This is a genomic window from Micrococcus sp. GbtcB5 (genome assembly GCF_019091605.1).
In the GTDB taxonomy this organism is placed as follows: Bacteria; Actinomycetota; Actinomycetes; order Actinomycetales; family Micrococcaceae; genus Micrococcus; species Micrococcus luteus.
Window position 1 is genome coordinate 1 of record NZ_JAGXJK010000008.1, and the last position, 56,210, is coordinate 56,210.

The following is a 56,210-nucleotide window of genomic DNA, read 5'->3' on the forward strand; positions in this document are numbered from 1 at the left end:
GCGCGCGCCCCCCCCCCCGCCCGCCCCCCCCCCCCCCCCCCCCCGCCCCCGGGCCGGGCCCCCCCCCCCGCGGGGGGGGGGGCCCCCCCCCGTCGTCGTGGGCGGAGCCCCCTCCCGCCGAGGCCCGCAGACGCGCCGTCACCGGACCGGCGTAGCGGCGTGTCTGCGGGCCTCGGCGTGGGGACGGGCGGGACCGGAGGCGGAGTCGGAGGCGGGGCGAGCTCAGACGTCGAAGGCGTCGCGCGTCTCCCGCCGGTGTGCCACACGCAGCCACACCGCGCTGGACACGAGCATCCCGACGACGGCGCCCAGCACGACCGGACCCCCTCCCCCGGCCTGCACCATCCGCCCGCCGTCGACCATCCAGAAGGCCGCCGTGAGCATCCCCAGCACCACGAACACGCTCCCCACGGGGCGCACGGCCCGAATCCGGCGGGTGATGCCGGCCAGGAGCACCAGGGTCAGGACGACCACCGCCGCGGCGGCCACCGGCCCCGCCCCCGCCGGGGTGAGGAACGCGGCGACGTCGGCGTCGGTGACCTCGCTCGCGCCCCAGGAGCGCGCCTCCAGCACGGCGCGGGCATAGGTGGGCGACAACTGCAGCGCGAGCACGCCCCCCACGCCGGCCGCGCTCAGTGCCCCCGTGACCGCCGTGACGGTCTGGAACAGGCGCAGGGGACGCAGGGCCGCGCGATCGGGACCGGGGTCGCGCTCCGTGGTCTCGTGGGGATCGTCGTGGAGGGGGTGCATGCCCCCCATCATGCCCGGCGGCGCAGGAAGGTCGTCGCGAGGCCCGGGTTGAAGGCGCACACGAGCCAGGCCGCGTTCACGAGCGCGAACAGCCCGCCCAGGACCAGGGGCAGCACCACGTCCCCGGCGGGGAAGACGAACAGGCGGATGGCCCCCAGCAGCGTCACGAAGATGGCGATCGAGGCGAACAGGGCACCCATGATGCGCGCCGTGTTGCTGTGCCGGGTCAGGCCGACGAGGACGATCGCGTAGACCGCCAGACCCAGCAGGGTCGCGAACCAGACACTGCCGGTGAGGGCGCCCTCGATGGCCTCGGCAGTCATCGCGGGCGACTGCGCGCCGCCCTCGGGCAGCGAGTCCGCGATGTCCTGGGCCGCGCCCGGGAGGAGGTTCCGCAGGATCGACGCGGCGTAGAGGACCGCGGACGCGACCGTGAGCCCGAGCAGCGCCCGGAACACGCCGGGGGTGCGGGCATCGGGGCGGATGAGCGGGCGGGCGTCCGGGCCGGAGTGCCCGGCGATGCGCCGCCGCGCCTCGTCCGGACCCACCACGGGCCGCCCGCCGCCGTCCAGGTCGTCGGAGTCGGGGGACACGGGATGCGGGGGTCGATGATCGGAGGCCATGTCGCCATGGTCTCCGCTGGCCGACGCCGGGGCGAGGGCTGGCGACCCAGGACTCGCCGCCGGCGAACGGCGTCGGGGTCAGGCGCGGCGGCCCTGACGGGTGTAGGCCGCGACCTGCGGGTTGAAGGCCTTGACCAGCCACAGGATGTTCACGATCACCAGCGCCAGGCTGAGCACGGAGGCCAGCACGCCGCCGATGCCGGGGTAGGTCACGAAGGAGAAGATGCCGCCGACGGCGCTGAGGGTGCCCAGGATCGCGACGACGATGCCGAGGATGCGGGCCCAGTTCTTGGCCCCGCGGAGGTTGAAGTACACCAGGGCGTACAGGGCCACGCCGATGAGCAGGACGATGATCGTGCCCACCGTCACGGAGGCGCCCACGACAGGCGCGATCTCCTCCACCTGCTCGGGGGTGAGGCCGCTCTGGCGAAGGGAGTCCCGCATGCGTTCGATGCTCTCCTCGCCGCCGAACAGGGCCGGCAGGGAGGACAGCACGTACAGCGCGAGCGACGTGAGTGTCAGCGTCAGGAGCGCGGGGAACGCGGCCGGCTCCGGGACGATGCCGTACGGGCTGCCCGGCTGGGCGCCGTAGCCCGGGGCCGCGTAGGGCTGCGTGCCGTAGCGGGAGCCCGCGGCGGGCTGGCCCGGGTTCGGGTCCTGGTGCGGTCGATCGGTGGTCATGGTGAGCTCCTCGGTGTCGGGGGTGCGGGTGGTGGTGATGACGGGCGCGGCGGCAGGATCACTCGTGCCGCAGTGCCTCGATGGGATCCTTGCGGGCCGCACGCAGGGCGGGCAAGGTGCCGGCGATGAACGCGATGGCCACGATCAGCAGCAGGATCAGCAGCAGGGCGAGGGGGTTGACCGCGAACAGGACCAGGCCGGTGACGCCGCTGAGGGGGCCGGTGGTCAGCACCTGGTTCGCGATGAGTCCGACGGCGACGCCCAGGCCGATGCCGATCAGCGAGCCGAGCAGGCCGATCACGACGGCCTCCATGGTGAACAGGCCGAAGATCTTCCCGCCGGTCATGCCGAGAGCCTTCATGAGGCCGATCTCCCGGGTGCGCTCCTGCACCGCCATGAGCAGGGTGTTGATGATGCCGAAGCTGGCGGCGAGCAGCGCGATGAGCGCGAAGCCGGTCAGCACCCACGTGACGGCGTCGATGATGCCGCGGATCACGCCGAGCTGCTCCTCGAGGGTCTGCGCCAGCAGGCCCTGGTCGGCCAGCGCCTGCTTCACGGCGTCCTCGTTCGCCTCCGGGTCCTCCACGATCGCCGTGGCCTGGAAGTAGGTGTCCCGCTGGGACTCCGGCAGGCCCTCCGTCGTGATGTCGTAGATCGCCTGCTCGAGCGACTCCGACGGCGTCGGGGCGGTGCCCGCACCGGACGCGGCCGCCTTCGTCACACCGACCACGGTGGCCTTCACGGACTTGTGCTCCTGCAGCGGGGTCGCTGCCACGACGGTCAGCTCCGTGCCGATCAGGTCCTCGGCGTCGCTGGCGCCCAGGTCCTCCACCCACGACTCGGGCACGACGATCTCGTTGGCCCCGGCCTCGGGGGCACGGCCGGCGGAGAAGGTGAGCATGTCGATCTCACCGGAGCTGCCCATGAAGCCGGTCTGCCACTTGCGGCCGTCCGGGCCCTGGATGTACTCCGGCTCGGCCACCCGATAGGTCTTCACCTCGGTGACGTGCTCGGTGTCCTCGATCGCGGCGAGGTCCTCCTGGGTGAGCAGCGGCATGCCGAACATCTCGCCGCCGGCGGCGTCCTGCTCCGTGTACTCCTGGGGCGAACCGCTCACCGCGCCGGCCGAGGACATGTCCTGCTGCTTCATCACGGTCAGCTCGCCGGGCTGGCCGAAGCCCTCGACCACGTTGTCCACGTACTTGTTGATTCCCGCGCCGAGCCCCGTGGTGAGGGTCAGCGTGAATGCGCCGATCACGATCGCGACGACGGTGAGGAACGTGCGCAGCTTGGAGCGCATCGTGTTGGCGAGCGCCGTGCCCGCGACGTCGGTGACCTTCATGCCCGTGCTCCGTCCCGCTCGGTGCCGACGCGCTCGTCGGCGATGACCACGCCGTCCTGCAGCTCGACGCGACGGTCGCACTTCGCGGCCAGGTCGTCGTCGTGCGTGACCACCACGAGGGTGATGCCCTCGTCGCGGTGCAGGCCGAAGAGGATGTCCTCCACGGCCGCCGAGGTGGCGGAGTCCAGGTTGCCCGTGGGCTCGTCCGCGAACAGCACCGCCGGGTTGTTCACGAGCGCGCGGGCGATGCACACGCGCTGCTTCTGGCCGCCGGAGAGGTCCGTGGCCTTGTTCTTCGCCTTGTCCGCGAGCTCGAGCCGCTCGAGCACCGCCATGCCGCGGCGGGTGCGCTCGGCCCGGCCCACGCCGGCGATCTTCAGCGGCAGCACGGTGTTCTCCAGGACCGTCTGGTTCGGGTTCAGGAAGAACTGCTGGAACACAAAGCCGAACCGCTCGTTGCGCAGCTGCGAGATCTCCGCGGCCTTGAGCTGGGAGACGGGACGGCCGTCCATCGCGACGACGCCGGCGGAGGGCTGGTCCAGCAGCGCCAGCAGGTGCATCAGGGTGGACTTGCCGGAGCCGGACTTGCCGACGACGGCCAGGGACTCGCCGCGCTGGATCTGCAGGGTGATGCCCTTCAGCGCGTCGAAGCGGGACGCCCCGCGGCCGTAGACCTTGACGAGGTTCTCCGTCTCCAGGACGGGTTCGGCCCCGGGCGGGACCTCGGCGACCCCGGGGGTCGCGACTGCGGTGGACATGGCTCCGGCACTCCTCTGTCGGTGGGGCATGCCCCCACGGCGGCAGGAGCGGGGGCGATGCCTCCATCCTGTCAGCCGCGCACGCGCCGCCGCCTCCACCTCGAGTCGGAGAAACACGACGGCCCGCGTCCCCCGCAGGTCGGGGGCGCGGGCCGTCGTCGGGGGGCCGGTGCGGTCCGGCTCAGCGCAGCGGCGGCAGGAAGCCGACCTTGGCGTAGACGTCCTCGAGCACGGGCGTGGCCACGGCGCGGGCCTTCTCGGCGCCGGCGGCGAGGATGCGGTCCAGCTCGGCGGGATCGTCCAGCAGCGCGAGGGCGCGCTCGCGCACGGGGGCCAGGCGCTCGACGACGGCGTCCGCCACCGCGACCTTGAGGTGCCCGTACATCTTGCCGACGAACTCCTCCTCGAGCTGCGGGATCGGTGTGCCGGACACCGCGGAGAGGATGGTCAGCAGGTTGGAGACGCCGGGCTTGGCCTCACGGTCGAAGCGCACCTCGGTGCCGTCGTCGGTCACGGCCGACTTGATCTTCTTGGCGGTCTTCTTCGGCTCCTCGAGGATGTTGATGAGCCCGTTCGGGGACGCCGCGGACTTGGACATCTTCGACGTGGGGTCCTGCAGGTCGTAGATGCGCGCGCCGGTCTCCGGGTAGAAGCCGGTGGGCACCACGAACGTCTCGCCGTAGCGATGGTTGAAGCGCTGGGCGAGGTCGCGGGTGAGCTCCACGTGCTGGCGCTGGTCGTCGCCCACGGGCACGCCGTGCGGCTGGTAGAGCAGGATGTCCGCGGCCATGAGCATGGGATACGCGAGCAGGCCGACGCCGGCCGCGTCCGCGCCCTGCTTGGCGGACTTGTCCTTGAACTGGGTCATCCGCATGGCCTCGCCCATGCCGGTCATGCAGGTCAGCACCCACGCCAACTGCGCGTGCTCGGGCACCTGGGACTGGACGAACAGCGTGGAGCGCTCGGGGTCGATGCCGCCGGCGATGAACTGCGCGGCGGCCACCCGCGTGCGCTCCGCCAGGGCTGCCGGGTCCTGGGGCACGGTGATGGCGTGCAGGTCGGGGATGAAGAAGAACGCCTCGAAGTCGGCCTGGGTGCGCTCCCAGTTCACGAGGGCGCCGAGGTAGTTGCCCAGGTGGAGGGAGTCCGCCGAGGGCTGCATGCCGGAGAGCACGCGGTGCCGGGCGGACGCGCCGGCCAGGTGGGCGGTGGCGGCGGCGTCCTGGGCCAGGACGTCCTGGACGGAGTTCTTCTTCATGGTCATCTCAGCCTCGGGTCTCTCCTGCACGGTCAGAACTGGTAGTCGACCACGAGCGGGGCGTGGTCGGAGAAGCGGGTGCCCCAGCTGGGGGCGCGGTCCACGACGGCGGTCCTCGCCCGCTCGGCCAGGCCCGCGGTCGCCATGTGGTAGTCGATGCGCCATCCGGCGTCGTTGTCGAAGGCCTTGCCCCGCATGGACCACCACGTGTACGGGCCCGGCACCGGCCCGGCGAGGGCTCGGTGCACGTCCGTGAAGCCGAGCTCGCCGAAGAACCGGTCGAAGTAGGCGCGCTCCTCGGGCAGGAAGCCGGCCTTCTTCACGTTGCCCTTCCAGTTCTTGATGTCCAGCTCGGTGTGGCCCACGTTGAGGTCGCCCGTGACGAGGGCGTGCCCCTCCCCCGCGGCCAGCTCGGAGAGGCGGCGGACCATCTCGTCGAGGAACCGGTACTTGTCCACCTGCTTCGGGGTGTCGACCTCGCCCGAGTGCACGTAGGCGGAGACCACGGTCAGCGGCGAGCCGTCCGGCAGGCGCAGGTCGGCCTCGATCCAGCGGCCGGCGTCGTCGAAGTACCCGTCGGCGTCGGCGATGCCCGTGCGGACCTCGCCGAGCGGGAACCGCGAGGCGATCGCGACGCCGGCCCGCCCCTTGGCGGCGGCCACGGCGTCCGCCAGGTGCACCTCGTCCCAGTCCTCGCCCACGATCTCGCGGACCAGCTGCGCCGTGACGTCCGCGGGGGCGCGCACCTCCTGGAGGGTGAGCACGTCCACGCCGCGACCGGCGAACCACTCCCGCATGCCCTTGCGGTGCGAGGCGCGGATGCCGTTGACGTTCACGGTGGCCACGCGCACGGCGCCGTCGGCCTTGGGCGCGCCGGCGTTGGCGTGCACCACGGGCTCGCCCTCGGCGGGCTCGGGGTACTTCCCGGTGACGGGGTCCTTCTCGGGCAGCGCCGTCATCAGCTGATCACCGTCCCGCTCACCGGGCCCTCGGCGCCGCCGGCCCGGGACTCCTTGATCATGTCGCGGGCGTTGGAGGCCGTGATGTCGATGGTCTCCAGGGCGCGGTCCACCATCTCGCGGTCCATGCCCTCGCCCGCGGCGAGCTGCTCGCGCACCACGCGCACCTGCACCTGGGCGATCTTGAACGAGTGGTCCAGCTTGGTGTCCCGCAGGGGGTCCGCGGCCGGTGCCGGCGGGGCCACCGCGGGGGCGGCGGCGTCGGTGTCCCGGCCGCGCAGGGCGGCGACGTCGGCGCGGGCGTTCTGCATGGCGGTGTCCACCTTGCGTCCCGCGGCCTGGACGCCGCGGCGCATCTGCAGGTACACGACCACCGCGAACACGAGCCAGCCGGCGGCGACGGCGACCACGAGCCACCCGATCACGTCGTTCTGGTTCGCGGCGAAGATGATCGCCACGATCAGGATGACGATCATCGCGACGAAGCCGAGCGATCCCACGCGCAGGCCGGCGCGGGGGCCGCGGCGCGCGCCGTCGGGACCGGGGGTCAGGGACTGGGACATGGGTGCTCCTCCGGAGGGGCTCGTGGGGTCTGCCCTCCATCATCCCGCATCGTGGGGTGCGCTCCGAATCGGGCGTCCCGCGTCGGCGCCTATCCTGAGGCGATGACCCCCCGCCCCCCGCGCCCCGCCGACTCCGCGTCCGGGGCCTTCACCCCTGACCAGCGCCGCATCCTCACCGCGCTGCTCATGCCGCTCTTCCTCGCTCTGATGAGCGTGTCCGTGGTGAACGTGGCGCTGCCGGCCATCGAGTCGGGCCTGGACGCCACGAGCGCGGATCTGCAGTGGGTGCTGGCGGGGTACACGCTGACGTTCGGCACCGTGCTCGTGGCCGCGGGCCGCGCCGGCGACCTGTGGGGCCGCAAGAGCCTGTTCCTGGCGGGCATCACGCTGTACATGCTCGGCTCCCTGCTCTCCGGCCTGGCCGGGGACACCCTGCTGCTCAACGCGGGGCGCCTGCTCACGGGCCTGGGCGCGGGTGTGTTCAACCCCCAGGTCATCGGGTTCATCCAGTCGAACTTCCACGGCCGCGCCCGCGGGCGGGCCTACGGGCTCTTCGGCACCGTGGTGGGCCTCGGCGTGGCCGTGGGACCCCTGCTCGGCGGGCTGTTCCTCGGCGCGTTCGGCCCCGAGTGGGGCTGGCGCTCCACGTTCCTCATGAACGTGCCCGTGGGCCTGGCCGCCGTCGCGATGGGCGCCCTCTGGCTGCCGCCGCCCACCCGCGTGCACGGCCTGCCCGCCGCCCCCGGACCGCGCGGGATCGCCGCGCTCGACCCGGTGGGCGCCCTGCTGCTCGGCGCCGGCGGGGTGAGCCTCATGGTGCCGTTCATCGTCCCGGGCACCGCCGGGCTGCTGGTGCTCGCCGCCGCGCTCGTGACGGCGTGGTGGCTCTGGGAGAAGCGCGTGAAGGCCCGGGCGGCGGCCACCGGCGTGCAGCCCATGGTGGACCCGGCCCTGTTCCGGCGGCCGTCCTTCACGATCGGCGCGCTCGAGTCCACCATCTACCTGGCGACGATGCCGGCGGTGTTCGCGATCGTGGCGATCTTCCTGCAGCGCGGCATGGGGTTCACGCCGCTCGAGGCCGGCCTCGTGGGCCTGCCCGGCGCCGTCGTCGTGGCCTCCCTGTCCCCGTGGGTGGGCTCGATGGTGCAGCGGCGCGGGCCCGTGCTCGTGCTGCTCGGCGCCCTCGTGGGCCTCGTGTCGCTGGGGGTGCTCGCGCTCGCGTTCGAGCGCAGCGCGGCCGGCGCGTGGTCGCCGTGGATCGTGGGGGTGGGGCTGATCGTGCAGTCGGCCTCGCAGGCCCTGCTGCTCACCAGCACGCAGGTGCTGATGATGGACGACGTCGCCGGCCACGAGGCGGGGGCGGCCGGCGGCGTCGCCCAGACGGCGCAGCGCCTCGGCACCGCCCTGGGCCTGTCCGTGGTGACGGGCGCGTTCTTCGCGGCCCTGGCCGGCGCCGCAGCCGAGAGCGCCGGGCCGCCGTCGGCCGCGGCGTACGCGCACGCGGCCTCGACCGCCATGGGCATGGTGGCCGTGTGCTGGGCGCTCACCGCCGCGGTCGCGGCCCTGGACGTGGTCCGGCGACGCCGCGCCGCGCGCGCGGCCTGACCGGCCCGCGGGGCCTCAGCGCAGGAACAGCGCGCCGAGCCGGCGGGCGGCCAGCCACACCCCGACGCCGGCCATCACCACGAAGTAGAGGACGTGGCCGGCGGTCGCCCAGCTCAGCACGCCCACCGCGAGCGCGCGCATCAGCTCCACGGCGTGCCACAGCGGGAACACGCGGATCACCCACTGGATCGGCTCCGGGTAGACCGCGAGCGGGAAGAACGTGGCCGAGAACAGGAACATGGGCATCAGCACGATCTGGACCCAGTCCATGTGCTGGAACGTCTTCATCCAGCTCGTCACCGCCATGCCGAGGGAGGCGAAGCCCAGCGCCACGAGCAGGGCGCCGGGGATCATGAGCAGCGCCGTCCAGGAGGTGACGAGCCCGGCCGCGGTCATGACGATCAGGAAGCCGACCGCGTAGATCAGCCCGCGCAGCAGCGCCATCGCGATCTCCCCGAGTGCCACGTCCAGCGGGCCCAGCCGCGTGGAGAGCATGGTCTGGTACGTCTTCGCGTAGCGCAGCTTGAAGAACACGTTCCACGTGGAGTCGTAGATGGCGCCGTTCATCGCCGAGACCGCCAGCAGCGCGGGGGCGAGGTACATGCCGTACGGGACGGGGGTGCCGTCCGGGCCGGCCACGTCGCCGACCAGCGCACCGAGACCCAGCCCCATGGAGGCCAGGTAGAGCACGGGCTCGAAGAACCCGGAGAAGAACACCACCCAGTTGTTGGACTTCAGGGAGAGGAACGCCCGCTCCATCACCGCGCGCACGTTGCCCGAGTACGCGCCGGCCAGCGGGCCGCGGCGCACGGGGATCTCGGGCATGGGCGGCACGGCGACGGCGTGTTCCCGCACCACCGACGACGGCGCGGCCGGGTCCGCCTGCGCGGCGGCGGGTGCGACGTCGGCGCGGGCGGCCTTGGTGTGCGCGGCACGGCGGCCCAGGCGCGGGGCACGGTCCCGACGGGCGGCCGTGACGGCGTCGCGGTCCGGGGCGCCGCGGACCCAGCCGAGGCGGCGCGTGTAGATCCGCACCGCGAGCCAGGCCCCGCCGAGCGCGAGGGCCAGCAGGAACGCCACGTGCACCACGGTGAGCCAGCCCGGCTCGGCCATCCCGTAGGAGAGCACGCGGCCGAGCTGGGCGGCATGCCACTGCGGCGAGAGCCAGCCGATCCAGCGCAGCCACACCGGCAGCGCCTCGAGCGGGTAGAAGGTGGCGGAGAACAGGAACAGGGGCATGATCACGAGCCGCTGCAGGGTGGCGAACTGGCCCTTGTCCTCCTTCAGGGAGGCCGCGAACGCCATGATCGGCGCGCCGACGGCGAGCCCGCCGAGCGTGGCGGTGAGGACCTGCACCCACGCCCACGGGCTCGAGACCACGCCGAACGCCAGCATCACCAGCAGGAACACGGCAGCCTGGAACACGAACCGCAGGCTCACCGCCACGAGGTGGCCCAGGGCGATCTGCGCCGGAGACAGCGGAGTGGCCTGCGCCGCGTAGTACGTCCGCTGCCACTGGAACCCGCCCATCACCGGGTAGGAGAACTCGACGGACGCGGTCATCAGCGCGCCCGAGGCCAGCAGCGCCGGGGCGATGAACGCGACGTAGGAGACCCCGCCCAGGGCGTCCTGCGGCATCCCCCCGCCCATGAGCTGGGCCAGGCCCAGGCCCATGGCCAGCAGGTAGAGCACGGGCTCGCCGAGCGCCCCGACGAGCAGCACCGCGCCGTAGCGACGCATGTTCCGCAGCTGGTGTTCGGCGTAGAGCAGGACGCCGCGGCGCCTCACACGCTCCGCGGACGCCGCCGCGGTGACCGGCGGGCGCAGCGGCTCGGCGGGCGAGGCGGGGCCGGGGGCCGTCGTCGTGGTGGGGGACGGCACGGGTCAGTCCACCAGGGTGCGGCCGGTGAGGATGAGGAACACGTCCTCGAGGCTCGCGCGGCGGGTCAGCGTGGTGGCGGGGGCGGGCAGGGCGCCCTCGTCGACGAGGCGCTGCACGACGTCGTGCAGGTCGTCCGCGCGTCGGGCGTAGACGAGGACGCGGTCCGGGAGGACCTCGACGCGGTGCACGACGCCGTCACCCGCGTGGGCCTGGACGGTGCGGGCCGCGGCCTCGTTGCGGTCCGCGCCGAAGCGCGCCTCGAGGACCTCACGGGAGGCGTGCTCGCGGATGAGCTCGGCGGGGGTGCCGGCGGCCATGATCTCGCCGCCGTCGACGACGACGAGCCGGTCGCACAGCTGCTCCGCCTCGTCCATGTGGTGCGTGGTCAGCAGCAGCGTGGTGCCGCGTTCCTTGAGCCGGTAGAGGCGGTCCCACAGGATGTGGCGGGCCTGCGGGTCCAGGCCCGTGGTGGGCTCGTCGAGGAGGAAGAGGGCCGGCTCGTTGACCAGGGCGCGGGCGATCACGAGCCGGCGCTTCATGCCGCCGGAGAGGTCGGTGACCTTGGCGTCCGCCTTCTCGGTGAGCTGGGCGAAGGCCAGCAGCTCCTCGGCCTTGGGCCGCAGGTATGAGTAGGGCAGGCCGAAGTAGCGGCCGTAGATCAGGATGTTCTCCCGGGCGGTGAGCTCCTCGTCCAGGTTGTCCTGCTGCGGCACCACGCCCAGGCGCGCACGGACGGCCGGCCCGTCCTCCTCCGGGTCGATGCCCAGGATGGTCAGCTCGCCCGCGGTGCGCTGCGAGGTGCCCGCGAGCATGCGCATGGTGGTGGACTTGCCCGCGCCGTTGGGGCCGAGCAGGCCGAAGCACTCGCCGGGACGCACGTCCAGGTCGATGCCCTTCACGGCGTGGAACTCGCCGTACTGCTTGCGCAGCCCACGGGCACGGATGACGGAGGCGTCGCCGGGGGACGCGTGCAGAGTGGTGTGACTCACAAGGCGACAGCATAGGCGCACCACCCGCCCGGACGCGCGCCGCCCCCTCGGCGACGAACCCTGCGATTCGCAGGGTTCGTCGCGGGGCGGGGAGAGGTCAGGCGCCGGCCCGCTCCCCCGCCCAGTCCTCGCCGTCGGCGGCGCGCTCGGCGGCCTCGACGACGTTCGCCAGCAGCATGACGCGGGTCATCGGCCCGACGCCGCCCGGGTTCGGCGCCATCCAGGCCGCCTTCTCCTTCACGGCCGGGTCCACGTCGCCCAGGACGCGCGACGTCCCGTCCTCCCCGGTCACGCGGGAGACGCCTACGTCCAGGACGATCACGCCCTCCTTGACCTGCTCCGGCTTCACCATGTGGGCGGAGCCGGCGGCGGCGATCACGACGTCGGCGCTCGCCAGCAGCTCGTCGAGGTTCGTGGTGCCGGTGTGGGCCAGGGTCACGGTGGCGTTGACCTCGCGGCGGGTGAACACGAGGCCGGCGGGCCGGCCGATGGTCACGCCGCGGCCGATCACGAGCACGTGCTTGCCGGCCAGCCCCACACCGTGGTGGCGCAGCAGCTCGACGCAGCCGGCCGGGGTGCACGGCAGCGGCGAGTCCAGCTCGCCGCCGACCGAGGCCACGAGCCGCCCCAGGTTCATGGGGTGCAGGCCGTCCGCGTCCTTGTCCGGGTCGATGGCCTCGAGCACCTTCTGGGTGTCCACGTGCTTCGGCAGCGGCAGCTGGACGATGTAGCCCGTGCAGGCCGGGTCCTCGTTCAGCTCGCGCACGACGTCGAGGATCTGCTCCTCCGTCGCGTCCGCGGGCAGCTCACGCTGGATGGACTCGATGCCCACCTCGGCGCAGTCGCGGTGCTTGCCCGCCACGTACTTCTGCGAGCCGGCGTCCTCACCGACGAGCAGGGTGCCGAGGCCGGGGGTGTGCCCGCGCTCGGCGAGGGCGGCCACGCGGCCGCGCAGCTCCTCCTTGATCGCGGCGGCGGTGGCCTTGCCGTCCAGGACCTTCGCGGTCATCGGCGGCTCACCAGCCCTCGAGGCCGTCGTACAGCGGGAAGTCCTCGGTGAGCTTCACGACGCGGGCGCGCAGCGCCTCCACGTCCGGGCTCGGCTTCAGCGCCTCGGCGATGACGTCGGACACCTCGCGGAACTCGGCCTCGCCGAAGCCGCGGGAGGCCAGCGCGGGGGTGCCGATGCGCAGGCCGGAGGTGGTCATCGGCGGACGCGGGTCCCACGGCACCGAGTTGCGGTTCACGGTGATGCCGACCTCGTGCAGGATGTCCTCGCCCTGCCTGCCGTCCAGCTGGGACTCGCGCAGGTCCACCAGGACCAGGTGCACGTCCGTGCCGCCGGTGAGCACCGAGATGCCGTGCTCGGCCATGTCCGGGGCGGTCAGGCGCTCGGCCAGGATCTGCGCGCCGGCCAGGGTCCGCTCCTGCTTCTCCTTGAAGTCCGCGGAGCCGGCGATCTTGAAGGCCACGGCCTTGCCCGCGATCGCGTGCATCAGCGGGCCGCCCTGCTGGCCCGGGAACACGGCGGAGTCGATCTTCTTCTTCAGCTCCTCGGTGGAGAGGATGAAGCCCGAACGGGGGCCGGCGAGGGTCTTGTGCACGGTGGAGGAGACGACGTCGGCGTGCGGCACCGGGTTCAGGTGCAGGCCGGCGGCCACGAGGCCGGCGAAGTGGGCCATGTCCACCCAGAGCCGGGCGCCGACCTCGTCCGCGATCGAGCGGAAGGCGGCGAAGTCGAGCTGACGGGGATAGGCGGACCAGCCGGCCACGATCACCTTCGGCCGGGCCTCGAGGGCCTTCTCGCGCACCTTGTCCATGTCGATGCGGTGGGTGTCCGGCTCCACCTCGTACGCGGCGATGCTGTAGTTCTTGCCGGAGAAGTTCAGCTTCATGCCGTGCGTCAGGTGGCCGCCGTGCGCCAGGGACAGGCCCATCATCGTGTCCCCGTGGTCCAGCAGCGAGGTCATCACGGCCACGTTGGCCTGGGCGCCGGCGTGCGGCTGGACGTTGGCGTGCTCGGCGCCGAACAGGTCCTTGGCGCGCTGGATGGCCAGGTTCTCGGCCACGTCCACGAACTCGCAGCCGCCGTAGTAGCGGCGGCCCGGGTAGCCCTCCGCGTACTTGTTGGTCAGCACCGAGCCCTGCGTCTCGAGGATGGCGCGCGGCACGAAGTTCTCCGAGGCGATCATCTCGAGCGTGCCCCGCTGGCGGCCGAGCTCGTCCGCGAGCGCCGCGGCGATCTCCGGGTCCACCTCGGCGAGGGGCTGGGTGTTGATGTCGGGCGTCTGCGTCACGGGGGTTCCCTTCGAACGGGGGTCTGTGCGGCCGGAAGGCTCCGGTGCCCTCCATCCTAGTGACCAGGCGCCGTCGTCGGGCCTGCGCGACGGCGGCCCGCGGCCCCGGCGACCGACCCCGGCACCCGGTTCTTTTGACTGATTCAGAAATATGCCAAGATCGGGGATGACGCCGCCCACCGCGCCGATCGGTGCGCGGCCGACGTCGATCGACGAAGGAGAGTTCCATGACGGAGTACCAGAAGAAGACCCCGCACGCGACCGGTTCCACCCGCCAGAACGGCGCCCCGGCCATCAGCGACCGCCAGTCCCTGACCGTGGGCAGCGAGGGGCCCATCGTCCTGCACGACACCCACCTGCTGGAGACCCACCAGCACTTCAACCGCATGAACATCCCGGAGCGCCGCCCGCACGCCAAGGGCTCGGGCGCGTTCGGCGAGTTCGAGGTGACCGAGGACGTGTCGAAGTACACCAAGGCCCTCGTGTTCCAGCCCGGCACGAAGACCGAGACCCTCCTGCGCTTCTCCACCGTGGCCGGCGAGCTCGGCTCCCCGGACACCTGGCGCGACGTGCGCGGCTTCGCGCTGCGCTTCTACACCGAGGAGGGCAACTACGACCTCGTCGGCAACAACACCCCGATCTTCTTCCTGCGCGACCCGATGAAGTTCACCCACTTCATCCGCTCGCAGAAGCGCCTGCCGGACTCCGGCCTGCGCGACGCCACCATGCAGTGGGACTTCTGGACCAACAACCCCGAGTCCGCGCACCAGGTGACCTACCTGATGGGCCCGCGCGGCCTGCCCCGCACCTGGCGTGAGATGAACGGCTACGGCTCCCACACCTACCTGTGGGTCAACGCCCAGGGCGAGAAGCACTGGGTGAAGTACCACTTCATCTCCCAGCAGGGCGTGCACAACCTCTCGAACGACGAGGCCACCAAGATGGCCGGCGAGAACGCCGACTTCCACCGCCAGGACCTGTTCGAGTCCATCGCCAAGGGCGACCACCCCAAGTGGGACCTCTACATCCAGGCGATCCCCTACGAGGAGGGCAAGACCTACCGGTTCAACCCCTTCGACCTGACGAAGACGATCTCCCAGAAGGACTACCCGCGCATCAAGGTCGGCACGCTGACCCTGAACCGCAACCCGGAGAACCACTTCGCGCAGATCGAGTCCGCCGCGTTCAGCCCGAGCAACACCGTGCCGGGCATCGGCCTCTCCCCGGACCGCATGCTCCTGGGCCGCGCCTTCGCGTACCACGACGCGCAGCTGTACCGCGTGGGCGCCCACGTGAACCAGCTGCCGGTGAACCGCCCCAAGAACGCGGTGCACAACTACGCCTTCGACGGCCAGATGTGGTACGACCACACCGGCGACCGCTCCACCTACGTGCCGAACTCCAACGGCGACTCCTGGTCGGACGAGACCGGCCCGGTGGACGACGGCTGGGAGGCCGACGGCACCCTGACCCGCGAGGCCCAGGCCCTGCGCGCGGACGACGACGACTTCGGCCAGGCCGGCACCCTCGTCCGCGAGGTCTTCTCGGACCAGGAGCGCGACGACTTCGTGGAGACCGTGGCCGGCGCGCTGAAGGGTGTCCGCCAGGACGTCCAGGCCCGCGCCTTCGAGTACTGGAAGAACGTGGACGCCACGATCGGCCAGCGCATCGAGGACGAGGTCAAGCGCCACGAGGGCGACGGCATCCCGGGCGTCGAGGCCGGCGGCGAGGCCCGCATCTGACGGCTCCCTCCCCCGGCGGGCGCCCGCGCGCGCCGCTGAACGCACGGCGGCCGCTCCCTCACACGAGGGGGCGGCCGCCGTCGTCGTGGGGCGAATGCCTCGGTCAGCGCTTGCCCCAGCGGCGCTCCTGCGCCTGGGCCAGCTTGTCCTTGACCACCTTCACGGCCTTGTCCTTGGCGGGCACGGCCACGTTGTCCCGCAGCGGGATGGCGACCTTGTCACGCACGGTCTCGAACGCGGAGGCCGCCACGGCGCCGGCCTGGGCCAGCTTCGACTCGCCCTCGGCGTCCGAGCCTCGGGTCTCGTCGCGGTCCGCCCGCAGGTCCGGGAGGGCGGCGCCCTCGGTGTCGTCCTCGGCGGGCTCCTCATCCGTGGGGGCGGAGGAGGTGGAGGTGTCCGGGGCCACCGTCGAGGGCGTCGACGACGTCGGCGCGGTGGTCTCGGCGGTCCCAGCAGTCCCGGCGGCTGCCGCCGACTGCGCGGCGCGGGCCTCGCGGCGGGTCGCCGGGGTGGCGTCCTCCGCGCGGCCGGACGAGGCCGCGGTCGGGTCCAGCTCCGGGGTGCCGCCCAGGGGCGTGGCCGGCGTGGTGCCGGCGTGGGTCTCCGGGGTCTCGGCCCGGCGGGTGGCCGGGGCGGCCTCGAGGGACGGGCGCTCGGCCGCGGACTCGACCGCCGCCGGCTGCGCGGCGTCCGCGCGGTGGTCGTCGGTGCGCGCCGACTCGCGGTCCGCCTCGGCCACGCGACCGGGCACGCCGGGCGTGCCGTCGACGCGCAGGGACCCGGCGGCCGAGCGCTCCGTCCCGTCGGCGCCGTTCTGCTCGGATTGGTCCGACTCGGTGGCCACGACGGTGACCGAGCCGTGCGCGGTGGTGGCGACCGTGTGCGTCTCGAGGTGCTCGCCCTGCGGGGCGGGGATCGCGTCCGTGGCGAACTCCTTGGTGGGGGTGTGCTCGGCGGCGACCTGGTCGGCGGGGACAGTCCCGGGCACGTGCTCGGGAGCCGGGGTGAGGTGGCTCCGGTGGTCCGGGGCCGCGGCGGCCGGTGCCGCCGGAGCGGGGGTCTCGGCCACCGGGGACGGGGAGGCCGGGGTCGCCGGGACGTCGGCCGCGGGCGTCTGCTCGTCCAGAGTGACGCCGGAGCCGCCGGCCACACCGGCCGCGCCCAGGCCCACGGTGTCCGCCTCGCGCGCTGTGCTCGGCGCCGCCGCGGCGGGGCGCAGAGTGCGCCGGGTGGCCGGAGCCGCGGCATCGCGACGGGGGGTCTCAGCGGTGGCCTCGGTGCTCGGGGCGTCCTGCTGGTCCACGGTCACCCCCGCACCGCCGGCCACGCCGGCGACGGACTCGTCGGTCTCGCGGTCCGCCGCGGCGGTGTCGGACGCAGCCGGACCCCCGGCGGGCTTCACCGCGGCCGCGGGGCGAGCGTCCTTCTCGGCCGCCACCTCGTCCAGGCGGGAGAGGCGGGTCGGGGCCGCGGGGGCGGCCGCGGCGGCGGCCGCCTGCTCACCCGCGGTGTCCGCGCTGACGCCCCGGCGCTCGAGCCGGGTCTCGGCGGCCTCGGCCTCGGCCTCACGACGACGGCGGGAGGCGATCACCGAGAGGATGATCAGGATCAGCAGCACGACGATGATCGCCGCGATGATCCAGTAGAGGGTGGACTGTGGCATGGGGGTGCTCCTCGGTCGTCTGGGGCGACCGGCCGGGCCGGGCGCCGCGTCTTGCTTCCCGCGCCGCCGCGCGGCGGGGAACCTGGTCTTGAGGATGACACGGGGCCCGGCCCCCCGACCAGGGATCAGCCCCGTCATCCCGCGGTTCCGCGCGGCCGGCACCGCCTACCATCGACGCCATGGACACGGCAGCCCTCTCCCCCAGCCCCTCCCCCGCCTCCGGCGCGGAGCACGCCCGCGTGCTCACGCTGGCCTGCACGAACCGCAAGGGCATCGTGCACGCCGTGACGGGCGCCCTGCTGGGCGTGGAGGCGGACATCACCGAGTCGCAGCAGTACGACTCCCCGGACACCGGCGACTTCTTCATGCGCGTGGAGTTCGTGACCCCGGCCACGCGGGAGGACATCGAGCAGGCGCTCGCGCCGGTGCGCGAGGAGTTCGGCATGCGCATGGGCCTGTGGGACGCGGCGCAGCGCATGCGCACCCTCGTGATGTGCTCCAAGGACGGGCACACCCTCAACGACCTGCTCTTCCAGCAGCGCGCCGGCACCCTGCCCATCGAGATCCCCGTGGTGGTCTCGAACCACCTGGACCTGCAGCCGCTCGCCTCCTTCTACGGCGTGCCCTTCATCCACGTGCCCGTCTCGAAGGACCCCTCGAGCCGGGACTCCAAGGAGGCCGCGGAGGACCGGCTGCGCGATCTGATCGCCCAGTTCGACATCGAGCTGGTGGTCCTGGCCCGCTACATGCAGATCCTCTCGGACGAGCTGTGCCGGGACCTGGCCGGGATGGCCATCAACATCCACCACTCGTTCCTGCCCTCCTTCAAGGGCGCCCGCCCCTACCACCAGGCGCACGAACGCGGCGTGAAGCTCATCGGCGCCACCGCCCACTACGTGACCGCCGACCTGGACGAGGGCCCGATCATCGCGCAGTCCGTGCAGCCGGTGACCCACGCCCAGACCGCCGCCGACTTCGTGGCCCGCGGCCGCGACGTCGAGGGCTCCACGCTCGCGCAGGCCGTGCGCTGGCACGCCCAGCACCGCGTCCTCGCGGACGGCCGGCGGACCGTCGTCTTCAGCTGAGCCCGGGACGACGGCGCCACGCGGCGCCGTCGTCCTGCCCGCCTAGGCTGGTGGCATGGCCCACATCATCACCGTCGCGGGTGCCACCCCGCGCATCCACGAGTCCGTCTTCCTCGCCCCGACCGCCGCGATCACCGGCGACGTCGAGATGGCCGAGCGCTCCTCGGCCTTCTACGGCGTCTCCGCCCGCGGTGACTCCGCCCCCATCCGCGTCGGGGCGGGCACCAACCTGCAGGACAACGTGGTGCTGCACGCGGACGAGGGCTTCCCGTGCACCCTGGGCGCCGGTGTCTCCGTGGGCCACTCCGCCGTGGTGCACGGGGCCACCGTGGAGGACGACTGCCTGATCGGCATGTCCGCCACGGTGATGAACGGCGCGGTCATCGGCGCCGGTTCGCTCGTGGCCGCCGGCGCCCTGGTGCTCGAGGGGACGCAGGTCCCGGCCGGCTCGCTCGTGGCGGGCGTCCCCGCGAAGGTCCGCCGCCCCCTCACGGACGAGGAGCGGGAGGGCCTCAAGAAGAACGCGGCCACCTACCTGCGGCTGTCCGCCGCGCACCGGGACGCCGTCGCCGGCTGAACCAGGCCCGGAGGATGTGGGACGGTGGGCACCATGCCCACCACTTCCACTCTCCCCCGCACCCGACCCGACGACGTCCCCGAGCGTCTGCTCATCCTCCCCGCGGCGCAGGACGTCGCCGGCACCCCCTACGCCCACGCCCGTCGGCTGGCCGAGCAGGCCGTGGCCGACGTCGGCGGCGCCGCCGTGGCCGAGGGCGACACCTCCGCCACGGCCCTGCTGATGGTCCGCCCGATCCCGGTCGATGCGCTCGCTGCGGCCCTGGCCGCCCACCCCCGGGTGAGCTGGGTGCAGCTCCCGTTCGCCGGGATCGAGCCGTTTGTCCCCCTCGTGCGCAGCCGCCCGGACCTCGTGTGGACGTCCGCCAAGGACACGTACGCGCCGCCGGTGGCCGAACACGCGCTGCTGCTCACCCTGGCCCTGCTGCGGGACCTGCCCGCGCGCGTCCGCGCCACCACGTGGGGCCCCTCCTCCGGCCGCACCCTGAACGGCCTGAACGCCGTGGTCGTGGGCGGCGGCGGGATCGCACAGGAGTACATCCGCCTGCTCAAGACCTGGGACGTGCACGTCACCGCGGTCCGCCGACGCGCGGGAGACGTGCCCGGCGCGGACCGCACCGTCACGACCGACCGCCTCGACGAGGTCCTGCCCGGTGCGCAGGTCGTGATGATCGCCGCGGCCGCCACGGACGAGACCCGCGGCCTGTTCGACGCCGACCGCCTCGCCCTCCTGGACGAGGACGCCGTGCTCGTGAACATCGCCCGCGGGACGCTGGTGGACACGGACGCCGTCGTCGAGGCCCTCGCGGCGGGCCGGCTGCACGGCTACGGCACGGACGTCACCGACCCCGAGCCGCTGCCGGAGGGCCACCCGCTCTGGACGGAGGAGCGTGCGCTCATCACGCCGCACACGGCGGACACCCCGGAGATGTGCGTCCCGCTGCTCCACGCGCGGGTCGAGCGGAACCTGCGGGCCCGCGCGGCCGGGACGGAGCTGGAGGGCCTGGTGGACGCCGAGGGCGGGTACTGACCCGCCCCCGGCGTCCGCGGTGCCGGCTCAGCGGCGCGGCGCGTCCGCCTCGCGTTCGGCGGCATCGCGCTCGGTGGCCATCTCGATCTGGCGGCGGCGCTCCTCGGCGGCCCGGCGGGTCAGCTCCGCGCCGACCTCGGGGTCGCGGGTGAGGTTCTCACCGGTGGTCGGGTCGAACAGGTGCACGCGGGTGGTGTCCACCCACAGGCGGGTCGGCGTGCCCGGCCGGGCGCGGGACTCGCCGGAGAGGGTGGCCACGACGACGGGGCGCAGCTCGTCCGCGTCCAGGTCCTTGGCCAGCGAGGAGAGCATCTCGGCCACGGCCGGGTCCGGATCGAACTCGATGTAGCCGTACTGCTCGTGGCCGAGCCACTCCAGGTGCGTGAGCGTCGCGTCGAAGGTGGAGCCCTGGTCGCGGCGGCTGTCCTCCACCAGCTCGGCGTCCTCGAAGAACTCCGGCCGCAGGCCGAGGAACACGATGTCCCGCCCCTCGGCGGCGCGGGCCTTCTCGGGCGGCACCGGGATGTCACCGATCGGCGAGGACAGCACGTGGCCGCCCTCCTTCTGCTTCAGCGAGGCGGGCAGGAAGTTCATCGACGGCGAGCCGATGAAGCCGGCCACGAACAGGTTGAGCGGCTGCTCGTAGAGCTCGCGCGGGCTGGCCACCTGCTGCAGCTCGCCCTTCTTGAGCACGGCCACCCGGTCGCCCAGGGTCATGGCCTCGGTCTGGTCGTGCGTCACGTAGACGGAGGTGGTGGCCAGGCGGCGCTGCAGCTGCGAGATCTCCGCGCGCATCTGCCCACGCAGCTTGGCGTCCAGGTTGGACAGCGGCTCGTCGAAGAGGAACGCGTCCGCCTCGCGCACGATCGCCCGGCCCATGGCCACGCGCTGACGCTGGCCGCCGGAGAGGTTGCCGGGCTTGCGCTCGAGGTGGTCCTCGAGCTCGAGCACGCGGGCGGCGTCGCGCACCTTGCGGTCGATCTCCTCCTCGGAGGGCTTGTTGTCCTTGATCAGCCGCAGCGGGAAGGCGATGTTCTCGTACACCGTCAGGTGCGGGTACAGCGCGTAGTTCTGGAACACCATCGCGAGGTTGCGGTCCTTGGGGGCCGCCTCGTTCACGCGGCGGCCGTCGATCAGCATCTCGCCGTCGGTGATGTCCTCGAGGCCCACGATCATGCGCAGCAGCGTGGACTTGCCGGAGCCGGAGGGGCCCACGAGGATGACGAACTCGCCGTCCTCGATCTCCAGGTTCACGTCCTTGATGGCGTGGAAGCCGTCGTCGTAGGTCTTGTCGATGTGGTTCAGGGTGATGGAGGCCATCGGGGGGTCCTTTCGGGAGGTCTCGTGTGCGGGCCTCAGCCCTTCACCGCGCCGTTGGTCAGGCCGGCCACGATCTGACGCTGGAACGCCAGCACCAGGATCACGATCGGGATGGTCACGATGATCGCGGCCGCCGAGATGGCCCCGGTCGGCGACTCGAACTGCGAGGCGCCGGTGAAGAAGGCCAGGGCGGCGGGCACGGTGCGCGCGGTCTCGGTGGAGGTCAGGGAGATGCCGAACACGAAGTCGTTCCAGGCGATGAAGAAGGCGATGATCGCCGTCGTGAAGACGCCGGGGGCGGCCAGCGGGACGATCACCTTGCGGAACGCCTCGAGCGGGGTGGCGCCGTCCACCTGCGCGGCCTGGTCGAGCTCCCACGGGATCTGGCGGAAGAACGCGGCCAGGGTCCAGATGGAGATCGGCAGGGTCAGGGACAGGTAGGGGATGATCAGGCCGAGCCACGTGTCGTACAGCCCGAGGGTGCGCCACATGTTGAACAGCGGCGTCACCAGGGAGATGACGGGGAACATCGAGACCATCAGGGACACCGTGAGCACGATCCGCTTGCCCGGGAAGTCCAGGCGGGCGATCGCGTAGGCGCACAGCGTGGCCAGGATGACGGCGATGATCGTGGCGATCACGGTGATGCCGATCGAGTTGCGCAGCGCCGTGAGGAACAGCTCGCGCGAGCCGCCCACGAAGATCTCCTCGTAGTTCACGGTGGACCACTGGGTGGGCAGCAGCTTGCCGTTGGCGAGGTCGGCGGGCGTCTTGAAGCTGGTCGCGAAGATCGAGAACAGCGGGAAGAGGCACCACACGCCGATCACGACGGTGAGGATCCACCACAGTGCGGTGGCCTTTCCGGTGCCGCGACGGTGGGGCGCGCGGCCCTCAGGCGCGCGGCCCTCGGGGGCGGGAGCGGATGCGGCGGTGCTCACTTGGAACCTCCTCGGTCGGCCAGGTCCACCTTGAAGCCCTTGACGGCGATGACCGCCATGAGGGCCACGCACAGGAACAGGATCACGGAGACCGCCGAACCCATGCCGATCTCGAGCCGGCCGATGGACGTGCGGTAGGCCAGCAGCGAGAGGACCTCGGTGCCGTAGGCGCCGTTGGTCATGATGTAGATGGAGTCGAAGATGCGGAACGCGTCCATCGCGCGGAACAGGACGGCCACCATGATCGAGGCCTTCATGTTCGGCAGGATGACCAGCTTCATCCGCTGCCACCACGAGGCGCCGTCGACGGAGGCGGCCTCGGTGAGGTCGCCCGGCACCTGGGCCAGGCCGGCCAGCAGGAGCAGGGAGATGAACGGGGTGGTCTTCCAGATCTCGGAGAGCATGATCACGAACAGCGCGGTGCTGCCCTGCGCGAACCAGTTCAGGTCCGCGTCGACGCCCGGCAGCCACTCGAACCAGGCGTTGATGTAGCCCGAGTCGATCGAGAACATGTAGAACCACGCGAACGCGGAGACCACGGTGATGATGCCGTACGGCACCAGGATGATCGTGCGGATCAGGCCGCGGGTCTGCTTGATGGCGTGGTGCATGGCCAGGGCCAGCAGGAAGCCGAGGATGAGCTCGACCACCACGGTCACCACGGTGATCAGCAGGGTCACCCCGAGGCCCTTCCAGAACACGGGGTCCGTGAGGATCACGCCGTAGTTGCCCAGGCCCACGAACTCGCGGTCGCCCGGCGCGGTGAGCCGGTACTTGAACAGCGAGTCGTAGAGGGCCTGCAGGATCGGGTACAGGACCACGAACAGCATCACGAAGAACGCGGGGCCGGCCAGGAGCCAGCCGAGACGCGCCTCGGACTTCGCGCGCTGGGACTTCACCCGGCGGGGGCGACGACCCTCGGCGGCGCGCGGGGTGGATGCGGCGGGTGCGGTGTCGACGTGGCTCACAGCAGACGCTCCCCTCTCAGGACTTCCTGGATGAAGTCGTCGGTCTCGGCCGGGGTGGACTCGGAGACGCCCGACGGCGGCGCGTAGCGCTGCTGGATCGCGGTGGAGACCTCGTTGTAGTACGGGGTCTGCGGCCGCGGGGCGCCGAGTTCGAGGGACTCCCGGATGGTGTCCGCCATGGGGTACTTCTCGGCGACCTCGGGGGCGTCGTAGGCCGCCGGGTCGGCGGGCGGGTTGCCGTTCTCGACGAAGTACTGGCTCTGGTGCTCGGTGGTGGTGATGCAGGAGATCGCGTCCCAGGCGAGGTCCTGGTGCTCGGACTTCGCGCCCACCCCCAGGTTGATGCCGCCCACGGGCGGCGCGGCGTCCTCGCCCTCGACGGTGCGGGGGTAGACGGCCCAGCCGATGTCCTCGGGCAGGTCCTCCGGCAGCGAGCCCTCCTCCACGGAGCCGAGGGTGGCCGGCCAGACGAACGGCCAGTTGACCATGAACGAGCCGTTCTTGCCCTGGAAGAGCAGCATGGAGGCGTTCTCGTCCTGCGTCGGCAGGCCGGCGCTGCCGAGACCCTCCTTGCCGATCGTGGAGATGATCCGGGCGGCCGTGCGGCCGGCCTCGGAGTCGAGGTTCGTGGTGACCTCGTCCGTGGGCGCCTCGGCGTTGGGGACGATCTGCTCCCCGCCGCCCTCGATGAGCGCGTTGAGCCACACGGTCATGGACTCCGCACGGGCGCCCTGGACGGCCAGGTCCTTGTCCTGGCTGCGGGCGGCCTCGATCAGCTGGTCCCACGTGACGGGCTGGGACATGTCCAGCCCCGCGGCCTCGGCGACCGACTTGCGGTACCAGAGCAGCTGCGTGTTGGCCCAGAACGGGACCGTGACGAGCTCGTCCTTCCAGCTGGCGGCCGCGAGCGCGCCCTCCAGGGCGTTGTCCTTCGCGTACGCCTGCATCTCCTCCGGCACGGGGGCCAGGAAGCCGGGCTCGGCGAGCTCGGGGACGAACGGCGGGTCGAGGGACATGATGTCCATCGACGTGTCGCCCGCGGCGAGGCGGCGGGTCAGCTGCTCGCGCTGGGAGGCGGCGTCCGTCGGAAGCATGGACGTCTCGACTCTGTACCGGCCGTTCGCGGCGTCGGTGCACTGGGCGGCGATCTTCGCCTGCCCGCCGTCGTCGGGGTTGGTGTACCAGGTCAGGGTGGGCGTCTGCTCGGCCGGAGCACACCCGGCCAGGATCAGCGCGCCCGCGGCGACGGCGCCGGCCAGCGTGGCCCGGCGCCGTTGACGTGCCCGCGTGTCGTGTCTCACAAGTGGAACCTCAATCGATGCGAGTCGGATGTGACGGCCATCATCACGCATCACAGCGATTCCTGCACGTTTCGCGGACCCCTTTCTCAGCGGGCGCGGCGGTTCGTCCGGGCGGTCGGCTCCGCGGCGGCGGGATCCTCGGGCCACGGGTGCTTGGGGTAGCGCCCCCGGTTCTCAGCGCGGACCTGCGCGTAGGGGCCGGCCCAGAAGGAGGGCAGGTCGGCGGTCACGGCGAGCGGGCGACCTGCCGGGGAGAGCAGGTGCAGGACCACCGGCTCACGACCGTCCGCGACAGCGGGGGTGACACGCGCCCCGAAGAACTCCTGCAGCTTGGCGGCGACCACGGGCGGGGTGTCCTCGTGGACGGCCGGATAGTCCACGACGACGGCGCGCCCGCTCGGCACGGGCAGACGCTCGGGGGCGAGCTCGTCCAGCCGCCCCGCCTCCGGCCACGGCAGGGCACCGCGCAGCAGCGCCTCGGCGTCCAGGCGCGCGAGGGGCCGCCCCGCGGCCAGGTCGGCCGCGAGCCCGTCGACCAGCGCGTCCAGGCCGGGCAGCGCCGCGTCCGAGAGGTCCGGCCACGGGGCGCCGAGGACGCGGTGGAGCAGGTGCACCCGGCGGCGCAGGCGTTCGGCTCGACCGCTCGGGTCGAACCGGGCGAGGCCGTCGGCGGCGAGTGCGGCGCGCACGGCCTGCGCGGCGGCGTCGGGGGCGACGCGGGCCGGCGTCTCCGCCAGCACGAGCGCGCCCAGCCGGTCCACGCGTCGGCCGGTGAGCCGGTCCCCGCGCCAGTCGGCGGTGTCCTCGGTGCGCCGCAGGCCCGCGCCGGCGAGCTCGGCGAGCGGCCGGTCGATCGGCGCGGCCGCGCGGATCGCGGCACCCATGCCGGCCGCGTCCCCGGCCACGCGGGCGACCTCGGCCACGGCCAGCCACTCCTGCCCCGCCAGGCCGCCGCCGGCGGCGTCGCGGGGCAGGGCCGCGCGGGTGCCGGAGGTGAGCAGGTACGCGCCCGCCTCCCCCGCGCGTCGGGCGATCCACGCGGGGAAGGCCAGGGCGGCCACGAGGCCGGCGGGGTGGCGCCGCGCGGTCGCCGTCGCCTCGGGCCCGGGCTCGCCCGGGGCGTGGTGTGCGTGCCGACGGGCGAGTCGTTCCAGTCGGTCCGCCTCCCGGCGCCAGCGCCCGGCCTCCGGGTGCCGGCCGTCCCGCACGGCCGCGACCAGCGCCTCGAGGTCGGCCCCGGGGGCGCGCAGGTCCAGGGCGAGGGCCGCCGTCGCCTCGGCCGCGGGGCGGGGCCCCGTCCACGGTGCCGCGCGCAGGAGGGCGTGGCCGAGGGGCGGGTCCAGGGGCAGCTCGGCCAGGACGGCGCCGTGCGGGGTGACGCGCCCGTCCGCGTCCACCGCGTCGAGGGAGGCGAGCGTGCGCTCGGCGGCGGCCATCGCGTCGGCCGGCGGGTCCTCGGGCAGGGTCAACCCGTGGCCGCCCGGGGCGCCCCACGCCGCGAACGCCAGGGCCACCGGCGCGAGGTCGACGACGGCGAGGGCCGGCGTCGGGGCTGCGGGCGCGGTGCCCAGGGCCGCGGCGGTGTGGCAGCGGACCACCGTGCCGGGGCCGAGGCGGGCGGCGCGGCCCGCACGCTGGCCGGCGGCGGCACGCGAGGCCTGGACGGTGACGAGCCCGGCCATGCCGCGCCCCCGGTCCCGGCGCGGCTCGCGGGCCAGGCCCGCGTCGATGACGAGGCGCACCCCCGGCACGGTCAGCGAGGACTCGGCGACCGCCGTCGCGACGACGACGCGCGGCACGGTGGGGTCGGCGCGGCCGGCGAGCGCGGCGTCCTGGTCGGCGGGCTCCTGGCGGCCGTGCAGGACGCGGACCTCGGTGTCCGGGGCGAGCGCGGCGACGCGCCCCGCGACCGCCTCGACCTCGGCCACGCCGGGCAGGAAGACGAGGGCGTCCACGGTCGGGTCGGCGTCGAGCGCCGCGGCGTGGGCGCGCGCGGCCGTGGCCGCGACGTGGTCGAGGAAGGCCCGGTCCACGCGGCCCCCGGCGGTGAGACGGTGGCCGCGGAAGGGGACGTGCTCCTCGCGCAGCGGGTGCAGCACGGCCGGGGTGGAGGCCACGGGCAGGGGCGCCTCCTCCCCCATGCCGCGGGCCCAGCGGGTGGCCAGAGCCGCCGCGTCCACGGTGGCGGACATGGCCACGAGCGCGAGCTCGGGACGCAGCTGCCGCAGGTCGGCGAGGAGCGCGAAGAGCACGTCTGTGTCCAGGTCCCGCTCGTGGACCTCGTCCAGGACCACCGCGTCCACGCCGTCGAGCCCGGGGTCGGCCAGGAGGCGGCGCAGCAGCAGGCCCGGGGTCACGAACTCGACGGCCGAGGCCCCGCCGCCGGCCGCATCACCCCGCACCGCGTAGCCGACGGCGGCGTCCGCGAGCCGAGCCCGCGCGTCGGGGCCGGCGCCGGGCTGCGCGTCGGCCGCGGCGGCCGGCACCGCCGTGCGCAGCCGCCGCCAGGCCGCGCGCACCGCGACCCGCCGCGGCTGCGTGACCAGGACGCGCCCGCCGCCGTGATCCGCGAGCCGGACCGCGAGCGCGGGCGGGACCACGGTGGTCTTGCCCGTGCCCGGGGGCGCCTCGACGACGGCCGCCCCGCGCGCGTCCAGCGCCGCTTCGAGGTCGGGCAGGGCGGCGGCGAACGTCAGGCCGGCGCTGAGGCGGCCGAGGGCGGCGGAGAGGGCGGACGGGACGGTGACGGGATCGACGGGGGTGGGCATCGGGTCCATTGTGCCCGCCTCCGCCACGCTGTCCCGGGACCGTCCCACTGACTAGGCTGTGACCCATGACCACACCCGTCCAGGAGCACCTCGATCGCCTCACGTCGGCCCACGCGGGTGAGGGGGAGGTCCCGGACGGGCTGGGCGTCGCGATGCTCCTGGTGGACGGGCACCGCTACGTCTCCGGATCCATGACGCCCGTGCCGCTCGCCACGCTCGCCTCTCCCCTGTTCCACGCGCAGGCCCTCGAGGACCTCGGCGCGGTGCGGGTGGGCGAGCGCGTGGGAGCCGCCCCCGTGCGCGACCTGGACCACCGGGTCGAGGTGGACGCCGTCACGGGCCTGCCGCACAACCCGCTGCAGAACGCGGGCGCGGTGGCCACCGCCTCCCTCGTGAAGGGCCGCGGTGGCCGCGACCGCACCGCGCGCATGATGCAGCTGCTCTCCGCACTGTTCGACCGCGAGGTCACCGTCACGGAGTCGGCCGCGCGTGCGGAGAACCGCGCCCAGCACCACACCCGGTCCGCTGCCTGGCTGATGAAGTCCCTCGACACGCTGGACGCCGACCCCGAGACGCTGCTCGAGGACATCGCCACGGTGCGTGCCGCCGCCGTGACCGTGGAGGACCTCGCCCTGCTCGCCGGCACCCTCGCGCACGGCGGCGTCCACCCCGTCACCGGGGACCGTGTGCTGAGCGAGGAGACGGTCCGCGGTGTGCTCTCCGTGATGGACTCCTGCGGCATGGACACCCGGGACTCCCGGTGGGCGTACGACGTCGGCCAGCCCGGCTGGGCGTCCACGCGCGGCGGCACGGTGCTCGTGGTGGTGCCGGGCCACCTCGGTCTGGCGCTGCAGTCGGACACGACGGACGAGAACGGGCTCGGCGCCGCGGCGATGGCCGCCCTGCGGACCCTCGTCGAGGACTTCGAGCTGCACCCGTCGGTGGTCACCGGCTCCCCGCGCGCGGCCCTGCGCACCCACTACCGGATCGATCAGGCGCCCTCGGGCACGGTGCGCAGCGCCGTCGTCCTCGAGGCGCTCGGGCGGTTCGCGGACACCGTGCACGTGATCGAGCTGGGCGGTCACCTCGGCTTCAGCCAGGTGGACGCGATCGCCCGCGTCAGCCGTGGTCTACCGGAGGTCCTCGAGACGCTCGTGGTGGACATGCGCTCGGTCAGCTCCATCTCCCGTCCGGCCCGGCTGCTGGTGGCCCAGTGGTTCGCCCGCGCGCTGGGCAACGGGCTCGACGTCGTCGTCGTGGACCGGGACGCCGCGGAGATGAAGGAGCTGATGGCGGCCGTCGAGGAGTCCGTGGAGGTCGACCTGCCCGAGCCGCTGCAGGATGAGGCCGAGGGGGTGGATCCCGCCGCCGAGGGTGCGCAGTTCGTGTTCTTCGACTCCCGCTCGCGGGCCGCCCAGTGGGCCGAGCAGCGGCTGCTCTCCCGGCACGCCCCCCACCTGCTGCCGCGGGACGCCCAGGAGGCGGCCGTGGCACCCCTGCTGCAGCACCTCTCCGCGGACGACGCGCGTCTGCTCGAGTCCATGATGGACGAGCGGGTCTACTCGGACGGCCAGATCATCCGTCGCGCCGGCCAGCCGTTCGGCGGCATCTACGTGATCGTCTCCGGCAGCGTGGAGCTCTCGGGTCAGGGCACGGGCAGCCGCCGCGTGCGCCGCACCCTGCTCACCCCGGGGATGACGTTCGGCGAGATGGCCCTGGGCCAGCCCGGCCGCCAGCCCTCCACCGTCCGCGCGCGCGGGCCGGTGACGGCGCGAGTCCTCACCGCCCAGGTGATGGTCGCGCTCCAGGAGGGCTTCCCCCAGCTGGCCCTGGCCCTGTGGGAGGCCCTGGCCCGCGACGCGTTCACCGCGCTAGGCCAGCTCATCCGGGAGACCGGCGCGCTGCAGGACTGACCACCCGCCGGGGCAGCGTCTCTGTGGGACGCGCCCCCACCCCCGTCACCGCCCGAGGATGTGGCGCAACGCGCCCTCCAGTTCGGGGTCGCGCATCTCGTAGCCGGAGGAGACCAGCCGGTCCGCCAGGACCTTCTGGTCGGCCGCGACGGTCTCCATCCGGCCCTCCTCGCCCAGCAGCAGGCGCGGCCCGGCCTCGGGCACCGGGATGACCGCGGGCCGGCGCAGCACCCGCCCGAGCACGGTGGCGAACTCCCGGGCCGTGACCGGCACGGGCGCCACTGCGTTCACCGGGCCGGTGACGCCGTCGTCGAGCACCGCGTGGGCGAAGGCCCCCGCGATGTCATCCGCGCCGATCCAGCTCAGCCACGGGCTGCCGTCGTGGCTCTCCCCACCCGAGGTCGCGACCGGACCGCCGAGGCCCGCGAGGAACAGCGGCAGCACCTGCTGCAGCATGCCCCCGGCCGGGCTCAGGACCACGCCGGTCCGCAGCATCGCGACCCGGATCCCGGCCGCCTCGGCGCGCCGGGCCTCCGCCTCCCAGTCCGCGACGACCTCGGCGAGGAAGTCGTCCCCGGGCTCCAGATCCTCGACGAGGCCGCTGCCGAACGGGCCCGTGCCCGCGTCCGCCCCGTAGTACCCGATCGCCGAGCCGTTCACGAGTGCCCGCGCCCGCGCCTCGTCCCCCTCCCGCGCGGCGATCCGGGCGAGCGCGTCCACGAGGGTGCGCGTGCCGCGCACGCGCGAGTCGTGCACGGCCTCCTTGTGCGCGTCCGAGAACCGGCCCGCGATGGGCTCGCCCGCCAGGTTCACGACGACGTCGGCCTCGGCCAGGGCGTCCTCATCCACGGTCTCCCGGCCGGGGTCCCACAGCGCCGCGTCCAGCGCGCCGGCCTTCTTCGGGCTCCGCACGAGCCGGATGACGCGGTGGCCGCCGGTGGTGAGCAGGGCACAGAGCTGCCGGCCGATCAGTCCGCCGGCCCCCGTCACGGCGACCGCGCGGGCCGGCCCGCCGACGAGGGGACCGGGGTGGGCGGCGTGGAAGTCCAGGTCGTCGGCCATCACGCGGGCGCGATAGGCGAACTGGCGGCCCAGCTCCGCCTCGAAGGCCTCGTGGGCGCGGCGCGAGGCCGCGGTGCCCAGAGCGGGCACGCGGGCCACCAGGGACTCCCCCGGCAGGGCGTACTCGATGTGGTCCGTCACGACCGTGCCGCGCCGGCCGTCCGCCGTGTCCGCCTCACCGGGCGCGGCGTCATCGAGCAGGTGAGTGTGCCGCCAGGAGGCCAGAGGTCCGGAGACCATCTCGTCCCGGAACATGCGGCCCTCCTCGTAGGCCGTGTGGCGGGCGCGCCACGGCACCGCGGGCGCGGCCCCACCGGGCAGGCGGGAGGCGACGGCGTCCGGCAGCAGGCCGGTGAGCATCCCGTGGGCCGCGCCGGCGAACAGGCCGGCCGCCCCGGGGGCCTGGATGCGCAGCCGCGACTCGGAGCCCACGCGGAGGCCGTCCGTGGGTCCCTGGACCACCTCGCCCGCGAAGGGCGGGGTGAGCCGCTCCAGCGCGCCGGGGTTCTCCAGCCAGCGGAAGACCACCTCACGCGGGTGGCGCAGGAGGGTGCGATGCTCGAAGACGCGGATCTCGGTCATGGACGCCAGCCTGACACAGGGAGGGGACGCGCGAACACCTGTCCGGGCCGGGCCGTGCAGGACAATGAGGGGATGGACCTGCTTCCCGAGCTGCGCTGGACCGCCGCCGCCCTGCCCGCCACCGAGCTCACCCTCGTGGCCGTCTTCTCCCCCGAGGACCAGACGGTGCGCGCCTCCGGCGTGGCCGTGCCGGGGGACTCGGAGCCCCCCGCCGCCGCGATCGGGCGCCTCCTCGAGACGCTCATGGACCGGCTCGTGGCCCTGGACCCGGAGACCGCCGACCGCGAGATGAACCCGCGCCCCGTGGAGCCGCGCCCGGGCGTGTCCCAGCCCGTCGCCGACGCCCTGGCCGCCTACACCGCGGGGGACGTGGCCGCGCTGGACGCCCTCGACGTCGCCCAGCCGGGCACCGCGTTCCGGCAGCGGGCGTGGCGGGAGCTGCGCGGCATCGCCCCCGGCTCCCCCGCCACCTACGGCGGCCTGGCCGAGCGGTGCGGGGCCCCGCGGGCCGTGCGTGCCGCCGGCGGGGCGTGCGCCGCCAACCTGGTGGCCGTCGTCGTGCCCTGCCACCGCGTGGTGCGCGCCGACGGCGCCGCCGGCCACTACCTCTACGGCACCGCCGCGAAGCAGGCCCTGCTGGCCCACGAGGCGGCACACGCGGGCTGACCACCTCCTCGCCCCGGGCAACGCGGGTTGAGTTGTCACGGGTCCGGGGCTCGAACACCCGCGACAACTCAACCCGCGTTGCGGGCGGGGAGCCGTCTCGGGTGGCCGGGTGGCCGGGGGTCGGCGTCGGGCGCCGGGGAACGAGAAGGGGCCGGGCCGCGCGCTCCACGCACGCGGCCCGGCCCCCGACGCTCAGTCGCTCAGACGGAGAGCTTGTCCACGATCGCGTTGAGCGTCGCGGACGGACGCATCACCGAGGTGACCTTCTCCATCTCCGGCGCGTAGTAGCCGCCCAGGTCCACCGGGGAGCCCTGCACGCCGTTGAGCTCGGCCAGGATGGTCTCCTCCTGGGCCTCCAGCTCCTCGGCGATCGGCTTCGCCGCGGCCGCCAGCTCGGCGTCCTCGGTCTGCTTCGCCAGCTCGCGGGCCCAGTACAGCGCCAGGTAGAAGTGGCTGCCGCGGTTGTCCAGCTCGCCGACCTTGCGCTTCGGGGACTTGCCCTCGATCAGCAGGGTGCCGGTGGCGGCGTCCAGGGTGTCCGCGAGCACCTGCGCGCGGTGGTTCTCGTTCGCGACCGCCTCGTGTTCGAAGGACACGGCCAGCGCGAGGAACTCACCGAGGGAGTCCCAGCGCAGGTGGTTCTCCTCCAGCAGCTGCTGCACGTGCTTCGGGGCGGAGCCGCCCGCGCCGGTCTCGAACAGGCCGCCGCCGTTGAGCAGCGGGACGATCGAGAGCATCTTCGCGGACGTGCCCAGCTCGAGGATCGGGAACAGATCCGTGTTGTAGTCACGCAGCACGTTGCCGGTCACGGAGATGGTGTCCTCGCCGCGGCGGATGCGCTCCACCGAGAGCTTGGTGGCCTCCACCGGGGAGAGGATGCGCAGATCCAGGCCCTCGGTGTCGTGCTCCTTGAGGTACTCCTCGACCTTCTTGATGAGCTCGCGGTCGTGGGCGCGGGTCTCGTCCAGCCAGAACACGGCCGGGGTCTGGGACGCGCGGGCGCGGGTCACGGCCAGCTTCACCCAGTCGCGCACCGGGACGTCCTTGGTCTGGCAGGCGCGCCAGATGTCGCCGGCCTCGACGTCGTGGGAGAGCAGGGTCTCCCCGGCGGAGTTCTTCACGGCCACGGTGCCCGCGGCGTCCATGATGAACGTCTTGTCGTGCGAGCCGTACTCCTCGGCCTTCTGCGCCATGAGGCCCACGTTCGGGACGGTGCCCATGGTGGTGGGGTCGTAGGCGCCGTTGGCCTTGCAGTCGTCGATCACGGCCTGGTAGACGCCGGCGTAGGAGGAGTCCGGGATGACGGCCAGGGTGTCCTGGGTCTGGTCGTCCTTGTTCCACATGCGGCCGGAGGTGCGGATCATGGCCGGCATGGAGGCGTCCACGATCACGTCGGAGGGCACGTGGAGGTTGGTGATGCCCTTGGCGGAGTTCACCATGGCCACGTCCGGGCCGTTCTCGTAGGCGGCGGCGATGGCGGCGCGCACACCCTCGGCGGTCTCGGCGTCGAGCTTGTCCAGGCCGCCCTCGATCGCGGCGAGGCCGTTGTTCGCGGACAGGCCGGCGGCGGCCAGCTGCTCGCCGTACTTCTCGAACAGCTCGGAGAAGTAGGCCTTCACGACGTGGCCGAAGATCACCGGGTCGGAGATCTTCATCATGGTGGCCTTCAGGTGCGCGGAGAAGAGGATGCCCTCCTCCTTGGCGCGCTTGACCTGCTCGGCGAGGAACGCGTCCAGGGCCTTGGCGGACATGAACGTGCCGTCCACGACCTCGCCCTTGAGGACCTTCAGGCCCTCCTTGAGCACGGTGGTCTTCCCGTCCTCGCCGGTGAACTCGATCGTCAGCACGTCGGCGGCCGGCAGGGTCACGGACTGCTCGTTGGCGCGGAAGTCGTCCGCGCCCATGGTGGCGACGGCGGTCTTGGAGTCCGGGGTCCACTCGCCCATCGAGTGGGGGAAGCGCTTGGCGTACGCCTTCACGGCCTTCGGGGCGCGGCGGTCCGAGTTGCCCTCGCGCAGCACCGGGTTCACGGCGGAGCCCTTGACGGAGTCGTATCGCGCCTTCGCGTCCTTCTCCTCGTCGGTCTTCGGCTCGTCCGGGTACTCCGGCAGCGCGTAGCCGTCCGCCTGCAGCTCCTTGATCGCGGCGCGCAGCTGCGGCACGGAGGCGGAGATGTTCGGCAGCTTGATGACGTTGGCCTCGGGGGTCTTCACGAGCTCGCCGAGCTCGGCGAGGGCGTCCGCGGTGCGCTGCTCCTCGGGCAGGACGTCCTTGAACGCGGCGAGGATGCGGCCAGCCAGCGAGATGTCACGGGTCTCCAGCTCCACGCCGGCGGTGCCCGCGTAGGCGCGCACGATCGGCAGCAGCGACGCGGTGGCCAGCATGGGCGCCTCGTCCGTGAGCGTGTAGATGATCTTCGACATGCGGATGATCTCTCCTTCTGGCCGCACTCGAGACGCGGCCCTCGTCGGCAGGGAACGGGTGACTCGCCGCCAATCTACCCGGCGCCTCGGACGCGCCACACCGTGTGTGGCTCGGCGTCAGCGCCCCCGGCCGTCGCCGGTGCCCTCGCCGGGCCGGGAGGGATCGCCCGGGTACCAGGGGGGGCGTCGGGTCGGAGGGGGCGCCCTCCGACGACGGCGGCGTGGATCGTGGCCGGCTCAGGTGCCCCGCACGGCCTGGGCGATGAGGAAGGAGACGACCAGGCCGAGGGGCTCCACACCATCGGCCCGCCCCGCTCAGCCGTGGAAGAAGTGGCGCGCCCCGGTCAGGTACAGGGTCACGCCGGCTGCCTCGGCCGCGGCCACGACCTCCTCGTCCCGGACGGAGCCGCCCGGCTGGACGACGGCCTTCACGCCGGCGTCGATGAGGATCTGCAGCCCGTCCGCGAACGGGAAGAACGCGTCCGAGGCGGCCACGGAGCCGCGGGCCCGCTCGGGGGCGCCCTCCCCGGAGACGTTCTCCGCGCCGCCGGCGCTGCTCACGTCCTGCCCGCCGGTCTGCGCGGCGCCCAGGGTGTTGGCGCGCTCGACGGCCAGGCGGCAGGAGTCGAGGCGGTTGACCTGGCCCATGCCCACGCCCACCGTGGCGCCGTCGTGGGCCAGCAGCACGGCGTTGGACTTGGCCGCGCGCACGGCGCGCCACGCGAAGGCCAGGTCGGCCAGGACGGCCTCGTCGGCGGCCGGGCCGGCGGCGAGGGTCCAGGTGGCCGGGTCGTCGCCGTCGGCGTCCACCGCGTCCGCGATCTGCAGCAGCATGCCGCCGGAGACCTGCTTGGCCTCCACTGCGTCCCGCAGGAAGCCCTCGGGCAGGCTCAGCAGGCGCAGGTTCTTCTTGGCGGAGAGGATCTCCAGGGCCTCGGGCTCGAACGCCGGGGCCACGACGACCTCCGTGAACACGTCCTTCACCTGGGCGGCCATGGCGGCGGTGACGGGGCGGTTGGCCGCGATCACGCCGCCGAACGCGGAGACCGGGTCGCACGCGTGGGCCTTGGCGTGCGCCTGCGCGATGTCCGTGCCCTCGTCCGTGACGGCCACGCCGCACGGGTTGGCGTGCTTGACGATCGCCACGGCCGGGACCGGGTGGTCGAAGGCGGCGCGCACCGCGGCGTCGGCGTCCACGTAGTTGTTGTAGCTCATCGGCTTGCCGTGCAGCAGCTCGGCCTGCGCGATGCCGGGGGCCGCCGAGGAGTCTAGGTACAGCGCCGCGGGCTGGTGCGGGTTCTCGCCGTAGCGCAGGATCTGCGCGCGCTCGAGGGAGAAGCCGGCGTAGGGCGGGAACACGGGGATCTCGTCGGCGTGGATGTCCTCGCCGAAGTGGGCGGCGGTCCAGGCGGCCACGGCGTTGTCGTACGCCGCGGTGTGGGCGAAGGCCAGGGCGGCCAGGCGCCGGCGGGCGCGCAGGTCGAAGCCGCCGGACTGGGCGGCCTGGACGACCTCGCCGTAGCGGGCCGGGTCCACGACGATCGCCACGGACGCGTGGTTCTTCGCGGCCGCGCGCACCATGGACGGCCCGCCGATGTCGATCTGCTCGACGACGGCGTCCTCCGCGGCGCCCGAGTTCACGGTGTCCACGAACGGGTAGAGGTTCACGACGACGAGGTCGAACGGCTCCACCTCGAGCTCGCGCAGCTGGGTCACGTGGTCCTCACGACGACGGTCGGCCAGGATGCCCGCGTGCACGCGCGGGTGCAGCGTCTTCACGCGGCCGTCCAGGCACTCCTGGAACCCGGTGACCTCGGCGACCTCGGTGACGGGCACGCCGGCGGCGGCGATGCGCTGGGCGGTGGAGCCGGTCGAGACGATCTGCACGCCCGCGGCGTGGAGCCCGGTGGCGAGCTCCTCGAGTCCGGTCTTGTCGTACACGGAGATCAGGGCCCGCTTCAGGGGCACCGTGTCCAGGACGGTGGGGATTGACTGGGCAGAGGTCACGAGGGGGCGCTCCTTCGAGGGGGTCCGGGTGCGTCCCCCAGCATAGGCCGGGCCGCATAATGGCCCAGGCGTCCGCGTGACGGACCGCCCCCACTCCACCCGACGAACGGGAGCCGACCATGTCCTCCGCCACCCCACCCCGCCCCAGCGCCGACGGCGCGCACCCCGGGCCCGCACCCGACGTCGTCGCCCCCGACGCCACCCTGCCCACCGGTGAGGCGGTCGTCCAGGAGCTGCCGTGGCGCTGGTCCGTCCAGGGCCGCATCTTCCTGATCGGCGGCCTGGGCTTCATGTTCGACGCGTGGGACGTCACGCTCAACGGCGTGATGATCCCGCTGCTGCGCGAGGAGTGGGCCCTGGACAAGGCCGACGCCGCGTGGATCGGCACCGCCAACCTCATCGGCATGGCCGTGGGCGCGTTCCTGTGGGGCACCATCGCGGACCGCATCGGCCGCAAGGCGGCGTTCGCGTGGACGCTCGCGATCTTCTCCGTGTTCACGATCGCGGGCGCGCTGACGGACTCCCTGCTGTGGTTCGCGCTGTTCCGCTTCGTGGCCGGTGTGGGCCTGGGCGGCACGATCCCCGTGGACTACGCACTCGTGGGCGAGTTCACCCCGCGCCGGCTGCGCGGCCGCGTCCTGGCCGCGATGGACGGCTGGTGGCCCGTCGGCGCCGCGCTGTGCGGCCTCGTCTCCGCCTGGCTCGTGGGCACGTGGGGTGACTGGCGCCTGCCCCTGCTGGCCATGGTCCTGCCGGCCCTGCTCGTGTTCGTCGTGCGCCTGGGCATCCCCGAGTCCCCGCTGTTCCTGATGAGCCGGGGCCGCGAGGCACAGGCCCGCGCCGTCATCGACCGCATGGTGGCGGCCACCGGCGCGCCTCGCCGGCCCTACACGATGCCCCCGGCCGAGCCGGCCCGCTCCGGCGGCGTCGGCGCGCAGCTCGCCGCGGTCTGGCGGTTCTCCCCGCGCATCACCGCGGTCGCCTGGGCCCTGTTCGTGGCCATCATGCTCGTCTACTACATCGCGCTGCAGTGGCTGCCGACGTTCCTCATCGACGCCGGCTACGCGGAGGGCCGCGCCTTCATCATGACCTCCGGCATGGCCGCGGCCGGCCTGCTCGGCGTGGTCGTGGCCACCGTGCTGATCGAGGTCACCGGCCGCCGCTGGCTGCTGGCCGTCAGCGCCGTCGTCGCGAGCGCCCTGACCGTCTGGCTGGCGAGCGTGCTGGACGTGCCCGCCGCGGTGCTGCCGCTCGTGCTGGCGTTCGGCTTCGTGGTGCAGGTCGCGATCCCGGTGCTCTACACGTACGTCTCCGAGCTGTACCCGACGACGCTGCGCGCCTCCGGCTTCGGCTGGGCGTCGGCGGCCTCGCGGGTGGGCGCGGGCCTGGGCCCGCTGCTCTTCGTGGGCACGCTGGTCCCCGCCCTCGGGCTGCCGGGGGCGTTCGCCGTCACCGGCGGGCTCGTGGTCCTGGCCTGCGCGGCGATGCTGGCGCTGGCCCCGGAGACCCGCGGCCGCGCCCTCGAGGTCAGCGCCGACTGAGCTCGCCGAGCACGCGCAGCAGCAGGGCCCGCTCCTGGACCTTGATGCGCTCGTGCAGCTCGGCCTCGGTGTCCGTGTCCAGCACGGGCACCGCGGCCTGCGCGAGGATCGGGCCGGTGTCCACGCCCGCGTCCACCACGTGCACGGTGCAGCCGGTGACCTTCACCCCGTGCGCCAGCGCGTCCCGGACGCCGTGGGCCCCCGGGAAGGAGGGCAGCAGGGCCGGGTGGGTGTTGAGGATGCGGCCGTCGAACCGCTCGAGCAGCGGGGCGCCCAGGATCCGCATGAACCCGGAGCACACCACCCAGTCCGGCGCGTAGGCGGCGACGGCGTCCGCGAGCGCCTCGTCCCACGCGCGCCGGTCCGCGTGGTCCTTCGGGGAGACCACGAACGTCTCGATCCCGTGGGCGCGGGCACGGTCGAGTCCGCCGGCGTCGGCGACGTCGGCGCCCACCGCGGCGATCTCCACGTCCAGGGCGCCGGAGGCGACGGCGTCGAGGACGGCCTGCAGGTTGGTGCCGGAACCGGAGACGAGGGCAACGATGCGCATGCGCCCATCGTAGGGTGAGGGGGTGTCCGCCCCCGTTCCCTCCTCCCCGCCCCGCCCGCCGCAGGGCGCCCCGGACCCCGGCCGCGTCCGCACCGGTCGTGCCCTGCTGTGGCAGTCCGTGGCGCTGCTGGGGATGGTGCTCTCCTTCTCCCTCGTGCTGCCGTGGAAGCTGATCGCCCTCGCGCTGGGGCTGGTCGCCCTCGTGCTCGGCGTGCGCGTGTGGGTCACGAGCCGCGGCGCCGAGCGCTCGGGGCTGCCCCGCGCGGTGGCGTCCGCCGGCATGGCGATGGCGCTGATGGGCATGACGACGGCGGCGCTGCCGCTGCTCGCGTGGGACGCGACGGTCCAGCTCGAGCAGTGCGGCGCCTCCGCGCTCACCGTGCGGGCGCAGCAGGCGTGCGCGGACGAGTTCACCCGTCAGGTGGAGGAGCGCACGGGGGTGCCCCAGCTGCGGCCCTGAGCCGCGGGCGTCAGTCCCGCGCCCGGCGCGGAGACGGCCGGTCGCGCGGGCCCGAGGCGCGGTCGCCAGACCGCGGCACCGTCGTCGTCCCGTCCCGGTGCCCGGCCACGGCCAGGGCCGTGAGGTAGCCGGCGGCGCAGCCCAGCGCGACCCACCCGGCGACGGCGGCGCACACCGCCCAGACGTGGGAGCCGATGTCCGTCAGCGTGCCGAGCCCGAGCGTCCCGGAGGTGAGGGCCAGCGGCACGAGCAGCAGCAGCCCCGTGAGCAGGCCGGTGAGCACGGCCAGGGCCAGCGTGGACAGCGTCAGGGACACCGCGCGGCTGCCGTGGCGGGTGTGCAGCCAGTCGTCGAGGTGGTTCTCCCCCTCCCGCAGCAGCCACACGCCGGCCACGGCGCCGGCGCCGATCGGCACGGCCAGCAGGAGCAGCTGCCACGGCGACCACGTCCCGGGCAGCGCACCCAGCGCCGGGAGGGCGGGCGCGGTGGCCGGCGTCGCGCCGAACACGGAGTAGAGGCTGTCCGCGCCCACGGAGAACCCCGGGCCCGCCGTCCACGCGATCGACCACGCGGTGAACGTGGGCAGCCAGCCGATCTGCAGCAGCGCCAGCAGCAGGCCGCCCAGCGGGCCGCCCCCGATCGCCTCGGCCACGGTGACGACGGCGGTCCACTCGACGACCAGCCGCCCCGCCACGAGCAGCGCGTTCAGGCCCGTCAGGGCGAGCACGGCGACGACCGCGGCGCGCACCACGGACCACGCGTACGAGCCGGCCCAGCGTTCGTACTGCGACCGGCGCGAGATCCGCTCCGTGAGGTCCAGGCCGATCAGGTGCGCCCAGGTGCCGGCCTCGCGCCGCGCCCCCGCGAGGGCGGCGACGCCGAAGAGCAGGGCGGGCAGCAGCGCCGCCGGGGCGGGGTGGACCGTCAGCTCGTCCGTGCCGGGCAGGAACGCCACGGCCAGCCCCACCAGGGCGTAGGCCCCCACCGCGCCCACGAAGGCCTGCCACGCCTGGTCCCGGTAGGACGCGCGGGCCAGGCGCCGGCCGGCCCGCCACGACAGCGCGAGCGGGACCAGGGTCAGGCCCCACGGCACGAGCCACGCCGTGCCGGTGATGAGGTGATCCGGCGCGGTGGGCATGGCCGTGGCCACGGTGACGGGCACCGCGTGCAGGGCCAGCCACAGGACGCCGCCCACCTGGACGGCGCCCTCGATGGTCGGCCGCTCGAACCCGCCGGTGGCCCACACCGCGAGGGTGGGGACCATGACCGCGAGCAGGCTGATCATCGCCGTGACGAGCGCCTCGACCACCCCCTGCAGCCACAGCGGCAGGGGGACGGGGCGCAGCAGACGGGGCGCAGCGGGGCGGGAACTCACCCGTCCATGGTGCCACCCGACTCCGGGCGGCGCCTGGACGGGGGCGGGCCGCGCGGGCCGGTGCGACGACCGTCACGCGCCCCGAGAGTTCACCGCGGGGTCACCGGGCCGTCGTCGGCGGGTGTCCCGGCCGTGGTCCGGGGTCCTTAGCGTCGGCCACGTGCGTGTCGTCGTGGTCGCCGAATCGTTCCTGCCCCATATGAACGGGGTCACCCACTCCATCCTCCAGGTGCTGCGGCACCTGCGGGAACGGGGCGACGAGGCGATGGTGGTCGCCCCGGCCGCCTCGTGGTCCGCCGGGTGGACCCAACGCGCGGGCGCCGGTGAGGCCCCCCGCGAGGTCGAGGGCTTCCCCGTGCGCACCCTGCCCTCCGTGCCCCTGACCGGGTACACCTCCGTGCGGGTGGCCGCCGGCACGGTGGGCCGGCTGCGCGGCATGCTCGCCGACTTCGCCCCGGACGTGGTGCACATCGCCTCCCCCTTCGTGCTGGGCTGGCGCGCGGTGCAGGCGGCCGAGGAGCTCGGCATCCCCTCCGTGGCCGTCTACCAGACCGAGGTCCCCGGCTACGCGGCCCGGTACGGCGCCCCGTGGCTGGAGGACGTCCTGTGGAGCCACGTGGCGCGCCTGCACAACATGGCCACGCTGACGCTCGCGCCGTCGTCGTTCACCGTCCGACAGCTGCACCGCCAGGGGGTGCGACGCGTGCACCTGTGGGGCCGCGGCGTCGACTCCCGCCGATTCCATCCCGCCAAGCGGGACGAGGCGCTGCGCGCCGAGCTCGCCCCGAACGGCGAGAAGCTCGTGGGCTTCGTGGGGCGGCTGGCGCACGAGAAGCAGGTCGGGGACCTGCGCGTGCTCTCGGACCTGCCGGGCACCCGCCTCGTGGTCATCGGCTCCGGGCCGCTGCGCGAACAGCTCGAGCGGGAGCTGCCCGGCGCGCACTTCGCCGGCTTCCAGGGCGGCGAGGACCTCGCACGCCACGTGGCCAGCCTGGACCTGTTCGTGCACCCCGGCGAGTCCGACACCTTCGGCCAGACGCTGCAGGAGGCGATGGCCTCGGGCGTGCCCGTCGTCGCCGTCGGCCGCGGCGGCCCCCTCGACATCGTGGACGCCTCCCGCACCGGCTGGCTCTACCCGCCCGGCGAGCTGGACGAGCTGCGCCGCCACGTCGCGGACCTCGTGTACGACGACGTCAAGCGGGCCGCGTTCGCCGACGCGGCGTGGGCGTCGGTGCAGGGCCGGACCTGGCCGGTGCTGTGCGAGCAGCTCGTGGGCTACTACGAGAAGGCGATCGCGGTGCAGGAGCGCCGCCGCGTGGAGCTGGCCCGCCGGCTGCTGACGGCGCCGTCGCTGCTGGCCGCGCGCGTGTTCGGCTGAACCCCGGGACGGACACCGGGCGGGCGCCCGGCGGTCCGGGTCTCGCGTCCGGAGCCGTGGCTAGGGTGGCGGGCATGGACGCCACCCCGCACCCCCGACCCGCCGAGCCCGGCCCCCTGCCCGATCCCGCCGCGCCCCGCCGCCTCGCCGGCAAGGACGTGCACCCCGTCGGCCTCGGGTGCATGAACATCGTGCACGGCTACTCCGGATTCCTCGACGACGACGCCGCCGTCGACCTGCTCACCCGCGTGCTGGAGGACGGCACCGACCACCTGGACACCGCCACCCTCTACGGCGGCGGCCGCAGCGAGGAGCTCGTGGGGCGCGCGCTCGCCCGGGCGGGGTCGGACGTCCGCGAGCGCGTGCTGCTCGCCTCCAAGGGCGGGCTCGTGCGGGACGGGCAGCGGCGGATCGACGGCCGCCCGGAGACGCTGCGCGCGCACGTGGACGCCTCCCTGAGCCGGCTCGGCCAGGACCGGATCGACCTGTACTACCTGCACCGGCTGGACCCGGAGGTCCCCGTCGAGGAGTCCGTGGGGGCGCTCGCAGAGGCCGTCACGGAGGGCAAGATCGGGGCGATCGGCCTGTCCGAGGTCTCGGCCGTCACCCTGACCCGGGCCGTGGCCGTCCACCCGATCGCGGCCGTGCAGTCCGAGTACTCCCTCGCCACCCGCAACCCCGAGTGGGGCGTGCTCGAGGCGTGCCGCCGCCATGGGACCGCCTTCGTGGCCTTCTCCCCCGTCAGCCGCGGCCTGCTCACGGACGCGCCGCCGCGGCTGGGCGGGCTGGACGCGGGAGATCTGCGGCACCGGCTGCCCCGCTTCGCCGAGGGCCACTACGAGGCCAACCTGACGCTGCGCGAGGCGCTCTCGGCCGAGGCCGTCCGGCTCGGGACGAGCACGGCGGGGCTCGCCGTCGCCTGGGTCCTGGCCCAGGGCAAGGACGTCCTGGCGATCCCGGGCACCACCTCGTGGGAGCACTGGCTCGAGGACCGGGGCGCGCACGAGGTGCGGCTGACCCCGGCCGACGTCGCCCGGCTGGACGACCTCGTCAACGACGCGACCGTGGCGGGCCCGCGCTACAGCGAGAGCCAGCAGGCCAGCATCGACACCGAGGCGGCGCCGCCGCGCTGAGCCGAACGCGGGGCCCGGGGTGGCCCGCGTCTCATTTCGGCAACAGAGCGCACTCCCTGTCAGGATGGGCGTCAGGCACCGCGGCCTCCTCCGACCGCGGCGCGCCACGGCGGGGGCACCGCGGGGCGTCTCTACCCCGACGTCCGAGGAGGACACCATGAATGAGTCTCTGGAGACCCTGCGCGACGAAGTGTTCGCGCGCAACCCCGGCGAGGCCGAGTTCCACCAGGCGGTGTCCGAGGTGTTCGAGGCGCTGGGGCCGGTGGTGCAGCGCCACCCCCAGTACGTCGAGGCCGGGGTCATGCACCGCCTCTGCGAGCCGGAGCGCCAGATCATCTTCCGCGTCCCGTGGATCGACGACGCCGGCGTCGTGCAGGTCAACCGCGGGTTCCGCGTGGAGTTCAACTCGGCGCTCGGCCCGTACAAGGGCGGGCTGCGCTTCCACCCCTCCGTGTACCTCGGGATCGTCAAGTTCCTGGGCTTCGAGCAGATCTTCAAGAACTCGCTCACCGGCATGCCGATCGGCGGCGGCAAGGGCGGCTCGGACTTCGACCCCGCCGGCAAGTCCGACCGCGAGATCATGCGGTTCTGCCAGTCCTTCATGACGGAGCTGCATCGCCACATCGGTGAGCACACGGACGTGCCGGCCGGTGACATCGGCGTGGGCGCCCGCGAGATCGGCTACATGTTCGGCCAGTACAAGCGACTGACCAACCGCTTCGAGGCCGGCGCCCTCACCGGCAAGGGCCTGACGTGGGGCGGCTCGCTGGTCCGCACTGAGGCCACCGGCTACGGCGCCGTGATGTTCGTCGACTCCATGCTGCGCACGCGCGGCGAATCCATGGACGGTCAGCAGGTGCTGATCTCCGGCTCCGGCAACGTGGCCATCTACGCCGCGGAGAAGGCCGCCGCGCTCGGGGCCACCGTGCTCACCGCGTCCGACTCCTCGGGCTACATCGTGGACCCGGACGGCCTCGACCTGGACCTGCTCAAGCAGATCAAGGAGGTCGAGCGTGCCCGCATCTCCGAGTACGCCGAGCGCCGCGGCGGGCGGTCCCGCTACGTGACCGGCGGCAGCGTGTGGGACGTCGAGGGCACCGTGGCCCTGCCGTGTGCCACCCAGAACGAGCTCGACGAGTCCGCCGCGCGGACCCTGCTGAAGAACGGGGTGAAGGCCGTGGCCGAGGGCGCGAACATGCCCTGCACCGAGGCGGCCTCCCACCTGTTCGTCGACTCCGGGACGCTGTTCGGCCCGGGCAAGGCCGCCAACGCGGGCGGCGTGGCGACGTCGGCGCTGGAGATGCAGCAGAACGCCTCGCGGGACTCGTGGAACTTCGACTACACCCACGACCGGCTCGAGCAGATCATGCGCGACATCCACGACCGCTGTGTGGAGACCGCCGAGGAGTACGGCACGCCCGGCAACTACGTGGCGGGGGCGAACATCGCCGGGTTCATCAAGGTCGCCGACGCGATGATCGCCCAGGGCGTGGTCTGAGTCCCCGCCCTGCCCCTTCCGTGACCCTCCGCCGCCCTGCGACATCACCGCCGTTCTGACGCGCGGTGATGTCGCAGGGCGGCGGTCGCTCGAGGGCACCCGACTCCTGCACAGGCTCCCCGACGTCGGGTGCCCTCCACCGCCGGCGCGGCCGACCCCTCGCGCCCCGGACGGGCCCACGACACTGGGCCGCATGACCCCGCTCTCCGACCACTCGCGTACGCTGCTCCCGGGACGCGGGCCCCTGCTCAGCGCGGCGGACCCTCACGACGGGGCGGCGCGGCGCCGTCTCGAACGCGCCTGGACCCGCGGGGTCCTCGTGCGGCTCTGCCCGCGCGTCTACATCAGCGTCAGCGACTGGGCCGCGCTGCGTCCGTGCGACAGGGCGGTCGTGTCCGCCGTCGCCCTCTCGATCGCCCGCCCCGCGACGGTGTTCACGGGCCTGACCGCGGCCCGGTTGCACGGTCTGGGGCCGGCCGTCGAGCCGCCCGCGCTCGAGCTGCGCGCCCCCTCGCCCGGGCATCACGGCTGCGGTCCGCTGACCCGCCGTCCCCTCGCCCCCTCCCTGGTGGCCCACGACCGCCGGCTTCCCGTCCCGCCGCGCCGCCGACCCCGGTGGGGGCTGCCGGAGGCGGCCCCCGCCGCGCCTCAGCCGGTCGAGGCCGTCCTGTCGGACGGGCAGAGCCTGGGAACCGTCCTGGCGGATCCGCTGCCCACGGTGCTGCTGGTCCTCGGAGCGGCCACCCCGTTCCGCGACGCCGTGGCCCCGCTGGACGCGCTCGTCCGAGCCCGGCCCGAGGAGGCCGCACGCTGGGCGAGGCAGGCGGAGAGCCGACTCGGATCGGCGGCCGCCCTCCGCCGATTCGAGCGGGCCTGGCACTTCGCGGACGCGCGGGCGGAATCCGCCGGCGAGTCCTACAGCCGGGCCATCATCCACGAGCTCGGCTTCGTCCCGCCCACGGCGCTGCAGCATCGCCACCGGGATGCGAACGGACGCGAGGTGGCCCGCACGGACTTCTGGTGGGAGCAGGTGCGGGTGTACGGGGAGTTCGACGGGCTGGGCAAGTACGACCTGTCGTTCTTCGACGGTGACGACACGGCCCGCCGCGCCAGCATCCGCCGGGAGAAGGAACGGGAGGTGGCCCTGCAGCTGGTCACCCGGGCGGGTGCGCATTGGACGTGGGGAGACCTCCTGCGGCCGGACCGGCTGGCGCGGATCCTCACCGCCGCGGGCGTCCCCCGCTCGGTCTGATCCACGGCCGTCCCACGGGCCCGGTCCCGACTCGGCGAGCCCGAGCGGTCGACCTCCGCTCTGCGACATCGCAGCCGTGCTGCACGGCGGTGATGTCGCTGGGCGGCTGCCGGGCAGTCAGCAGCCCACCTCGGCCCACCTCAGCCGGCCAGCGCCGCCCGCTGCTCGGGGCTGATGCGCACGGGGCGGCCCGTCTGCCCGTCGACGAACACCATGACGGACGTCGCGGTGGCGCAGAGGGTGTCGTCGACGCCGTCGTGCAGGGCGTAGCCCACGTGCACCGAGGCGGCCTTCACGGCGTCCACGCTCACCACCACGCGCAGCGGCACGGGGCGGTAGGGCATCTGGGCCCGGTACTTCACGGTGTGCTCGGAGATGAACGTCCGCACACCGGGGGCCACCCCCTCGAGCAGGTCGATCGGCGGGGCCTGCCCGCCACCGGCGCCGGTGTTCGCGGGCACGCCGAAGGCCGCCACGCGGGCCTCCTCCAGCAGCTGCACCACGGCGATGTTGTTCACGTGGCCGTAGGCGTCCATGTCCGCCCAGCGCAGCGGGATGCGGACCTCGACGGAGCGCGAGGCGGTCATCGGGCGGCCTCCTCGTCCGCGGGCCGGCCGTCGCGCTGCCCCGGGGCGTCGAGGGTCGCCGGCGCCTCGTCGTCACCGAGGATGTCCTCGCGCCAGGCCTCGGGCTGCACGTCCACGAACTCGACGGGCAGGATGCCCAGGTCCTCGAGCTGATTGGACAGCGTGGCCCCGTCCGGGCCGTAGCACCACGGGATGCCCGGGGTGGAATGGCGGGTGTCCTCCGCCCGGCCGCCCGCGAGCAGCGCCTGCGAGGGGGTCAGCTGCCGGATGACGATCGCCTTGACCCGGTCGGGGTGGCGCTGCGCGAACTCGGCGTAGATCTCGGGGTCGTGCTGGCCGTCGTCGCCAACCAGGATCCACTGGATGTCCGGGAACTGCTCGGCGAGGCGCTCGAGCTGGACCCTCTTGTGCTCCTGACCGGAACGGAACCAGCGGTCCCTCGTGGGCCCCCAGCTGGTCAGCAGCAGAGCGCCGAGCGGGTAGAGGTTGCGGCCCAGGAAGCGGGTGAGGGTCTGCGCCACGTTCCACGCGCCCGTGGACAGGTACAGCACGGGGGCCTTCGGCTCGAGCTCGGCGATCCGGCGCAGCAGCACGGCGATCCCCGGAGTGGGCGTGCGGGCGTGCTCGTCGATCACGAACGAGTTCCAGGCCGCCAGCAGGGGGCGGGGCAGCGAGGTGACCACCACGGTGTCGTCGATGTCCGAGACCAGGCCGATCCGCGCGCCCGGCTCGCAGATGTACAGGTCCATGACGGCGTGCTCCTCTTGGCCGCCGACGTGGAGGGTGGCGGTCTGCCAGCCGGGCTCCAGCTCGACGTCCAGCACGACGTCGACGACGCCCATCCGGTCCGTGCGCACCGTGGTGCGCAGGTCCCCCACCTGCACCTCCACCTCGGCGTAGGCCATGGGCGGGGCCACGAAGTTGCGCCAGCCGCGCACGCCGTCCGCCACCACCTTCGACAGCCGACGGCCGTTCATGAACTCCTCGTCGGAGGCGATCACCACACGGGAGAGGATCCGCACCCAGCTGGTGCTGCCGTAGCCCGTGAACGCCATGACCGTCGGCACGTTGCCGGCACGCAGCGCGCGGGCGCGGTGCCAACGGTTCCACCCCTCCTGCAGGTGCGTGGCGACGTTCTCCACGGGAGTGGGGTCACCGGAAGGGGCCAGGCGGCCGCGCCGGGGCGCGGGCGTGGGGGCGTCGGAGGCTGCGGGCATGCGCCCAGTATTCCGCACCGTGCGCTCTCAGCGGATCTCGGGGACCAGCGCGGTCAGGCGGTCCAGCATGCGGCCGACCTTGCCGTTCTCGATCGCGGCGGCCACGTGCCCGTCCGCGAACCGCTCGCCGCGCACCAGGTAGGTGAACAGCGTGCCGAGGTCGGCCAGGGACGCCTCGGCGATGCCGGCCTCGCTCACCCGGTCCACGTTCCGCAGGTAGTCGACGTCGATGCCCGCCAGCTCCTGCGCGGCCACGAGGCCGGGGAACACGCGGTCGTCGTAGTCCGGGTAGACGCCGCCGAGGGTGCCGGGCGCGGGGGCGCCGTAGGAGGCGATCGGCCGGGCCTCGGTGCCGTAGCCGGCGGCGAGCAGCTCGCGCAGCGCACGCACGGCGGCCACGCGCTGGGGCGTGGGGGTCTGCGGGCCGGTGAGGGTGGCGTCGTCGTCGGGGGTCGGGAGGGGGTGCTCGGTCATGGCGGCTCCTCTGCTCGGGGGGGGTCGGCCCCATTGTCTCGCGTGCGGTCCGACGTGTCCGGGCCCCCGCCTAGGCTCGGGGCATGAGCCCCGCCCTGCCCCGCCCCGCCGAGCTGCGCGCGATCGCCCTCGACGCCGCCCGCGCGGTCGTCGGCGACCTCGCCGCCGCCTTCCGCTCCCCCACCGCCATCGGGCCCGAGGCCAAGACCACGCACCACGACCTCGTCACCGTGCACGACCGACACACCGAGGCCCGGCTCGTCGCCGCGCTCACGACGGCGGTCCCCGGCTCCGGCGTGCTCGGCGAGGAGCTCGGGGCGCAGGCCGGCACCGGTGAGGCCGCCCGGCTGACCTGGATCGTCGACCCCATCGACGGCACCTCCAACTTCACACACGGCTTCGCGATGTTCTCGGTGTCCCTGGCCGCCGAGGTCGACGGCGAGGTGGTGGCCGGCGTCGTGCTGGACCCCGTGGGCCGGCTGGCGTTCTCCGCCGACGCGGACGGCGCCTACCTCACCCGCGGCGACGGGCCGGAGCGCCCGCTGGCCGAGGTCGGCCGGCCGGCGCCGGCCGGCGGCGAGCGCGCCCAGAACCTCGTGACCTCCTATCCGGCGGGCGAGGCGCTCGCGCGCGAGGGCGAGGACGCGCTGCGCCGCTTCGGGCGGCTCGTGACCGCCCACGCGACCGTGCGCCGCACCGTCTCCGGCGCCCTCGAGCTCGCCCACACGGCGGCGGGCTGGGCCGACGCCGCGCTGTACGTGGACACCAAGCCCTGGGACGTCGCGGCGGGGCAGCTGATCCTGCGCCGCGCCGGGGGCAGGTGGCTCACGCCGGACCCGGCCGCGCCGTCGTCGGGCCGGCTCGTCGACGACGGCCCGCGCGCCCACACGTGCCCGTTCGCGCTCGCCGTCGCCCCGGGCCGCGAGGCGCCGACGACGGCGGCGGTGCTGGGTGACATCGTCGCCTCGCGGGCGACCGACCATGTATAGAGTGGATGTGAGCCCGATCTCAGCGCCGCGCCCGACGGCGCCCGTCCCGGCATGCCAGGAGGCCCCGATGACCCAGCAGCACCATGACACCGACGACGCCCCGTCGATGCAGCGCCCCGATCCGGTCGCGGAGCCCGGGGACCACCTGATGTTCGAGCACCCGGACGGCGAGGCCGTCCTGGTGCTGGACGAGGACCAGGTCTGGCGACTGCTGGGCCGCGTGGGCCACGCGCGCCTCGGGCTGGCCGTGGACGGGCGGCCGGACATCGTGCCGGTGAACGTGCGGGCCCACGACGGCGCCATCTACTTCCGCACCGCGCCCGGCTCGAAGCTCGCCGAGCTCACGGTGAACCCGCGCGTCGTGGTGCAGGCCGACGGGATCCTGGCCGACCAGGCCTGGTCCGTGCTCGTGCACGGCACCGCGCGCCGCCTGGACACGGAGGCGGAGATCGCGGAGGCCGAGTCCCTCGGCATCGAACCGTGGGTGCCGACGCTGAAGGACTTCTACGTCCGCGTGGACGTCCAGCGCGTGTCCGGCCGCCACTTCGTGTTCGGCCCGCACCCCGAGCGCAACGAGTCCCAGACCGACTGAGCCGCCGGCAGGACGCGTGGGCTGAGCCGGACGGCTCAGCCCACGTCCGCCGGGCTCAGGGCTGCGCCGGGGGCTGGCCGCCCTCGCCGCCCGCCGGGGGCTGGCCACCGCCGGGCCCGCCCATCCCGCCCTGCTCCTGCTCAGTGGTGGTGTCGATCGGGACGTCGATGGTGATGGCGAAGCCCTTTTCCACGGAGCCCGTGATCTGCGGCAGCTGCGTCTCGTAGCCGTCCGAGAAGACGTTGTCCGTCTCGAGGCTGACCTTGGCGAAGTTCGCCGTCGACCCGTCGTAGGCTGAGGTGGCATAGACCTGCGAGGACTGCTCCTCGGGCATGGCGATCTGGGAGGTGAGGACGTTGTTCGTCGCGTCCGTGATGGACGCCTTGTCGGGGAACACCTCGAAGTGCAGATGGGGCCACCGGCCGTCGTAGCAGCCGGGCCACACCGTGGTGAAGGTGACCGTGCCGTCGTCGCCCACCACCTGGACGCCGCGCAGGTAGGTCTCCTCCGTGATGCCGTCCGAGTACATCGAGTAGCGGCCCTGCGCGTCGGCGTGCCAGAGGTACACGGCGGCGCCGGTCATCGCGGCGTCGCCGTTGGCCATGTCGATCACGTTCATCGTCACCGTCAGCGGGACGCCCTCGGCGACGGTGCCCGTGTCGATGCTCGTGGTCAGGTCGGAGCGTTCGATGCCGGACGCGTCGAGCACGTCCGGGCCGTTGGAGCCGTCGCCCGGGTACGGGCCTGCGGTCTCGGTGACCATCTCGGTCAGGGTGGCGGACGGCGAGGCGCTCGCCGCCGACGAGGAGGAGGCCGCGGGTGACGAGGAGCCGGCGCTCGCCGACGTCGAGCTGGAGGAGGACGAGGCGCCCTCCTGGACTCCGCACGCGGCGAGGACGAGGGCCCCCGCCCCCGCGCCGAAGATGCCCAGCGCGTTGCGGCGGGAGACGAGCGTGCCGACGTCGAAGGCGGCGCCCTGGTCCTCGACGTCCTCGGCCGGGGGGTGGGAGGCCCGGCCCTCGAAGGTGGGCGTGACGGCGGGGACCTCGCCTGCCTCGGTGACCTGGGGGAAGGGACGACGGGAGCGGGTCGGGAGCCAGGGGGCCATGGAGCTCCTCTCGTGGGGCGCCCGCCAGGTGGCGGGTCGCGTCGAGATGCCAGCATGGCAACGGATGCCGGACGTTTTCGTGAGATCGGCGGGATGGTTCCAGGACATCTCCTGGGCGGTTTCCGACACGGGCGGGACCGCCGGCGCCTCGGTCGACGCCTCAACTACCTGCCGGTCCAGCTCCGTTGCTGAAACATGCACCTGGAAAGGTGGCGCACACTCTCAGGGTCGAGTCAGCGATTCCGGCGCCGGGCCGTCTCAGACCTCCGGGGCCTCCCCCAGGTGGCTCGGCGCCCACATCGCCAGGCGGGTCTGCACCACCACGACGTTCGGCCCGTCCGCCTGGAACGCGCGCTCGAGCGCGCCGCGCACGTCCTCCACTCCCACCGTCTCGGCGGGCACGCCGAAGGAGGCGGCGAGGGCCTGGAAGTCCGGCCTGTCGAGCTCGGTGGCCGTGGCCTTGCCGAACGCGCCCTCCATGTACTCGCGCAGGATGCCGTATCCGCCGTCGTCGATGATCAGCCACGTCACCGCCGCGCCGTGCTGTCTGGCGGCCGCGAGCTCGGCGAGGGAGTACATCGCCGAGCCGTCGCCGGCGACGGCGAGCACGCGCCCGTCGATCCCGGTGCGTCCCTGGTGGGCCAGGCCCACCGCGCCGCCGAACGCGGCCGGGAACCCGTAGCCGAGCCCTCCGGCACCCTGCGCCGAGTGGAACTCGCCGTCCTGCGCGTCCCAGCAGTTCCACGCCCAGTAGGCGGCGATGGTCATGTCCCAGTACGTCTGCATGGTCGACGGAACGGCGGCGCGGATGTCCGCCAGGAGCCGGCGCTCCACGCCGAGGTCCTGGGCATCGAGGCGGGCGGTGATGCGCGCGTTGACGTCGGCGACCACCTCGGCCGGGGTGCGGCCGTGCCAGACGGCGGCGTCCTGCGCCACCGAGCCCGACTCGCGCAGCGCCGCGGCGAGCGCCTCGAGCGCCTGGCCGGCGTCGGCGCGCACACCCAGCGTGGGGTGGTTGGTCTCCAGCACGCGCGGCTCCGCGTCCACCTGGATGAGGCGGCCGCGCGGCTCGAGCGTGAAGTAGTTCGAGGTGACCTCGCCGAGCGAGGAGCCGACCACGAGCAGCACCTCCGCGTCCTCGAGCAGGTCTGTGACGAGGCGGTCCTCCACCCAGCCGCCGAGGCTGAGCGGGTGCTCCCACGGGAAGGCGGTGTTGCCGCCCGGCGAGCAGACCACGGGTGCCTGGAGCAGCTCCGCGACCTCCCGCAGGCTCTCCATCGCGGCCCGGCCGGAGCGGCGCACACCGCCGCCGGCCACGATCGCCACCCGCCCGGCCCCGCGCAGCCAGCGTGCGGACTCGGCCACGAGCTCGGCGCGCGGCGGGTGGTCGTAGGGCACGGCCAGGGCGTCCTCGACCGGGGGCACCATGACCTCGCCGAGCAGCACGTCCTGCGGGATCTCGACCCACACCGGCCCCTGCGGCACGGTGATGGCCTCGGCCCACGCGTCCTGGATGGCGGACGGGATGCCCGAGGCGTGGTGGACCGTGAACTGGGCCTTGGTGACGTTGCGGGCCGAGGCCTTCTGGTCGTCCAGCTGGTGCAGCATGCCCTTGCGCCGGGCGCCGAGCCCGGACAGCGGGATCTGCGAGGCGACCACGAGCATCGGCACGCCCGTGGCGTACGCCTCCTGCAGGCCGGCCAGTGAGGTGAGGGCGCCCGGGCCGGTGGAGAGGAACAGGACGCCGACCTCGCCGGTGGCCCGGGCGTATCCGTCCGCGGCGAAGGCGGCGTTGTTCTCCACGCGGTTCGAGACGAACTCCAGCGGGGAGCGGGACAGGGCGTCGAAGAGGCCGAGGGCGTGTTGGCCCGGGATGCCGAAGACCGTCCGTGCGCCCAGGGCGTGGAGCGTCTCGACGGCGAGGTCGCCGCCGTTGCGCCGCGGGGCCGCCGTCGTCGTCTGCTCGTCGCTCATCGGGCCGACTCCTCACCGGCGGCCGCGCGGGTGGCGCGGCGGTCGGCCATCAGGGAGATGAGGTCGTAGGCCACGTGGGAGGCGGCGACGCCGGTCAGCTCGGCGTGGTCGTAGGCCGGGGCCACCTCCACCAGGTCCGCGCCCACGATGTCGAGCCCGCGCAGGCCGCGGAGGATCTCGAGCAGCTCGCGGCTCGTGATGCCGCCGGCCTCGGGGGTGCCCGTGCCCGGCGCGTGCGCGGGGTCGAGGACGTCGATGTCCACCGAGATGTAGAGCGGCCGGCCCCCGATGCGCTGGCGCAGCTGGTCCACGATCTCGTCGACGCCCTGACGGAACACGTCCGAGGAGGTGACGATGCCGAAGCCCATGCGGTGGTCGTCGTCGAGGTCCTTCTTGCCGTAGAGCGGGCCGCGGGTGCCCACATGCGAGATGGCCTCGGTGTCCAGGATCCCCTCCTCCACGGCGCGGCGGAACGGCGTGCCGTGGGTGTACTCGGCGCCGAAGTAGGTGTCCCACGTGTCCAGGTGGGCGTCGAAGTGCAGCAGGGCAACGGGCTCGCCCGCCCGGGCGGAGGCGGCGCGCAGCAGCGGCAGCGCGATGGTGTGGTCGCCGCCGATGGTCATGAGCGAGGAGCCGTCCTCGGTGAGGTCCATCGCGTCCTGCTGGATCGCCTCGATGGCCTCGCCGATGTCGAACGGGTTCACCGCCATGTCCCCGGCGTCCACCACCTGGGCCTGCGCGAAGGGCGAGGTGTCCGTGGCGGGGTTGTACGGGCGCAGCAGCCGCGAGGACTGCCGCACGTGGCCGGACCCGAAGCGTGCACCGGGGCGGTAGGAGACGCCGGCGTCGAACGGCACGCCGACCACCTTGATCTCCGGGGCGACGCCGGCCGCGGCCGCCTCGTCCAGGCGCGGCAGCAGCGCGTAGGTGGGGGTGCCGCCGTAGCGGGGCACGAGGGCGGAGTTCACGGGGCCGAGGCGGCCGTTGTCCTCGACGCGGGGGATCTCGAGCATCTGGATGTCCTCTCTGGGCGGTTCGGTTCGGTCTGGTCGGTCTGGTCTGTCCGGTGTGGGCGCGCCGGACGGGGTCACGCGTGGCCCACGAGGGTCCACAGCACGACGGCGCGGCGGTCGTCCGGATTGGCCCACGAGTGGGGCTCGCGGCCGGGGAAGGTGACGGTGTCCCCCTCCTCCAACAGGTGCACGGCCTCGGTGGTCCGCAGCTCGAGGCGGCCGGTGACCACGTGCACCGCCTCCACGCGGCAGTCCACGGTGTACAGCTCCGCCTCCCCGCGGCCGCGCGGCGCGATGTCAGCGCGCAGGATCTGCAGGTCACGACTGCCGCGCGGGGTGATCAGGCGCTCGCGGATGCCCTCGCCGCCGAGGTTGACCGCGGGGGCGTCGGCGAGGCGCACGACCGTCACCTCGGGCGCGTCCAGGACGTCGCCCGGGCTCGCGCCGAGCACCTGGCACAGGGTCACGAGCGTGCTCACGGACGGGCTCGTCAGGTCCCGCTCGAGGCGGGAGAGGAAGCCCTTGCTGACGCCGGCCGCCTCGGCCAGCTGGGCCACGGTGAGCCGCCGCGCCTCGCGCAGCGCACGCAGCCGACGGCCGATCAGCGCCTGGCCCGGCGCGGTCTCGAGCGGGAGGGCCTTCATCGCGCTCCTCCCGACGTCGGCCAGGCGACATCGCCGATGTCACCCTGGACGACATGTTGTCTGATAAGCAACATGTGTTTACCGTAGGCCCGGATCGTGTGATCGGCAACACGACGATCTCTTGTGTCCCGCCGCGGCGCACCGCATCCCGGCGCCTCGGATCCCTTCGCTCCAAAGACCGCCCGTGACCCTCAACCTGACCATCGTCGCCGTCTACCTGGTCGGCATGCTCGCCTTCGGCTGGTGGGGCAAGACCCGCGCCGCCAGCTCGGAGGACTACCTCGTGGCGGGCCGCCGCCTCGGGCCGGTGCTGTTCACCGGCACCATGGCCGCCGTCGTGCTCGGCGGCGCCGCCACCGTGGGCGGCGTCGGCCTGGGGTACGAGTTCGGGCTCTCCGGCGCGTGGCTCGTGGCCGCCATCGGCGTCGGCGTCCTCATCCTGTCGGTGGCGTTCGCCCCGATCCTGGCCCGCCTGAAGATCTACACCGTCTCGCAGATGCTCCGCCTGCGGTACGGCCGTGGCGGGGCCTCCCACGCCTCCTCCTTCGTGATGCTCGCCTACACGCTCATGCTCGCCGCCACCTCCACGGGCGCCTACGCGTCGCTCTTCGTGGTGCTCTTCGGCTGGGACCGCTGGCTGTCCGTCCTGGTGGGCGGCGGCATCGTGCTGGCCTACTCCGTGCTCGGCGGCATGTGGTCCATCACCCTGGCCGACATGGCCCAGTTCCTCATCATGACCATCGGCCTGTTCGCCCTCATGCTCCCCCTCTCCCTGGCCAACGCCGGCGGCTGGAGCGCCATGCAGGAGCGCCTGGGCGCCGAGTTCTTCAGCTGGGACGGGATCGGCGTGCAGTCGATCGTCACCTACTTCGTGATCTACACCCTCGGCCTGCTGATCGGCCAGGACGTCTGGCAGCGCGTGTTCACGGCCCGCTCCCCGCGCGTGGCCCAGATCGGCGGCGCCACCGCGGGGCTGTACTGCATCGTGTACGGCGTCGCCGGCGCCGTGATCGGCATGGCGGCGCGCACGGTGACCGCGGACATCGCCGCCACGGACGACGTGTTCGCGTGGGTCGCCCAGAACCTGCTGCCCGTGGGCGTGGGCGGCGTGGCCCTGGCGGCCGCCGTCGCGGCCATGATGTCCACCGCCTCGGGCGCGATCATCGCGGCCTCGACCGTGATGCGCACCGACATCCTCCCGATCCTCCGCGGCGAGGCCACCGCCGCCGAGGACGGCGCCGTCGCCGAGGACGCGGCCACGGAGACCGCGGCGGAGCTCGCCTCGAACCGCGGCTGGGTGCTGCTGCTCGGCGCCGTCGTGCTGGGGCTGGCGATCGTCGTCCCGGACGTGGTGGCGGCCCTGACCATCGCGTACGACATCCTCGTGGGCGGCCTGTTCGTCGCGATCGTCGGCGGCCTCGTGTGGAAGCGCGGCACCGGCACGGCGGCCCTGTGGTCCATGGTGGTCGGGACGGTGGGCACCCTCGGCACCATGGGCTGGCTCGAGCTGAACGCGGCCGAGCCCTTCGAGGGCGTCTTCGCGAACGAGCCGATCTACGTCGGCCTGGCCGCCTCCGCCGTCGTGTACGTCCTCCTCAGCCTGATGACCCGGCCCACCGACCCCGCGGTCCTCGAGGCCTGGCGGGTGCGCTCCCGCCACGGCGTCGACCCCGCGGTCCGAGCGCAGGTCTGACCCACGCTCCCGGGGCCTGTGATCCTCCGACGCCCGCACGATGGCCGAGGCCACGTGGTGCGGCGGGCGGCGGCGGGCGACCCTTCCCGCGGGCTCCCCCCGGCCCCTAGTGTCTCCGTACAGCCTGAGACCGGGACTCCCCCTCGGGTTCGCCCCGTCTCTCGCCCCACCTGGGGCCTCGCTGGAGACAGAAAGGCAACAGTTCTCATGACCACCAAGAACCGCGCCGTGGCATTCCACGGCATCAAGGACGTGCGCGTCGACGAGCTGGACTTCCCCAAGCTGGAGATGCCCGACGGCTCCGCCGCGCCGCACGGTGTCATCCTCAAGATCGTCGCGACCAACATCTGCGGCAGCGACCTGCACATCTACCGCGGGTCCTTCCCCGCCCCCGAGGGCATGGTGCTGGGTCACGAGATGACCGGCCAGGTGCTGGAGGTCGGCAGCGACGTCCAGTTCCTGCAGGAGGGCGACCTCGTCTCCGTGCCGTTCAACGTGGCCTGCGGCCGTTGCCGCAACTGCCGCGCCGGCCGGACCGAGATCTGCGAGACCGCCAACCCGGACCAGGCCTGCGCCGCCTACGGCTTCAATCTGGGCGGCTTCCAGGGCGGGCAGGCCGAGTACCTGTTCGTGCCGTACGCCGACTTCCAGCTGCTGCGCTTCCCGGACCAGGAGCAGGCGATGGAGAAGATCCTGGATCTGACCGTGCTCTCGGACATCCTCCCGACGGCGTTCCACGGCCTCGTGGAGGCCGGCGCCAAGCCCGGCTCCACCGTCTACATCGCCGGTGCCGGCCCCGTGGGCCGGTGCGCCGCGGCCGCCGCTCGGCTGCTGGGCGCCTCGTGCATCATCGTGGGCGACCAGGACGCCTCGCGACTGGAGCTGGTGCGCAAGCACGGCTGCGAGACCATCGACCTCTCCACCACGGAGAACCTGCAGGACGCCGTGAGCGACATCCTCGGCGAGCCGATGGTGGACTGC

At 73.7% G+C, this 56,210-nt stretch carries 47 protein-coding genes (1 of these 47 running past the window's edge); 17 read left to right on the plus strand and 30 right to left on the minus strand.

What is annotated here, in order from left to right:
• Window positions 1–222 precede the first annotated feature (222 nt).
• The 8 genes from KVS67_RS04075 to KVS67_RS04110 all read right to left on the minus strand — a co-directional run bounded on the left by KVS67_RS04075 (window position 223) and on the right by KVS67_RS04110 (window position 6,934).
• A complete protein-coding gene (locus tag KVS67_RS04075) occupies window positions 223–750 on the minus strand; it encodes a hypothetical protein (protein WP_036381951.1) in 528 nt (175 codons plus the stop codon).
• 8 nt (window positions 751–758) lie between these two features.
• Window positions 759–1,343 carry a hypothetical protein gene (locus KVS67_RS04080; protein ID WP_036382031.1) on the minus strand — a complete coding sequence of 195 codons (585 nt, stop codon included), beginning with the start codon at window positions 1,341–1,343 and terminating at the stop codon, window positions 759–761.
• Between the two features lie 108 nt (window positions 1,344–1,451).
• Complete coding sequence (locus KVS67_RS04085) at window positions 1,452–2,054, minus strand: hypothetical protein (RefSeq protein ID WP_036381954.1); 603 nt, start codon at window positions 2,052–2,054, stop codon at window positions 1,452–1,454.
• 58 nt (window positions 2,055–2,112) lie between these two features.
• Window positions 2,113–3,396: an ABC transporter permease gene (locus KVS67_RS04090; RefSeq protein ID WP_036382034.1), complete on the minus strand. Its 1,284-nt coding sequence runs from the start codon at window positions 3,394–3,396 to the stop codon at window positions 2,113–2,115.
• On the minus strand, window positions 3,393–4,154 hold the full coding sequence (locus tag KVS67_RS04095; RefSeq protein WP_063188983.1) for an ABC transporter ATP-binding protein: 762 nt from the start codon (window positions 4,152–4,154) through the stop codon (window positions 3,393–3,395). Before KVS67_RS04095 ends, KVS67_RS04090 begins: the two co-directional genes overlap by 4 nt.
• Window positions 4,155–4,335: 181 nt before the next feature.
• Complete coding sequence (gene trpS, locus KVS67_RS04100) at window positions 4,336–5,418, minus strand: tryptophan--tRNA ligase (protein ID WP_002856591.1); 1,083 nt, start codon at window positions 5,416–5,418, stop codon at window positions 4,336–4,338.
• A 26-nt stretch (window positions 5,419–5,444) separates the two neighbouring features.
• Entirely contained in the window at window positions 5,445–6,371 is a 927-nt protein-coding gene (locus tag KVS67_RS04105; protein ID WP_063188981.1) for an exodeoxyribonuclease III, read from the minus strand.
• On the minus strand, window positions 6,371–6,934 hold the full coding sequence (locus KVS67_RS04110; RefSeq protein ID WP_063188979.1) for a hypothetical protein: 564 nt from the start codon (window positions 6,932–6,934) through the stop codon (window positions 6,371–6,373). The genes KVS67_RS04105 and KVS67_RS04110 overlap by 1 nt, the downstream gene beginning before the upstream one ends.
• A gap of 102 nt (window positions 6,935–7,036) precedes the next feature.
• Here KVS67_RS04110 and KVS67_RS04115 point away from each other — a divergent pair, with 102 nt between their 5' ends.
• Window positions 7,037–8,539: an MFS transporter gene (locus KVS67_RS04115; protein WP_231866272.1), complete on the plus strand. Its 1,503-nt coding sequence runs from the start codon at window positions 7,037–7,039 to the stop codon at window positions 8,537–8,539.
• A 15-nt stretch (window positions 8,540–8,554) separates the two neighbouring features.
• On the opposite strand, the gene KVS67_RS14385 is transcribed toward KVS67_RS04115, so the two are convergent.
• The 4 genes from KVS67_RS14385 to glyA all read right to left on the minus strand — a co-directional run bounded on the left by KVS67_RS14385 (window position 8,555) and on the right by glyA (window position 13,707).
• Entirely contained in the window at window positions 8,555–10,420 is a 1,866-nt protein-coding gene (locus tag KVS67_RS14385) for an ABC transporter permease (protein ID WP_063188977.1), read from the minus strand.
• 3 nt (window positions 10,421–10,423) lie between these two features.
• On the minus strand, window positions 10,424–11,410 hold the full coding sequence (locus tag KVS67_RS04125; protein ID WP_036338212.1) for an ABC transporter ATP-binding protein: 987 nt from the start codon (window positions 11,408–11,410) through the stop codon (window positions 10,424–10,426).
• 97 nt (window positions 11,411–11,507) lie between these two features.
• Window positions 11,508–12,419 carry a bifunctional methylenetetrahydrofolate dehydrogenase/methenyltetrahydrofolate cyclohydrolase gene (locus KVS67_RS04130; RefSeq protein WP_036338210.1) on the minus strand — a complete coding sequence of 304 codons (912 nt, stop codon included), beginning with the start codon at window positions 12,417–12,419 and terminating at the stop codon, window positions 11,508–11,510.
• A 7-nt stretch (window positions 12,420–12,426) separates the two neighbouring features.
• Window positions 12,427–13,707, minus strand: coding sequence for a serine hydroxymethyltransferase (gene glyA / locus KVS67_RS04135; protein WP_063188973.1), 1,281 nt, complete (start codon window positions 13,705–13,707; stop codon window positions 12,427–12,429).
• A 227-nt stretch (window positions 13,708–13,934) separates the two neighbouring features.
• Between glyA and KVS67_RS04140 the strand changes: the two genes are divergently transcribed.
• Window positions 13,935–15,449 carry a catalase gene (locus tag KVS67_RS04140; RefSeq protein WP_063188971.1) on the plus strand — a complete coding sequence of 505 codons (1,515 nt, stop codon included), beginning with the start codon at window positions 13,935–13,937 and terminating at the stop codon, window positions 15,447–15,449.
• Between the two features lie 103 nt (window positions 15,450–15,552).
• Here the strand turns inward: KVS67_RS04140 and KVS67_RS04145 are convergent, their stop codons facing one another.
• Window positions 15,553–17,112 carry a hypothetical protein gene (locus KVS67_RS04145; RefSeq protein ID WP_063188969.1) on the minus strand — a complete coding sequence of 520 codons (1,560 nt, stop codon included), beginning with the start codon at window positions 17,110–17,112 and terminating at the stop codon, window positions 15,553–15,555.
• A 179-nt stretch (window positions 17,113–17,291) separates the two neighbouring features.
• On the opposite strand from KVS67_RS04145, the gene purU reads away from it, so the two are divergent.
• From purU to KVS67_RS04160, 3 genes are read left to right on the plus strand one after another with little or no spacing between them, the layout of a single operon-like run.
• The gene (gene purU, locus KVS67_RS04150) at window positions 17,292–18,197 is read left to right on the plus strand and encodes a formyltetrahydrofolate deformylase (RefSeq protein WP_036314586.1); all 906 of its coding nucleotides are present in this window, start codon (window positions 17,292–17,294) and stop codon (window positions 18,195–18,197) included.
• 55 nt (window positions 18,198–18,252) lie between these two features.
• On the plus strand, window positions 18,253–18,774 hold the full coding sequence (locus KVS67_RS04155; protein WP_036314590.1) for a gamma carbonic anhydrase family protein: 522 nt from the start codon (window positions 18,253–18,255) through the stop codon (window positions 18,772–18,774).
• Window positions 18,775–18,807: 33 nt separating this feature from the next.
• Entirely contained in the window at window positions 18,808–19,803 is a 996-nt protein-coding gene (locus KVS67_RS04160) for a D-isomer specific 2-hydroxyacid dehydrogenase family protein (RefSeq protein WP_208011477.1), read from the plus strand.
• A gap of 27 nt (window positions 19,804–19,830) precedes the next feature.
• Here KVS67_RS04160 and KVS67_RS04165 read toward each other — a convergent pair whose 3' ends face one another.
• The 5 genes from KVS67_RS04165 to KVS67_RS04185 form a co-directional block, all read right to left on the minus strand.
• Window positions 19,831–21,123: an ABC transporter ATP-binding protein gene (locus KVS67_RS04165; protein WP_063188965.1), complete on the minus strand. Its 1,293-nt coding sequence runs from the start codon at window positions 21,121–21,123 to the stop codon at window positions 19,831–19,833.
• A gap of 35 nt (window positions 21,124–21,158) precedes the next feature.
• The gene (locus KVS67_RS04170; RefSeq protein WP_080695865.1) at window positions 21,159–22,061 is read right to left on the minus strand and encodes a carbohydrate ABC transporter permease; all 903 of its coding nucleotides are present in this window, start codon (window positions 22,059–22,061) and stop codon (window positions 21,159–21,161) included.
• Window positions 22,058–23,029, minus strand: a complete 972-nt coding sequence (locus tag KVS67_RS04175; RefSeq protein ID WP_041102962.1) for a carbohydrate ABC transporter permease — start codon at window positions 23,027–23,029, stop codon at window positions 22,058–22,060. The genes KVS67_RS04170 and KVS67_RS04175 overlap by 4 nt, the downstream gene beginning before the upstream one ends.
• The gene (locus KVS67_RS04180; protein WP_063188962.1) at window positions 23,026–24,330 is read right to left on the minus strand and encodes an extracellular solute-binding protein; all 1,305 of its coding nucleotides are present in this window, start codon (window positions 24,328–24,330) and stop codon (window positions 23,026–23,028) included. The genes KVS67_RS04175 and KVS67_RS04180 overlap by 4 nt, the downstream gene beginning before the upstream one ends.
• A gap of 86 nt (window positions 24,331–24,416) precedes the next feature.
• Window positions 24,417–27,098 carry an ATP-dependent helicase C-terminal domain-containing protein gene (locus tag KVS67_RS04185; RefSeq protein WP_157557087.1) on the minus strand — a complete coding sequence of 894 codons (2,682 nt, stop codon included), beginning with the start codon at window positions 27,096–27,098 and terminating at the stop codon, window positions 24,417–24,419.
• Window positions 27,099–27,163: 65 nt separating this feature from the next.
• Here KVS67_RS04185 and KVS67_RS04190 point away from each other — a divergent pair, with 65 nt between their 5' ends.
• Window positions 27,164–29,011 carry a glutaminase gene (locus tag KVS67_RS04190; RefSeq protein WP_063188958.1) on the plus strand — a complete coding sequence of 616 codons (1,848 nt, stop codon included), beginning with the start codon at window positions 27,164–27,166 and terminating at the stop codon, window positions 29,009–29,011.
• Between the two features lie 45 nt (window positions 29,012–29,056).
• Here KVS67_RS04190 and KVS67_RS04195 read toward each other — a convergent pair whose 3' ends face one another.
• On the minus strand, window positions 29,057–30,655 hold the full coding sequence (locus KVS67_RS04195; RefSeq protein ID WP_063188956.1) for a TIGR01777 family oxidoreductase: 1,599 nt from the start codon (window positions 30,653–30,655) through the stop codon (window positions 29,057–29,059).
• Between the two features lie 72 nt (window positions 30,656–30,727).
• On the opposite strand from KVS67_RS04195, the gene KVS67_RS04200 reads away from it, so the two are divergent.
• Entirely contained in the window at window positions 30,728–31,321 is a 594-nt protein-coding gene (locus KVS67_RS04200; RefSeq protein WP_041102971.1) for a methylated-DNA--[protein]-cysteine S-methyltransferase, read from the plus strand.
• 200 nt (window positions 31,322–31,521) lie between these two features.
• On the opposite strand, the gene KVS67_RS04205 is transcribed toward KVS67_RS04200, so the two are convergent.
• Together KVS67_RS04205 and purH are read right to left on the minus strand one after the other, a co-directional pair.
• Window positions 31,522–33,744: an NADP-dependent isocitrate dehydrogenase gene (locus KVS67_RS04205; protein WP_217564760.1), complete on the minus strand. Its 2,223-nt coding sequence runs from the start codon at window positions 33,742–33,744 to the stop codon at window positions 31,522–31,524.
• A gap of 315 nt (window positions 33,745–34,059) precedes the next feature.
• Window positions 34,060–35,751: a bifunctional phosphoribosylaminoimidazolecarboxamide formyltransferase/IMP cyclohydrolase gene (purH, locus tag KVS67_RS04210; RefSeq protein ID WP_217564761.1), complete on the minus strand. Its 1,692-nt coding sequence runs from the start codon at window positions 35,749–35,751 to the stop codon at window positions 34,060–34,062.
• 119 nt (window positions 35,752–35,870) lie between these two features.
• Between purH and KVS67_RS04215 the strand changes: the two genes are divergently transcribed.
• Complete coding sequence (locus tag KVS67_RS04215; RefSeq protein WP_217564762.1) at window positions 35,871–37,292, plus strand: MFS transporter; 1,422 nt, start codon at window positions 35,871–35,873, stop codon at window positions 37,290–37,292.
• On the opposite strand, the gene purN is transcribed toward KVS67_RS04215, so the two are convergent.
• On the minus strand, window positions 37,279–37,842 hold the full coding sequence (purN, locus tag KVS67_RS04220; RefSeq protein ID WP_036382016.1) for a phosphoribosylglycinamide formyltransferase: 564 nt from the start codon (window positions 37,840–37,842) through the stop codon (window positions 37,279–37,281). The genes KVS67_RS04215 and purN overlap by 14 nt on opposite strands.
• A 22-nt stretch (window positions 37,843–37,864) precedes the next feature.
• Here purN and KVS67_RS04225 point away from each other — a divergent pair, with 22 nt between their 5' ends.
• Window positions 37,865–38,302, plus strand: coding sequence for a hypothetical protein (locus tag KVS67_RS04225; protein WP_070709856.1), 438 nt, complete (start codon window positions 37,865–37,867; stop codon window positions 38,300–38,302).
• Window positions 38,303–38,312: 10 nt separating this feature from the next.
• On the opposite strand, the gene KVS67_RS04230 is transcribed toward KVS67_RS04225, so the two are convergent.
• On the minus strand, window positions 38,313–39,677 hold the full coding sequence (locus KVS67_RS04230; RefSeq protein ID WP_368669034.1) for a DUF6350 family protein: 1,365 nt from the start codon (window positions 39,675–39,677) through the stop codon (window positions 38,313–38,315).
• A 160-nt stretch (window positions 39,678–39,837) separates the two neighbouring features.
• Between KVS67_RS04230 and KVS67_RS04235 the strand changes: the two genes are divergently transcribed.
• The 4 genes from KVS67_RS04235 to KVS67_RS04250 all read left to right on the plus strand — a co-directional run bounded on the left by KVS67_RS04235 (window position 39,838) and on the right by KVS67_RS04250 (window position 44,938).
• Window positions 39,838–41,055, plus strand: coding sequence for a glycosyltransferase family 1 protein (locus KVS67_RS04235; RefSeq protein WP_217564763.1), 1,218 nt, complete (start codon window positions 39,838–39,840; stop codon window positions 41,053–41,055).
• Window positions 41,056–41,129: 74 nt separating this feature from the next.
• Complete coding sequence (locus KVS67_RS04240; RefSeq protein WP_020621605.1) at window positions 41,130–42,188, plus strand: aldo/keto reductase; 1,059 nt, start codon at window positions 41,130–41,132, stop codon at window positions 42,186–42,188.
• A 157-nt stretch (window positions 42,189–42,345) separates the two neighbouring features.
• Entirely contained in the window at window positions 42,346–43,686 is a 1,341-nt protein-coding gene (gene gdhA / locus KVS67_RS04245) for an NADP-specific glutamate dehydrogenase (RefSeq protein WP_061866954.1), read from the plus strand.
• A 193-nt stretch (window positions 43,687–43,879) separates the two neighbouring features.
• On the plus strand, window positions 43,880–44,938 hold the full coding sequence (locus KVS67_RS04250) for a hypothetical protein (protein ID WP_061866955.1): 1,059 nt from the start codon (window positions 43,880–43,882) through the stop codon (window positions 44,936–44,938).
• 140 nt (window positions 44,939–45,078) lie between these two features.
• Here the strand turns inward: KVS67_RS04250 and KVS67_RS04255 are convergent, their stop codons facing one another.
• From KVS67_RS04255 to KVS67_RS04265, 3 genes are read right to left on the minus strand one after another with little or no spacing between them, the layout of a single operon-like run.
• Window positions 45,079–45,525 carry a thioesterase family protein gene (locus tag KVS67_RS04255; protein ID WP_002853740.1) on the minus strand — a complete coding sequence of 149 codons (447 nt, stop codon included), beginning with the start codon at window positions 45,523–45,525 and terminating at the stop codon, window positions 45,079–45,081.
• Window positions 45,522–46,742, minus strand: coding sequence for an App1 family protein (locus KVS67_RS04260; RefSeq protein WP_061866956.1), 1,221 nt, complete (start codon window positions 46,740–46,742; stop codon window positions 45,522–45,524). Before KVS67_RS04260 ends, KVS67_RS04255 begins: the two co-directional genes overlap by 4 nt.
• Window positions 46,743–46,769: 27 nt before the next feature.
• Window positions 46,770–47,216: a DUF6508 domain-containing protein gene (locus KVS67_RS04265; protein ID WP_020621601.1), complete on the minus strand. Its 447-nt coding sequence runs from the start codon at window positions 47,214–47,216 to the stop codon at window positions 46,770–46,772.
• An 83-nt stretch (window positions 47,217–47,299) separates the two neighbouring features.
• On the opposite strand from KVS67_RS04265, the gene KVS67_RS04270 reads away from it, so the two are divergent.
• Window positions 47,300–48,205, plus strand: coding sequence for an inositol monophosphatase (locus tag KVS67_RS04270; RefSeq protein ID WP_020621600.1), 906 nt, complete (start codon window positions 47,300–47,302; stop codon window positions 48,203–48,205).
• Window positions 48,206–48,272: 67 nt separating this feature from the next.
• Window positions 48,273–48,797: a pyridoxamine 5'-phosphate oxidase family protein gene (locus KVS67_RS04275; protein WP_020621599.1), complete on the plus strand. Its 525-nt coding sequence runs from the start codon at window positions 48,273–48,275 to the stop codon at window positions 48,795–48,797.
• A gap of 55 nt (window positions 48,798–48,852) precedes the next feature.
• Here KVS67_RS04275 and KVS67_RS04280 read toward each other — a convergent pair whose 3' ends face one another.
• The 4 genes from KVS67_RS04280 to KVS67_RS04295 all read right to left on the minus strand — a co-directional run bounded on the left by KVS67_RS04280 (window position 48,853) and on the right by KVS67_RS04295 (window position 53,536).
• Window positions 48,853–49,905, minus strand: coding sequence for an intradiol ring-cleavage dioxygenase (locus KVS67_RS04280; protein ID WP_041103041.1), 1,053 nt, complete (start codon window positions 49,903–49,905; stop codon window positions 48,853–48,855).
• 258 nt (window positions 49,906–50,163) lie between these two features.
• Window positions 50,164–51,879, minus strand: coding sequence for a thiamine pyrophosphate-binding protein (locus KVS67_RS04285; protein WP_041103045.1), 1,716 nt, complete (start codon window positions 51,877–51,879; stop codon window positions 50,164–50,166).
• The gene (gene speB, locus KVS67_RS04290; RefSeq protein WP_041103046.1) at window positions 51,876–52,892 is read right to left on the minus strand and encodes an agmatinase; all 1,017 of its coding nucleotides are present in this window, start codon (window positions 52,890–52,892) and stop codon (window positions 51,876–51,878) included. The genes KVS67_RS04285 and speB overlap by 4 nt, the downstream gene beginning before the upstream one ends.
• Window positions 52,893–52,966: 74 nt before the next feature.
• Window positions 52,967–53,536 carry a helix-turn-helix domain-containing protein gene (locus KVS67_RS04295; RefSeq protein ID WP_217564764.1) on the minus strand — a complete coding sequence of 190 codons (570 nt, stop codon included), beginning with the start codon at window positions 53,534–53,536 and terminating at the stop codon, window positions 52,967–52,969.
• 184 nt (window positions 53,537–53,720) lie between these two features.
• Between KVS67_RS04295 and KVS67_RS04300 the strand changes: the two genes are divergently transcribed.
• Window positions 53,721–55,229: a sodium:solute symporter gene (locus KVS67_RS04300; RefSeq protein ID WP_041103048.1), complete on the plus strand. Its 1,509-nt coding sequence runs from the start codon at window positions 53,721–53,723 to the stop codon at window positions 55,227–55,229.
• Between the two features lie 207 nt (window positions 55,230–55,436).
• Window positions 55,437–56,210, plus strand: partial view of an alcohol dehydrogenase catalytic domain-containing protein gene (locus KVS67_RS04305; protein ID WP_041103050.1) — the 5' portion only. 420 nt of this gene lie beyond the right edge of the window; the window shows 774 of its 1,194 coding nt (coding positions 1–774); it begins with the start codon at window positions 55,437–55,439; its stop codon lies beyond the right edge, outside the window.

What these genes read in the sequence shown, in the direction of transcription:
- KVS67_RS04275 (WP_020621599.1), top strand. Translation starts at nt 48,273, where the DNA reads ATGACCCAGCAGCACCATGACACCGACGACGCCCCGTCGATGCAGCGC.
- KVS67_RS04110 (WP_063188979.1), bottom strand. Translation starts at nt 6,934, where the DNA reads ATGTCCCAGTCCCTGACCCCCGGTCCCGACGGCGCGCGCCGCGGCCCC.
- KVS67_RS04255 (WP_002853740.1), bottom strand. Translation starts at nt 45,525, where the DNA reads ATGACCGCCTCGCGCTCCGTCGAGGTCCGCATCCCGCTGCGCTGGGCG.
- purU (WP_036314586.1), top strand. Translation starts at nt 17,292, where the DNA reads ATGGACACGGCAGCCCTCTCCCCCAGCCCCTCCCCCGCCTCCGGCGCG.
- KVS67_RS04160 (WP_208011477.1), top strand. Translation starts at nt 18,808, where the DNA reads ATGCCCACCACTTCCACTCTCCCCCGCACCCGACCCGACGACGTCCCC.
- KVS67_RS04240 (WP_020621605.1), top strand. Translation starts at nt 41,130, where the DNA reads ATGGACGCCACCCCGCACCCCCGACCCGCCGAGCCCGGCCCCCTGCCC.
- KVS67_RS04185 (WP_157557087.1), bottom strand. Translation starts at nt 27,098, where the DNA reads ATGCCCACCCCCGTCGATCCCGTCACCGTCCCGTCCGCCCTCTCCGCC.
- KVS67_RS04085 (WP_036381954.1), bottom strand. Translation starts at nt 2,054, where the DNA reads ATGACCACCGATCGACCGCACCAGGACCCGAACCCGGGCCAGCCCGCC.
- KVS67_RS04295 (WP_217564764.1), bottom strand. Translation starts at nt 53,536, where the DNA reads ATGAAGGCCCTCCCGCTCGAGACCGCGCCGGGCCAGGCGCTGATCGGC.
- KVS67_RS04145 (WP_063188969.1), bottom strand. Translation starts at nt 17,112, where the DNA reads ATGCCACAGTCCACCCTCTACTGGATCATCGCGGCGATCATCGTCGTG.
- KVS67_RS04095 (WP_063188983.1), bottom strand. Translation starts at nt 4,154, where the DNA reads ATGTCCACCGCAGTCGCGACCCCCGGGGTCGCCGAGGTCCCGCCCGGG.
- gdhA (WP_061866954.1), top strand. Translation starts at nt 42,346, where the DNA reads ATGAATGAGTCTCTGGAGACCCTGCGCGACGAAGTGTTCGCGCGCAAC.
- KVS67_RS04200 (WP_041102971.1), top strand. Translation starts at nt 30,728, where the DNA reads ATGGACCTGCTTCCCGAGCTGCGCTGGACCGCCGCCGCCCTGCCCGCC.
- purN (WP_036382016.1), bottom strand. Translation starts at nt 37,842, where the DNA reads ATGCGCATCGTTGCCCTCGTCTCCGGTTCCGGCACCAACCTGCAGGCC.
- KVS67_RS04265 (WP_020621601.1), bottom strand. Translation starts at nt 47,216, where the DNA reads ATGACCGAGCACCCCCTCCCGACCCCCGACGACGACGCCACCCTCACC.
- KVS67_RS04190 (WP_063188958.1), top strand. Translation starts at nt 27,164, where the DNA reads ATGACCACACCCGTCCAGGAGCACCTCGATCGCCTCACGTCGGCCCAC.
- KVS67_RS04130 (WP_036338210.1), bottom strand. Translation starts at nt 12,419, where the DNA reads ATGACCGCGAAGGTCCTGGACGGCAAGGCCACCGCCGCCGCGATCAAG.
- KVS67_RS04285 (WP_041103045.1), bottom strand. Translation starts at nt 51,879, where the DNA reads ATGAGCGACGAGCAGACGACGACGGCGGCCCCGCGGCGCAACGGCGGC.
- trpS (WP_002856591.1), bottom strand. Translation starts at nt 5,418, where the DNA reads ATGACCATGAAGAAGAACTCCGTCCAGGACGTCCTGGCCCAGGACGCC.
- KVS67_RS04260 (WP_061866956.1), bottom strand. Translation starts at nt 46,742, where the DNA reads ATGCCCGCAGCCTCCGACGCCCCCACGCCCGCGCCCCGGCGCGGCCGC.
- KVS67_RS04140 (WP_063188971.1), top strand. Translation starts at nt 13,935, where the DNA reads ATGACGGAGTACCAGAAGAAGACCCCGCACGCGACCGGTTCCACCCGC.
- KVS67_RS04270 (WP_020621600.1), top strand. Translation starts at nt 47,300, where the DNA reads ATGAGCCCCGCCCTGCCCCGCCCCGCCGAGCTGCGCGCGATCGCCCTC.
- KVS67_RS04280 (WP_041103041.1), bottom strand. Translation starts at nt 49,905, where the DNA reads ATGGCCCCCTGGCTCCCGACCCGCTCCCGTCGTCCCTTCCCCCAGGTC.
- KVS67_RS04250 (WP_061866955.1), top strand. Translation starts at nt 43,880, where the DNA reads ATGACCCCGCTCTCCGACCACTCGCGTACGCTGCTCCCGGGACGCGGG.
- KVS67_RS04115 (WP_231866272.1), top strand. Translation starts at nt 7,037, where the DNA reads ATGACCCCCCGCCCCCCGCGCCCCGCCGACTCCGCGTCCGGGGCCTTC.
- speB (WP_041103046.1), bottom strand. Translation starts at nt 52,892, where the DNA reads ATGCTCGAGATCCCCCGCGTCGAGGACAACGGCCGCCTCGGCCCCGTG.
- KVS67_RS04165 (WP_063188965.1), bottom strand. Translation starts at nt 21,123, where the DNA reads ATGGCCTCCATCACCCTGAACCACATCGACAAGACCTACGACGACGGC.
- KVS67_RS04075 (WP_036381951.1), bottom strand. Translation starts at nt 750, where the DNA reads ATGCACCCCCTCCACGACGATCCCCACGAGACCACGGAGCGCGACCCC.
- KVS67_RS04195 (WP_063188956.1), bottom strand. Translation starts at nt 30,655, where the DNA reads ATGACCGAGATCCGCGTCTTCGAGCATCGCACCCTCCTGCGCCACCCG.
- KVS67_RS04105 (WP_063188981.1), bottom strand. Translation starts at nt 6,371, where the DNA reads ATGACGGCGCTGCCCGAGAAGGACCCCGTCACCGGGAAGTACCCCGAG.
- KVS67_RS04090 (WP_036382034.1), bottom strand. Translation starts at nt 3,396, where the DNA reads ATGAAGGTCACCGACGTCGCGGGCACGGCGCTCGCCAACACGATGCGC.
- KVS67_RS04215 (WP_217564762.1), top strand. Translation starts at nt 35,871, where the DNA reads ATGTCCTCCGCCACCCCACCCCGCCCCAGCGCCGACGGCGCGCACCCC.
- KVS67_RS04155 (WP_036314590.1), top strand. Translation starts at nt 18,253, where the DNA reads ATGGCCCACATCATCACCGTCGCGGGTGCCACCCCGCGCATCCACGAG.
- KVS67_RS04205 (WP_217564760.1), bottom strand. Translation starts at nt 33,744, where the DNA reads ATGTCGAAGATCATCTACACGCTCACGGACGAGGCGCCCATGCTGGCC.